This is a genomic window from Lutimaribacter marinistellae (assembly GCF_042648365.1).
GTDB classification, from domain to species: Bacteria; Pseudomonadota; Alphaproteobacteria; order Rhodobacterales; family Rhodobacteraceae; genus Lutimaribacter_A; species Lutimaribacter_A marinistellae.
The window spans coordinates 169,227-215,302 of sequence record NZ_JBHRXI010000017.1 but is presented as its reverse complement, the minus strand read 5'-3'; the positions used below and the strand labels follow the sequence as shown (position 1 = coordinate 215,302).

Genomic DNA, 46,076 nt, shown 5'->3' with positions numbered 1-46,076 from the left:
GCATCTGCGATGCGTACCCGATCGTTGGGCCGGGCGCCGCGCAGCGCGCGGCGCGGGTGAGAGAACGAACACCGATCGCCCTGCTCCGACCGCCGTGCGCCGCAGGCGCGCGGCCCGGCCCAACGCTTTGCTGCGCATCGCAGATGCGGATCAAAGGGGCGGGAGCCCTTGCCGATCCGTCAGGTCGGGTCGAACTGCGGACCGTCTTCGGTGAATGTCACGCGGAAACCTTCACGGATTTCTTCACGGAATTGTTCGGCAATGGCCTGGATGGCATCAGCGCGACCGCGAGCCGCGAACCGGCGAGGCGAGGTCACGACGAGGTTGTTGTCAAACCCTTCGGCGGCGTGTGCCCAGATCAAGGGGTGCAGAACGCTTACGTGTTCGCGAATAAGCCAGCGTGCGGCATCGCAGATCCTGGCTCGGGCGAGATCGGCTTTTTCATCCAGCCCCATTCCCGCGCGCAGGGTCACGGCGCAATAGGCGGCCAGCCGGTTGATGGTCAGCTGGTCGGGCCGCCTGCGAACGATGTCCTGAAGCCCGTCGGTGAAGTAATCCACATCCACTTGTGCGCAGGCGCCATCATCCTGTGCGATGGCGTCGAAACAAACCCATGTGTATCCTCCCGCCCCCCATGACGCCTGGGTACGCGCCGCAGTGCGGCGAGCCTCGAGCTCGAGCCTGGCATGATTGCCGAACCATTGTGGCAGCATATGACTTCCCAGCGAGCGCATCGGACGCGGGTTTTCTGGGTCGAGGTCGATCAGTTTTTCATAAGCATCCGCCAAACCTGCCGAGGGCAGGCGCCGGCCCGAATGGAGCGCACATCGCGCAGCAGCAAGGATCGGACTATGATCGGCTGCCGCGTGGTGCGGGGCTAGGAGATCGGCCGCGCGGTCGAAATGTGCCGAGCTTCTGGCGCGGTTGAGCGGCGGCAGGATCGTGTCCCACCCATTGCCTCGCCAGGCCCAGGCGATATCGATATGCGCCAGCGCAATAACCAGAGCGATCATCGGGTCTGTCCGGTGCCCTTCGCGTATCCGTTCAAAGGACAGGATCCCACCGATCAAGGGGGCACTGTTGGCTGGAAGCCCCTCGGCGATGCCCTGTTCCGAGGCGCGCACCACGTCTGCCCGCGCACCATAAGCCAGCAAGTCCGCGACCGGCGTGCCTCCTGGCGTCTTTTCCCGCGTGGAGTCAGCAGCTTGCAAAGCGTGCGAAAGCTCCTCCCACCGGTCTTGCCGGGCAAGGAACTGCCCCCTTGCGATGGCCGCGTCGCATGCCACGTCATCAGCGCTTTCGCCGGCGGTCGGGATCGAAAGGTGATCTTCGAGCCGGCGCAGGTCTGCCCGGGCGGGACACGCCTGCATGGCAGGGGATGACCGCAGCTTGCCGCGTACTGTATCGAATATCCGGCGAGGCGTTTTCAACATGTTGGTGTCGCAGACCTTTTCGACTCTGGGGCTGCCATGAACCTGCCTTGCCATTTGGGCGCTATCGTGACGCGCTTTGGATGCTCCGGGCCCATTTTCGGGGCAAAACCGGGCGGGACCGCCGCGTTCGGCAAAGAGCCGCTTAGAAGACGGTGAAATGGTGCCTTTCGACGTCAAGACCGCGCGCCTGAAGCGCGGCTTCGAACGCCCGGTGCGGCGGCGTCGCCTCTTGCGGCAGCCGCACGCGTTTGTCGCCGGTCAGGATCAGTGTCACGCGCACCGAGAAATCCCAGCGCGTGTCAAATCGCAGGCGCTGGATTTCGGACAGGCCGACGGTACCTTGGCGCCGCCCACTGAACCAGTGTAGTCCGGCGTCGTCCAATTCTAGACCGGCCGCCGTGTCCGCCCAGATATCCCAGACAAGCGGCAAGACAGGCACGGCCAAAAGGCCAAGCAACCACCATGCCGCACCAAAGAACAGACCAAGCGCGCCCAGACCGGCCAGCCACAGAATGACCACGGCGACGTTGCGCGGCGACCGGTTGCGGCGTGTGTACCGCAAGGGCTCCATCAGCGCCCGCCGGTCACGTCGAGCGTCGTGCCCGTCACGTAAGAGGCTTCGTCGGACAGCAGGTACAGAATGGCGCGAGCGACCTCGTCGGCGGTACCTGCGCGCCTCATCGGAACGTTCGGAGTCAGGCGGTGCAGCCTGTCGGGCTCCCCACCCTTGGCGTGGATTTCGGTTTCGATCAGCCCCGGCCGGATCGCGTTGACCCGGATGTTACGCGCGGCAACCTCGTCGGCTAGCCCCTTGGTAAAGGTGTCGATCGCCGCCTTGCTGGCGGCATAGTCGACATACTGGTTCGCTGAACCAAGTCGTGCGGCCGCGGACGAGATGTTGACGATGCTGCCCCCTTGCCCGGATGCCAGCATGCGCTGCACGGCCTCCTTGGCGACAAGGATCGCGCCGATCACGTTCACGTCGAACATCCGTCGCAACCTGTCATGGGTCAGATCCGTGACGCTGGCCGTCATGTCGACGATGCCGGCATTGTTCACCAGCCCGTCGAGACGGTCAAAACCTGCATCGATCACACCGAAGATCTGTTCGATCTGTGCGGGGTCCGCGACATCACCGGGACACAGGACCGTCCGCGCGCCGGCCTCTTCGGCGGCTTGCGCAACCGCTTCTGCCCCGGCGCGGTCCGTGCGGTAATTCAGCGCGAGATCCCAGCCGCGCGCAGCCGCCAGCCGCGCTGTTGCGGCACCGATCCCGGCGCTTGCTCCGGTGATGAGCAGAACCCGGCGCATCGCTCAGGCCCCCCGGATGCGCGAAATCATCTCGGTCGTGTCGCGCGACAGACCCGGCGCCGCGGCGATCCTGTCAAGCTGTTCCGCTATCATCTCCTGACGCTTGGCATCGTAGCGTTTCCATGTCTGGAACGGGGCGCACATCCGGGCCGTGGTCTGCGGGTTGACCGGATCAAGCCGCAGCAGCCAATCCGCCAGCAGGCTGTATCCCGCACCGCTTTCATGGTGGAAGCCGGCATGGTTCATGGCGAGAGCACCCAGAACAGCGCGGAATCGGTTGGGGTTCTTCCAGTTGAAATCGTCGTGCCGGGTAAGGTGTACAGCCACCTTTACCGTATCCGCAGGCTCGGCCAGAGAGACCTGCAATCCGAACCACTTGTCGATGACCAGCCGATCGTCTTTCCACTGATCGTAAAACGCGGCCAGTTGCCCTGCTCCCTTTCCCGCGCGGATCAACGCGCCGAGCGCTGAGAGTTGGAGGGTCATGTTATCGGCCTTGCCATACTCCTCGGCTGCCAGAACGCCCCCGTCGATGCGGTTGATAAGGCCGAGAACCGCACTGCCCAACGCCCGCTTGCCCGATTGTTCGGCATCGGGTCGATAAGGCGCGTCGACCTGCGCTTCGGCATGAAGGCGCGGCAGCAGGTCTTGCAGATGTTCGGCCATGGTCTGGCGCAGCGTTTCGACCGCTTGCCAGATGGCCATGGGATCAGGTGTATGGCCACGCTCGTGCAAGGTAGCGGCAAGTTCCGACTGGCCGGGTAGACCCAGCATCAGCGCGCGGTATGCCGGGTCGAGCGCTTCGTCGCGCAGTACCGACTGGATGCCGTCGAGATAGGCCGGTTCGGGCGGCGTCCCGTTTACGATCATGTCAAGCAGCGTATGCTGTGCCAAGGCGCGGCCCGCTTCCCACCTGTTGAACGGGTCGGTGTCATGGGCGAGCAGGAACGCGCGCTCTTCGGTCGTGGTTTCGCGGTCAAGGATGACCGGCGCGGAGAAGCCGCGCAGGATCGACGGGACAGGTTTCGCGGCGAGCCCCTCGAAGGTGAAGCTTTGCCGCTCTTCGGTGAGTTCGAGCAGCTGCGTCTCGCGCACCTCGTCCCCGTTGGGTCCCAGCAGACCCACTGCGACCGGGATCACCTGTGGTGCCTTGTCGGGCTGATCCGGCGTGGGCGGCGTGCTTTGCGTCAGGGTCAAGGTATATGTGCCTTCCGCCCAGCGCTCTTCGACGGCGACACGTGGCGTGCCGGCCTGGCTGTACCACCGCTTGAACTGCGCCAGATCCCGGCCTGTCACATCCTCGAACACCTTGAGCCAGTCCTCGATCGTGCAGGCCTGCCCGTCATGGCGGGCGAAATAGAGATCGAGCGCCTCGGCATAGGCGGCATCACCGACCAGACGCTTGAGCATCCCGATGACCTCGGCGCCCTTCTCATAGACGGTAGCGGTGTAGAAATTGTTGATTTCCTGAAAGCTTTCAGGCCGCACCGGATGCGCCAGCGGGCCGTTATCCTCGGGGAACTGGCGCGCACGCAGGTCGATCACGTCGCTGATCCGCTTTACCGGAGCAGAGCGCAGGTCCGAGGTGAACTGGCTGTCGCGAAAGACGGTCAACCCTTCCTTGAGGCAGAGTTGGAACCAATCGCGGCAGGTGATGCGATTGCCGGTCCAGTTGTGAAAATACTCGTGCGCGATGATCGCCTCGATCCGCTCGAAGTTACCGTCGGTCGAGGTGTCCGGGCTGGCCAGAACAGCGGCCGAGTTGAAGATGTTCAGGCCCTTGTTCTCCATCGCGCCCATGTTGAAATCGTCGACTGCAACGATATTGAACACGTCCAGATCGTATTCGCGGCCATAGACTTCCTCATCCCAGCGCATCGATTTCTTCAGTGCTTCCATCCCGAATGCGCATTTGTGTTCGTCCCCCGGACGGACCCAGAGGTTGAGGTCAACCTCCTGACCCGACGCGGTGGTGAAACGGTCGGAATGGGCCACCAGATCGCCCGCGACCAACGCGAACAGATAGGCGGGTTTGGGCCAGGGGTCGGTCCATTCGACCCAGCCATCTCCGCTGTCGCTCGGGTTGCCGTTGGACAGCATTACCGGAAGATCGCCGTAGATACGCACGGTAAAGGTGCTCATCACATCGGGCCGGTCCGGATAGAACGTGATCTTGCGGAACCCTTCTGCCTCGCATTGCGTGCAATACATGCCGTTTGACATGTAAAGCCCTTCTAAGGCCGTGTTGTTGGCCGGGTCGATCTCGACCTCGGATTCCCAAAGGAACGGACCATCCGGTACGTCGCAGGTCAGTCCCTGGTCGGTCAGTTCCGGTTTGACATCCTGCCCGTCGATCTGCGCGCCGATCAGCTTCAACCCCTCGCCATGAAGAAAAAAGGTTCGGTCTTGCGCCTCGGGGTTTGGCCGAAACGCGATCCGCGCCGTGACACGCGTTGCGTTCGGCACAAGATCGAAGGTCAGCGAAACGCTGTCCACAAGGTATCCGAACGGGGTGTAATCCTTGAGGTAGACGGTTGTGGGGGCCGCGTCGCGCATGCGTTCTCGCTCCTGCTGAAAGGTTGGGGCGACGTTAGGAAACTCGCCCACGGGCCGCAAGCGGGCTTTCCCATTGCCTCGCGGCCCGCAAATGCGCGCCGATCTTGCGAGGTTCCGCCGGGCGGCTCTGGCCAAGCTGCCCGCTCAACGGTTATATGCGGCGCGACAGAGCAGAGAGGCACCGCATGATCCGGTATGAGTACAAGGTCGTTCCCGCGCCCACCAAGGGCACCAAGGCCAAAACCGTGAAAACGCCGGAGGGGCGGTTCGCGTTGACCGTCGAGCAACTCTTGAACGAGATGGGAGCAGCGGGCTGGGAGTTTCAGCGCGCCGAACTCTTGCCCAGCGACGAGCGGTCCGGCCTTACGGGTTCGGTCGTCAACTGGCGCAATGTACTGGTGTTCCGCCGGCCGCAAGACGTGGAGGCTGCGCAACCGATTGCATCCGAGGATGAGCCGGCCGTTCCGGCGCCTGCCCCGGACCCGGCGCAGGATCGCCCCGCCATTCCCGGGTTGCGCCCGGTGCCTGGCCCCGCGGCGTTCGAGGCGCCGAAACATATCCATGAAGATGCCGACGAACCGCCCCTGCGTGTCGTCGCGTCGAACAAGTCCGGCGAAGAGCACGAGCAGGAAGCGGAGAAGGAAGAGGCGGAGGACCGGCCAAGAGACTGACCGGCCGTACGCGTCATGTGTCGATGTCCAGCGCCAGCGCGTGGATCCGAGGCACGATATCGCCCAGCGCGGCATGGACAGCGCGGTGTCGCTCCAGCCGCGATTTCCCCTCGAAAGCGGCCGATCGGATGCGCACGTTGAAATGGCTTTCACCGCCCTCTACATACCCCGCGTGTCCCCTGTGACGCTCGCTGTCGTCCACGACGTCCAGTTCGCTTGGCGCGAAAGCTGCCGCCAGCCTGTTCTTTATCTCTTCGGTGATGCCCATGATCCTGCCCCCGTGGTAACGGGCGGGAAAAATCTTCGCCGCCCCTCTTCTATCTTCGGCCCGGTAGACTAAACTGCTGCCTCCGAGTCGAAAAGCAAGTTCCGCAAGGATGAGTGCCATGGCAAAACCAGACCCGTTCGGGTTCGATATGTCCGTCTCCTCTGCCAAGAAGAAGAACCCTCGCGGGCGTCGTGGCATGTCGGGCGCATCCGAAACCTCGACCCGAATCTGCGATCACCCGGGTTGCGAGCAACCGGGCAAGTACCGCGCGCCAAAGGCGCCCGATGTGCTGGACGAATTCTACTGGTTCTGCCAGCAGCATGTGCGCGAGTACAACAACCAGTGGAACTTCTTCGAAGGCACCACCGAGGCGGAAATGAACGCCCAGATGTCCAAGGACAAGGTCTGGGAGCGCCAGACCAAGCCATTGGGCGACCCCGAGGCGCGCGCATGGGCGCGTCTGGGCATCGAGGATCCGCACCAGGTTCTGGGTCAGAATGCCACGAAGAACCCCGGCCGCTCGGCCAATGGTGGCGGGCGCCGCCTGCCGCCGACCGAACGACGCGCGATCGAAATCCTCGAAGCCAAGGACAACTGGACCAAGGCCGAGGTGCGCAAGGCGTACAAAAAACTGATCAAGGTGCTGCATCCCGACATGAACGGTGGCGACCGCAGCCAGGAAGAACAGTTGCAGGAAGTCGTCTGGGCCTGGGATCAGATCAAGGACAGCCGCAACTTCAAGTAATGCTCAGAAGGGCGCCGACGGCTTGACCCCCGGCCCCCACTCCTGCGGATCCTTCAACCCGACCGATCCCCAGGCTTCTTGCAAAACCCGCGATTCGGCGCATGTCGTGCGCGGCAGATCATCAAGGATTTCCAGCCACGGCATCCGGCTTTCCACACCGCTATGCGCAGAGGGGGCGTTTTGCTCGGGCGCATCCAGCGAGCCCTTGAACACCACGACATATGCTGCGGGCTGTGGGCGCACCAACCGGTAAAACAGGGCAGCTCCGCAATCCGGACAAAAACCTCTTTCGGCAATCGGCGAAGAGGCGAAGAAGCGCGGCTCTCCCTTAACGAGGTGAAGGCCGGCAGACGGGAAAGCTGTCCAGACGCTCATCGCGGAACCGGTGAAGCGTTGGCAAAAGCGACAGTGACAATAGCCGGAACTAATCGCGGGCATGTCGATCTCGTACCGGATCTTGCCGCAAAGGCAGCCGCCGGTCACCACAAGCGCCTTGAGTGCACCCGGATCGAAATCGAACAGGCCCGCACTGGCCGCCCCTTCGGACCTGCCGCTTTTGTAGACGTGCAGCGGCGCATCGGTTTCCTTGACCTTTTTGTGGCCGCAATCGACCATCTCTAGATCCATCCGGCCGCGCACATGCGACATGACTTCGGCTGACAGGGCCAGCCCACCGGGATCCGCCATGGATTGCAGGCGCACTGCATTTGCCACACCGGTGCCCAGCAGATCGTCGCCCTGCACCACCACATCGTCGAGCGAAACGCCGATCCGCACGCGCAGTTGCGGTTCTGCGCCCCGCGCGGATTGGAGTGCGAGAGTTCGCTGGATGGCGACGGCGCAGCGGACGGCTTCGAGGGTTGACGAGAACTCGGCGAGAAACCCGTCGCCCATCGCCTTGAACACCCGCCCCCGATGGGCACCGACCTGCATGCCGATGACATCGTGGCGTAGGCGTTCAACACGTTCCAGTGTCGCCGTTTCCTCCTGTGCGACAAGTCCGGCAAAGCCAACCACGTCCGCGGCAAGGATTGCGGCCAGTTTTCGTTCCATGAGCGCCTCCCCAAGCAAAGCTTACACGCCGATCGGCGGCCTTGTCACCGTCGCCCACGGTCGAAGCGTGTTCGTTACATTCACCTGTTAGCGCTGGGGCGTGCCGTGCGGAGCGCGGTCGGCTATTCGGTTCAATGACAGGCAAGGAGCACGACCATGCCCCTGATACATACCCATTCCGCCACCCTTGCCCTCGCTCTTTGCGCCGCGCTTTTGCTGGGCGGATTGCTGGCCTGGAACCTTCGCCGGCAAAGCTTTGGCTTCTGGCCCTCGGCCTCGGGCTGGCGTCACCAGCTTGCCTTTGGTCTCTTTCGCGCGTTCTGCGGGGCGACGGTCGTCTTCGCCCTGCTGGAGGTAAGCGTGAATGGTTGGGGCCACTGGCTGCGCTACGCGATCGGTGTGCCCGTCATGGTGCTGGCCTTCGGGATAACGCTATGGGGATACAGGTTGCTGGGCCTCGACAATACCTATTGCGAGGCGGACGGTCTGGTGACCGGCGGCATGTATGCCTATTCGCGCAATCCGCAATATGTCACGTCGGTGCTGGCAACCGTCGGGCTTGGTATCGCTTCGGGGTCCTGGACGACGCTGATGCTCGCCGGGATCCTGTTCCTGCTCTATTTCCTGTTCGTGTTGAACGAGGAGCGCTGGCTTGCCGAGGGCTATGGACAGGCCTTTCGCGACTACATGGCGAGCACGCCCCGCTTCGTGGACGAGCGCAGCCTGCGCCGCCTGCGCTCAGAACTGCGGTCATAATTCCGCGCGGGACCGCCCGGCCCCTCGGTTCGATATCGGACCGTGCGGCCCCTTGCCCTTGCCCTTGTCCGCATTATGGTGCATCCCACCCCGGGCTGTGGCCCGCGAACGGGCAAGAGGACAAGGACACCAGGCATGGCTGACGGCGCGATCGACATGAAGGCAAAACCCACCGAAGAGATCTCCGTCCGCGAGGTGTTCGGCATCGATTCGGACATGCACGTGAAAGGGTTCGCCGAGCGCAGCGACCGCGTGCCTGAAATCGACCACACGTACAAGTTCGACCACGACACCACATTGGCGATTCTCGCAGGCTTCACCCACAATCGCCGGGTGATGATCCAAGGCTACCACGGGACCGGGAAATCGACCCATATCGAACAGGTTGCGGCGCGTCTGAACTGGCCCGCCGTGCGCGTGAACCTCGACAGTCATATCAGCCGGATTGACCTGATCGGCAAGGATGCGATCAAGTTGCGCGACGGCAAGCAGGTCACTGAATTTCACGAGGGAATCTTGCCGTGGGCCTTGCGCAACCCGGTGGCGATCGTCTTCGACGAGTACGATGCGGGCCGTGCCGACGTCATGTTCGTGATCCAGCGCGTTCTGGAACATGACGGCAAGCTGACCCTGCTCGACCAGAACGAGATCATTACGCCCAACCCCTGCTTCCGCCTGTTCGCGACGGCGAATACGGTTGGCCTGGGCGATACGACGGGTCTTTACCACGGTGTGCAGCAGATCAACCAGGCGCAAATGGACCGGTGGTCGCTGGTGGCGACGCTGAACTACCTGTCGCATGATGCCGAGACGATGATCGTATTGTCGAAAGCACCGCATTACAACACCGCACAGGGGCGCAAAACGGTCAGCCAGATGGTTACCGTGGCCGACCTGACCCGCACGGCCTTCATGTCCGGCGACCTGTCCACGGTGATGAGCCCGCGGACGGTCATCAACTGGGCCCAGAACGCCGAGATTTTCCGTGACGTTGGATATGCCTTCCGTTTGAGCTTCCTCAACAAGTGCGATGAACTGGAGCGCCAGACCGTTGCCGAGTTCTATCAGCGCTGTTTCGACGAGGAACTGCCTGAGAGCGCGGCGAATGTCAGCCTCGGATGACAGCTGATTAAAAATTGTGAGACCAAGGGCGCCTCCTCGGGCGCCTTTTTTCTTTGCGCCGGCCGTTGCAGGCACGCATCGGCGCAACCGCCGAAACGCTATCTTTTGTATATACTAATTGACTCTAAGCGATATCGTCATAATCTTGTTACATGATGGCACGAATACCCCCCTTCCTAGGCGGTGTGGCCCTGATTATCGCGGCTTCGACTGCCTTTGCATTGCCTGCGCGTTCGTTTGAACGGGCTGAGCTGTTCGCAACATGTTCAGGACGCCTAGCGGCACTGGCAACACGGCAGCGGGCGCATAGAAATGCCAATGCCGGAGAGACCGAAGAGTTGAGCGCGATGTTTTCGCTTCTTCTCGACACGGTACTGCCCGAGGCCTTGGAGGAGGGCGTACCCGAAGATCTGCCACGCCATTGGCGCAATCGGGGCTGGTCGGAAATCGCCAGTCTGCTCGCGGCATCGGACTACAGCTTCGATGAACGCCGCGCAGCCTTGTCACGTGAGGCGGTTGAACAGCGGATCTCCGATTGCCGGTCCGTGATCCTGTGATTCCATCACGTTGACAGCGGCCGCAGCGCGCTCCATCAAGCCCGCCGTGTCCCCGAACGGAGCAGCACATGCATATCGGATTGATCGGCGGGATCGGCGTTGCCGCGACGCTTGTTTATTATCAGCGGCTTGTCGCGGCTATCGAGGCCCGCAACATGCGCACCGAGATAACAATCGTGCACGCGGATGTGCGCGAACTCATCCGCAACAATCTTGCAGATGACCGTGCAAACCAGGCAGAAATCTATGCAGGCCTGATCCAACGGCTGAAAGATGCGGGCGCGGATTGCGCCGCGATCACCTCTCTCGGCGGTCACTTCTGTTTCGAGGAGACAATACCGATCTCTGCCCTGCCCCTCGTTTCCGCCGTCGAGCCGCTCGATGACTTCTTCGTATCCGAAAAACTGACGACCGTCGGCCTCCTTGGGACGCGCGTGGTGATGCGCACAAAGCTTTACGGTCAATTGAAACAGACACGGGCCCTAGCCCTGGAAGAAGAAATCGAACACCTCGGCCAGACCTACCAGGACATGGCGGTTGCCGGGTATTGCAGCCCCGAACAACGCACCCTTTTCATCGAGGCCGGCCAGCGAATGGTTTCGGACCTCGGCGCGGAGGCGGTCGTCCTGGCAGGAACCGACCTCAACCTTGCTTTCGACGGGCAAGATCCGGGATACCGTGTTGTCGATGCCCTCGACGTGCATGTGGACCTGCTTGCCCGCCTTGCCGTGGGCGAGGTTCGATTGGGGGACGTATCGCGCGGCACCTGACCCGAATCCGGCCCGCCCCACTGGTCATCCCCCTGCGACAGGTCTAGGTTGCCAGACAAGACAGACGAGTGCAGGACGCAATGAGCAAATCCTCCGACAATCCCGCCGATCCGTTCAAGAAGGCATTGGCCGAGGCCACCAAGGTGATGGCCGAAGACTCTGAGCTGAACGTCAGCTACACGGTCGACCCCGCCGGGCTTTCGGGCGACTCGATGCGCCTGCCGCAGGTATCGCGCCGCATGACACGTGACGAGGTGTTGCTGGCCCGCGGCACGGCCGACGCGCTGGCCCTGCACCGCCGCTATCACGATGACGCGGTACATGCGCGGTATTCACCCCCCGGAGACATGGCGCGCGACCTTTATGAAGCCATGGAAACCGCGCGTTGCGAGGCGATGGGCGCGCGCGACATGCCGGGAACCGCATCGAATATCGATGTTAAGATCAGGCATGAAGCGATCCGGCGCGGCTACGATCAGGTCAAAGAAGCCTCGGAGGCGCCCTTGCCGGTCGCGGCAGGGTATCTGATCCGCCATCTGGCCACAGGTCGCGATTTGCCGCCGGGCGCTGCCAACGTGATGGATCTGTGGCGTGGCTTTATCGAGGAACAGGCCGGCGGAACGCTGGAGAACCTGCAGGACATCCTGTCGGACCAGACCGAATTCGCCAAGTTCGCGCGCCAGGTCATCACCGATCTGGGATACGGCGATCAGCTAGGCGACGACCCGGACCAACTGGACGAAGACCAGGAGGACGAGGCCGAGGACGACGCTGACGAGGAGCCCGATCCCGACAGCACGGGTCAGGACGACCAGGACGAGCAGGACGCCGACGCCGACCCGGAACAAAGCCAGGAACAGCAGCAGGACGAAAGCCAGGCCCAGGTCTCGATGGACGAGATGGCCGATGATGAGGTTTCCGAAGAGGTCGAGATGCCGGATGGCGAAGCGCCGCTGGAGCCTCCCCCGCCGCCGCCCGCCTCCGAGGCCGATCCGAACTACAAGGTTTTCCTCGACACGCATGACGAGGAGATCGCCGCCGAGGAACTGGCAGAACCGCAAGAACTGGAGCGGCTGCGCGCCTACCTCGATCAGCAGCTCGAGCCACTGAAGGGCGCTGTCGGGCGGCTGGCCAACAAACTGCAGCGCCGGCTGCAGGCGCAACAGAACCGGTCTTGGGAGTTCGACAAGGAAGAGGGCGTGCTGGACGCCGGTCGGCTGGCGCGCGTCGTGGCCAACCCGACCACGCCGCTCTCCTTCAAGGTCGAAAAGGACATGGAGTTCCGTGACACGGTCGTGACGCTGCTTCTGGACAACTCCGGTTCGATGCGGGGTCGCCCGATCTCTATCGCGGCGATCTGTGCGGATGTTCTGGCCCGTACGCTCGAACGCTGCGACGTGAAGGTCGAGATCCTCGGCTTTACCACCCGTGCATGGAAAGGTGGCCAAGCGCGCGAAGCGTGGCTGAACGAGGGCCGCCCGCAACAACCCGGCCGCCTGAACGATCTCCGGCATATCGTCTACAAGAGCGCCGACGCCCCGTGGCGCCGCGCCCGACCCAACCTCGGCCTGATGATGAAGGAAGGGTTGCTGAAGGAAAATATCGACGGCGAGGCGCTGGAATGGGCGCATCGCCGGATGATCGCGCGGCGCGAGCAGCGCAAGATCCTGATGGTCATCTCCGACGGTGCGCCAGTGGACGATTCCACGCTGAGCGTTAATCCGGCCAATTACCTCGAAAAGCATCTGCGCGACGTGATCGCGATGGTCGAGCGGCGCAAGCAGGTAGAGCTTCTTGCCATCGGCATCGGCCATGACGTGACCCGGTACTACGACCGCGCGGTTACGATTACCGATGTCGAGCAGCTCGCAGGCGCGATGACCGAGCAACTGGCGGCGCTCTTCGACAGCGACCCGCGTGCGCGTGCCCGGCTCATGGGAATCAAGTCGGTCAAACGCGCCGGTTGATCCACGCTGACGCATTCGGAACAAGGGGTGCCGCGACGCCACGAAAAACCGAGCCGATCAGGTTCGGGTCGCTGAAATCACGACTGACGGAATGGGGATCGTCCAGTTCGGGCCTGATCCATGCGCGGCGATTATGGCCTCGGAAACGGCCGTGCGGATGGCCTTGGCCCGATCAGGGGGCTGCGGCCGCAGAAGCGCCCCGCCACGGGCGGTGCCTTTGAAAAAGAACTCATATGGCGCGTCGGCGCGGTCTGCCTGCCAATAGCTGTCGACCCGGGTCAGACGTGGTTCAACGAATCCGGCAGCCTGAAGTGCCGGGAAGGCACGGTCAGGGTCCGCGAAATCCGTTGCCCCGGGTCCGGGCGGCAGGGCGATGGACGGATCTCCGTGCTGCGCGATCGCGCCAAAAACAATCGCCAAGGCGCTGGTCGGCTCCTCCCCTGACCAGACGGAATAGGCAAAACGCCCGCCCGGCTGCGTCAGCCGCGCCGCCTCGGCCATCGCAGCCGGCGGGTCGGGCAGGTGCGGCATTCCGAACCCGATGGTGACCCCGTCGAAGGACTCATCTGGCAGGCCGGTCGCCATTGCATTGCCTTCGATGAATTGGGCTGCGGGTGCTGCCTTGCGGGCCATATGCAACATCGCGGGTGAGAAATCCAAGGCGGTCACTTCCGCCCCCGTGGCCAGCAAGCCCGCCGTGACGTTTCCCTGCCCGCAGCAAAGGTCGAGTATCTTGCGGCCAGTCTGCGCTCCACATTCATGCACAAGGACAGGCACCGCCATGTCCGAGGCACGCGCAAAGGCCTTGGCGTAATTCTGCGCCACGTCCGGGTCAGACCATTCTCGCTTCTCAAGCGCGGCAAAATCCTCGGTCATCCGGCAGCCCTCCGTTGCTCGCCGTCATCGTAGCACGAAACGCCGTCACGGTCGTCGCCCTTGGCGACAGGGGTTGCGCCCGGCCCCCGAGTGCGGTTCTGTTGCGCGCGCCAGAAGGAGATGAAGATGTTTCAGAGCTTTGCCGTCACAGCCCGCCCCGAACAGGGCCCGCCGCGGCTGGCCGCGCTGCGCGAGGAGATGACGGTCGAGAACCTTGACGGCTTTCTCGTGCCGCGCGCGGATGCCCACCAGGGCGAATACGTGGCGCCCCGCGACGAGCGTCTTTCCTGGCTAACCGGATTCACCGGATCGGCGGGGTTCTGCGCCGTACTGCCCGACGTGGCCGGCGTTTTCATCGACGGTCGTTATCGCACCCAGGTCAAGCGCCAGGTGGCCGAACACTTCACGCCGGTGCCTTGGCCCGATATCACCCTGACCGACTGGCTGAAGGAGAAACTGCCGCAGGGTGGGCGCGTAGGGTTCGATCCGTGGCTACACACTCTGGGCGAAATCCGTGCGGCGGAAAAAGCGCTGAAGGGCACCGGCATCTCGCTGGTGCGCAGTCCGAACCTTGTTGACCGGGTCTGGACGGATCAACCGGCCCCGCCAGCCGAACCGGCCCGCCCCCATCCGATGGAATTCGCGGGCGAAAGCGCCGAAAGCAAATGCGACCGTCTGGCCGCCGAGCTGCTCAAATCAGGTCATCGGGCGGCCGTGATCACAATGCCCGACTCGATCATGTGGCTGTTGAACATCCGTGGCGCGGACATCCCCCGCAACCCTCTCGCGCAGGGCTTTGCCGTGCTGCACGATGACGGGCGGGTTGATCTCTACATGGATCCGCGCAAGATCGACGGGTTGGGCGAGCATCTGGGCGAACGCGTTGTGGCGCACCCGCCTGAAACCTTCCTCGGCGCCCTCGACACGCTGACCGGTCCCGTGCGCGTCGATCCGGCAAGCGTTCCGCAAATCGTGGCAGATGTATTGGCCGATCGCCTTGCCGAAGGCGCAGATCCGTGCGCCCTGCCCAAGGCCCGCAAGAACGCGGCAGAGATTGCCGGCACGGCCGAGGCCCACCTGCGTGACGCGGTGGCCATGGTTGACCTGTTGTACTGGCTGGATTCCCAGGCGCCCGGCACGGTGACGGAAACACAGGTGGTGACACGGTTGGAGGACGCCCGCAGGCGGGACAACTCGTTGCAGGATATCAGCTTTGAAACCATCGCTGGCACCGGCCCCAACGGCGCCGTCATGCATTACCGCGTGACCGAGGAGAGCGACAGTTTGCTCGAAGACGGGCACCTGCTGGTGCTCGATTCCGGCGGGCAGTACCTTGACGGGACGACTGATATCACGAGAACCGTTCCCGTAGGCACGGTAGGCGATGAGGAGAAAGCGTGCTTTACGCGGGTCCTCAAGGGCATGATTGCCATGTCGATGCTGCGCTGGCCCGTGGGCCTTGCCGGGCGCGACATCGAATGCGTAGCGCGCATGCCGCTTTGGCTGGCGGGGCAAGACTTCAACCATGGTGTCGGGCACGGCGTGGGCACCTACCTGAACGTTCACGAAGGGCCACAGCGCCTGTCGCGGGTCAGCCATGTTCCGCTCGAACCGGGTATGATCCTGTCGAACGAACCCGGGTATTACCGCGAGGGGTCGTTTGGTATCAGGCTCGAGAACCTCGTTGTTGTGGAGCAGGCCCCTGCCCTTCGCACTTCTGACCCGGAGCGCGCCATGTTGCAGTGGCGCACGCTGACTTATGTCCCGATCGACCGGCGCCTCGTGGTCGTGGACATGCTCAGCCGCGAAGAGCGCGACTGGCTCAACGCGTATCACCGTGACGTTGCGGATAAACTGGCCCCCCGTCTGGGCGAGGAGGCCCGGATGTGGTTGGATGCCGCAACGGCGCCGATCTGACACGCATATGTTACATGCAGCGGCCATCAGAACGCCGCTGCCAACGAAAAAGAACGAGGGAAGGAGATTGGCATGGCCGATCACATCACGATCCGCGAAGCGGAAGGCAAATGGGTCGTCCGCTCGGGCGGAGCCATCATCGGCGAAAGCACCCGTGCGCTGGAACTCATCGAGGGCGGGTACGACCCCGTGATCTATTTCCCGCGCGAGGATGTCGCCATGGCGTTTCTCGATCGCAGCGAAAAGACCTCTCACTGCCCGCATAAGGGCGATGCGACCTATTACTCGATCGTCAACAAATCCTCGGTAACGCAGGACGTGGTCTGGAGTTACGAGAATCCAAAGGAACAGGTCGCAGCGATCAAGGATCACCTGGCTTTCTACGAACGCGACGGCGTGCAGGTCGAGCAGCTGTAATGCGGCTCCTGCTCTAGCCGATTTCCTCGATCTTGCAGGTCACTTCCGCCCCGCCCGGCGGGGTAAAGAGCGCCTCGTCGCCCTTGGTGAACAGCGACGAGGGGCCGCCGTACCACATGTCGGTTTCGTATTTCGCACCCGACGCCGATGGCACGCGCGGCAAGACGATCGCGTTTTCCTGCCAACGCATCACGGCTAGCGGCTCAGAGCCGTTGACGAAGGTTATGCCCACCATGGCGTCCAGCCCGTCACAGGCCAGGACCATTGGGCCCATGCTGATCCCGTCATCATCCGCGCTGCGGGCATTGGCATATCCTTGACGCAGATCCATGATGCGAAACCCGTATTCGTTGGCGACGCAGGTCTCGAGGCCAAGGTCGCTTTTCCAGCATTCATCGCGCCCCTTGATCCAGCCGCGCTGCATCGCCTTGAGTTCGTTCAACCGGTCATCGCCCATATCAGGTGTCGCAACCGCCAGCTTGTAAAGCCGCGTCACCTCGAGATCGAGTTCGGCCAGTGCATCCGACGCGCAGATGGCCTTTTCGGCACCGCTTTCGGCTTTCGAACAGTCGAAACTCGGATCTGCCGCAACGGCCGGAGACGCAATCAAGGTAAGAAAAACGGCTGGGCGGAGCATCGCGAAACCCTCATGGAGAAACTATAGATGATGGTAAGCGTGCCGGATCATCGGTCAAGGCGTGTCACGAATGCTCCTCGGCCGCGGTTGCAGCCAGCGCCCGGTTATAAGCCTTGAGCGCATCCACATGGTAGAGGGCTCCGACCGGTTTTTCGGTCTCCCCTTCCTCTTCGATGACCACTGGAAGACAGGCGACATCCGCCCTGTCGAACACCGGCATCGCCGCTTCGAGCGTGGCGCTGGCCGGGATGCTGAGCCCCTCGGCAATCATTGCTTCGCATTCCTCCCGGCTCATGCAACGCGCGTCGCCCAAGGGCCGCATCACGGCACCGGCACGCAGCATCGCGAGCAGATAGGCCTGCGGGCCCGCAGCCAAATGAACGCCACGACGCTCGAGTTGCGTGAGGAAGAATGACCGGTCGACGAGGCGTGAGGCGAGCGCCGTGGACATCGAAACCGACACCATGACCGCCAGCCCGATCTGCCAGTCGCCCGTCAGTTCGAACACGATCAGCGTGGTCGAGATTGGCGCGCCAAGAACCGCCGCGGCCACTGCGCCCATCCCGGCAAAGGCATAGAGCGTGGCCGTACCCGAAACGTCTGGCAGCAAGCTCGTGGCGACATAGCCAAAGGCCAGACCGGTCAGCGCGCCCAGCATCAGCGATGGAGAGAACACGCCCCCGCCCATACGCCCACCCATCGTGATGGCGACCGCGACGACCTTGATCACCGCGAAAAGGATCGCCGAGGTCAGCAGCAAGTCGCCCGACAATGCCCGGATCGTGGTCTCGTACCCGACGCCGATGATATGCGGAAACCAGATTGCCAGCCCCCCCAAAAGTGCCCCGGAAATCGCCGGGCGCAGCCAGCGCGGCAGGCGCAACCAGTTCTGGACATGCGACCCCATATCCTCTGCCAGAAAGATCGCCTGCATAAGCGCGAGCGCGACAAGCCCGCAGAGCAATCCGAGCAGTAGAAAGGCGGGCAACTCCACATAGAATTGCAGCGAACCCGGCGTATTCAGCACGAACTCGGTCACGTCGCCGTACTCCAGCCGGTTGATGACCGTTCCCGCGACCGAGGCGATGACGATCGGCGCGAAGGCATGTACAGCAAAGTGGCGCAGCACGACCTCGAGTGCAAAGAGCGCTCCGGCGATCGGCGCGTTGAAGCTGGCCGAAACCGCCGCCGCGACCGCGCAGCCCAATAGATCGCGACCCGTGATGCCGTCGGCGTTGATCCGGGCACAAACCCAGGTGGAGATGACGGCCGCCATGTGCACGACCGGCCCCTCTCGGCCAGAAGAGCCGCCAGAGCTGAGCGTGATAAGCGAGGCCACCATTGAAGCGATGCCCTGCTTGGTCTCGACCCGCCCGTCGGTGAGCGCGGCCCCTTCGATCACGTCGGCGACGGACCGGACACGACCGTCGTCGGTCATCACGTGCAGGATGATCCCCACGACCAACCCGCCCACAATCGGAATGACGAGGATCATGTACCACGGAAGAAGTTGCGCCGAACTGTGCAGGAACTGAACGTTTTCGGTCTGGTAAAGAGCGGATTGCAGGGCCGTGATACCCTTGCGGAACAGAACCGCCGCAAGTCCGGCAGCGATCCCGATGGCAAGCGCGATGAACCAGAACTGGATCTGGCTCGGCCCCCTGTGTACCAACACGCGCCAACCATCGCGCAGGGCCGCGATGGTCTGGGTAAGGTACTGGCGCAGTAGCGCTCGGGTGGTCTGGGCCATGGGACGTGCCACCTGTGGCGGGATATCCCCCCTTGTGTAAGCCAGCGCAATGGCAGGCGAAAGTGCCGTTGGCGCCTTAACCCGTCAGCAGTGCGCGCGCCGCGGCGCGGGCCTCCTCGGTGATGGTGTCACCCGATACCATGCGGGCAATCTCGTCGACCCGTTCATCGGGCGACAGCTGCACCACCGTCGACAGGGTCTGCCCTTCGGACACCTGTTTCTGTACACGCCAGTGATATGCGGCCTTTGCCGCGACCTGCGGTGAATGGGTGACGACCAGAACCTGCCCACCTTGTGCAAGCGCAGCAAGGCGGCGGCCGACCGCATCAGCGGTTGCGCCCCCGACGCCCCGATCAATCTCGTCAAAGATCATCGTGCGCCCACTGTCGTCACCGGAAAGACAGACCTTCAAGGCCAGCAGGAATCGAGACAACTCACCGCCAGAGGCAATCTTGTTCAACGGGCCCGAAGGCGCGCCGGGGTTCGTCGCCACGGTAAAGGCCACGGCATCGCGTCCGTCCGGTCCTGCATCCGCATCAGTGATTTTGGTCTCGAACACCGCGCGCTCCATCTTCAGCGGCGCAAGTTCGGCCATCACGGCCGCGTCGAGCGCGCCCGCGCTGGACCGGCGAGCCTCCGAGAGAGCCGCAGCAGCAGCGTCATAAGTCGCCTCTGACGTCTTCAATGCCGTCCGTTGAGCCTCGAGATCGGCGTCACCCGCGTCGAGTGCGGCAAGCCGGGTCCTGAGTGTGTCGGCATGACCGGCCAGATCATCCGGCGCAACCGAGTGCTTTCGCGCTAGCGCCCTGATGGCAAAAAGCCTCTCTTCGATCCGTTCCAACTCGGACGGGTCGAATTCCAGCCCGTTGAGACATGCCTCGACCCCGCCTTGTGCCTCGCCCAGTTCTATCATCGCGCGCGAGAGTGCGGCCAGTGGCTCTTCCAACTGCCCACCTGCGCGGTCGGCCACACCTTCGAGCCACCGCAAAGCATCGCCCATCGCGCCCTCGGCCCCATCGCTGCCGAGCAGGTCAAAGGCCCGCGCGACGTCGCCCCGGATCTTCTCTGCGCCCTGCATCGTGCGGCGAAGAACGTCGAGTTCCGCCTCCTCCCCCGGTTGCGGGTCAAGCGCGTCCAGTTCCGACACCGCGTGGCGCAGGAACTCCTCTTCGGCGCGGATCTCGTCCAGCGCGGCCTCGGTCGCGGCAACGGTCTTGCGCGCACGGGACATGTCGCCCCACGCCGCCCGCGTGGCAGCGATCATGTCGTCATGGTCGGCATAGGCGTCCAACAGCAGGCGGTGCCCACGCGGATTCAGAAGGCCACGATCGTCATGCTGGCCGTGAAGTTCGACGAGCGTCTCGGAAAGTTGCCGCAGAACCTCACCAGAACAGCGGCGATCATTGACCCAGGCGGTCTTGCGCCCGTCCACCGTGTTAACACGCCTGAGGATCAGCTCGGCGCCGCCCGGCAACCCGGCCTCGGCCAGAACCGCGTGGGCGGGATGAGCCTCTGGCAACAGGAATTCGGCCACCACCTCACCCTGCTCTGCACCCTGTCGGACCAGTTCCGCCCGGCCGCGCCAGCCCAGGACAAATCCCAGGCTGTCCAGCAAGATCGACTTGCCCGCACCCGTCTCACCGGTCAGCACGTTCAGACCCGGCTGGAAGCCAAGCTCCAGCCGGTCGATGATGAGCATGTCCCGAATATCAAGCGCGCGCAGCATCCGCGTGCAGACCTCCGCCCGTCAGAGCCACTGGCCCTTGATCGACTGGCGATAGATCTGGCTCAGCCAGTTGTTGCCAAGATCGCGAGCTTCAAGGCCCCGCGCCGTCAACAACTTGTAGCTGGCTTCGTACCACTCCGACGATCGATAGTTATGTCCAAGGATCGCACCCGCTGTCTGTGCCTCGTTCACCAGACCGAGCGAGAGATAGGCCTCGACCAAGCGGTGCAACGCCTCCGCCGTGTGGGTCGTGGTCTGAAAATCCTCAACCACGACACGGAACCGGTTGATCGCGGCAGAGTAGTGCTGTCGCCGCAGGTAGTAACGACCGATCTCCATCTCTTTGGCGGCGAGGTGATTGAAGGCAAGGTCGAACTTGAGGATCGCCGAGGTCGCGTATTCGCTGTCGGGATACACCTCGATCACAGTGCGTAGCGCCTGCAGCGCCTGGAATGTCAGGCCCTGGTCGCGACCGACCTCGTCGATCTGATCGTAATAGCTGAGGGCAAGGAGGTATTGCGCATAGGCCGCGTCCTCGTCGGTCGGGTAGAAATCGATGAAACGCTGCGCCGCCGAACGGCTTTCGGGATAGTCCTTGCCGCTGTGAAAGGCGAAGGCCTGCATTATCAGCGCCCGCTTGGCCCAGTCCGAATATGGATAAAGCCGCTCAACTTCGGAGAAGTACCACGCCGCGTCATCCGGACGGTTCTGCGACAGCTCGTACTCGCCGCGCTCGAAAATCTGTTCGGCAGTGTACCCTTCAAGGTTCTGGGTGCGGTCGGCAGCCTGACGGAACGGTCCGCCACCGCTGCAGGCGGCCAGCAAAAGAACGAGGAGAATCGCGCTGATCCATCTTGCCCCTGCACGCATGCCGCTCATCCTGCCTAATCCTTGTCGTCCGCCTTGTCCGGTGTGTTTGCCCCCGGATTGTGGCCCGGTCTAGCACATAAAATTCCGGGGCAAAACGCCTTTAACACCTGCTGCGCGCATGTCGGGCAAGCCTGTTGCACAGGGCCGTTTCGACAGCGAAAACCCGCCCGTGGCAGATCACGGACGGGCAAGACATCAAAGATCGGAAAATCAGGCGACTTGCGGAATTTCGGCGCGCACCAGCCCCTCGCCCGGCAGGCAGGCGGTCTGATCCGGCGAGCACAAAACCGGGCGCACCGCACCTGGCGTGTCGAACAGCTTGCGAAGCAGCGCGTTGGTCAACGAATGCCCAGCCTTGTCGCCAACGTAATGGCCAAGGATCGGCCCGCCGGCGAGGTTCAGGTCGCCCAAGGCGTCAAGCATCTTGTGTCGAACCGCTTCGTCTGCATGGCGCAACCCGCCCGGCGTCAGAATCTGGTCACCATCGACAACCACCGCGTTTTCGAGCGTTCCGCCTAGGGCCAGCCCGTTGGCGTGCATCGCCTCGACATCCGAACGCCGACAGAATGTGCGGCTATCGCTGAGTTCGCGTGCAAACGTTCCGTTGCGCATGTCGAGGGACATGCTCTGCCGGCCGATCGCCGCATCCTCGAAATCGATGTGAAACTCGATCTCCAGCCGGTCGGACGGAAGCAGGGTGGCGCGTGCTCCATCGCGTTCGACCGTCACCGGCTCTAGCACCTGGTAGGCCAGCACGGGGACGGCCTGCCGCTGGGTTCCGCGCGCCATGATGCCTCGCACGAAGTCCACCGACGAACCATCCATGATCGGAACTTCGGGTCCGTCGATCTCGATCAATGCGTTGTGCACGCCGCATCCTGCAAGGGCCGCCATTATATGTTCGACTGTCGACACCGAGACCCCTGCCCGGTTCACCAAGCGGGTGCAAAGCGGCGTTTGTTCAACAACATCATAAAGCGCTGGGATCAGCGCGTCGCCAAGCTCGATATCCGTCCGCTTGAACCAGATGCCGTGTCCGGCTGCCGCCGGGCGCAGAACCATGGTGGCCGGTTTCCCGCTATGGAGACCGACGCCCTTGAACGTGACCGGGGATTTGAGCGTGCTTTGCAAGACGAGCCTCTGTCAGTAGTTTCCGATGTCTTAAGCACCGGGTTGACACTCAGGTAAGGGAGCCCCCCTCGTCACTCAACTCAAACTTTGCAACCAAATGAAACATGTTCGTAACAGTTGGGCGAAACCGTGCCTACGCCTGTTGGAACCGTTGATTTCAAACGAAAAAAGGCCACCAAAGGGTGGCCCTTTTCCTTGTTTCGTGACCGCTATCAGTTGGCTTGACGCCGCAGGAAGGCGGGGATTTCAATGCGCTCCTGCTCCGGGTCCGGCTCTGCCTGATGCTGAGGTTGGGCATGTGCCGTGTTGTCCTGCGGGCGCACTTGCGGTTGTTGGCGCGGCGGCTGTGCGGGCGTGTCAGCTGCATGGCCGGTCATCCGGTCGATGAGGCGATTGAAGCCAAATCGCGGCTTTTCCTGCCCCACCTGCGGTTGGGCGGGCGGCGTCTGGGGGGCGGCTGGCTGGCTTTGTCCTTGGCTACGCGGCGCGTTACGGACTGCGGTCTGCAATCGCTGAATCGCCTCGGGCGACGGTGTACCCGGTGCGGGAGCACGCGGCGCGACAAAGGTTTCGGCTGGTGTTTCCGCGAAATCCTGAAGCGGCTCGAACGCGGCTACTTTCGGCTGGTAGGCCGGCGGCGGCAAACCGTCATCGTCAAGGAGTTCGGGTTCGTCGTCAAAGATGTCCTCGCCGAGATCCTGCGCCGCAGTTTCCTCGACATTCATGGTTTCGAAGAGGCTCGGCTCTTCGGCCGCTTCAGCGACGGGCGCCAGTGCTGGCTCGGTCAGTGGAAGCGGCGCGGGCTTTTCTTCGACCGGCTCTTCGGCAGACACTTTCTGCTTGAGCGGGGCCGACATCGGGCGACGCGGCACCGGAATGTCGTTCTGGTTTTCGGAAGCATCGATCCCGGTCGCGACGACGGACACGCGCATCGCACCTTCCATCCCGGTATCCAGCGTCGAGCCGACGATGATGTTGGCTTCGGGATCGACTTTTTCGCGGATCACGTTTGCCGCTTCGTCCAGTTCGAACAGTGTCAGGTCGTGACCGCCGGTGATGTTGATCAGGACACCCTTTGCGCCGTTCAGGCTGATCTCGTCGAGCAGCGGGTTGGCGATGGCCTTCTCGGCGGCCTGCATGGCGCGATCTTCGCCCTCGGCCTCGCCGGTTCCCATCATGGCCTTGCCCATCTCGTCCATCACGGCCCTTACATCGGCGAAGTCGAGGTTGATGAGGCCCGGGCGCACCATCAGGTCGGTCACACCCTTCACACCCTGGTACAACACGTCGTCGGCCATCGAGAACGCCTCGGTAAAGGTCGTCTTCTCGTTGGCGAGGCGGAACAGGTTCTGGTTCGGGATGATGATCAGCGTGTCGACGACCTTCTGCAGGGCATCGACGCCGTCTTCGGCCTGGCGCATGCGTTTGGCGCCTTCGAATTGGAACGGCTTGGTCACGACACCGACCGTCAGAACGCCTAACTCACGCGCGGCCTGCGCAATGATCGGGGCGGCGCCGGTGCCGGTTCCGCCGCCCATTCCGGCAGTGATGAAACACATATGCGCACCGGCTAGGTGATCGACGATCTGCTCGATGCTTTCTTCGGCGGCAGCGGCGCCCACGCTGGCCCGCGCACCTGCGCCCAAGCCTTCGGTCACCTTGACGCCCAACTGGACGCGGTTCTCGGCGCGACTCTGCTGCAAGGCCTGCGCGTCGGTGTTGGCCACGACGAAGTCAACCCCGTCGAGCATCTTCTCGATCATGTTGTTCACGGCGTTTCCGCCCGCCCCGCCCACACCGAAAACGGTAATCCGGGGCTTCAGCTCATCTTGACCGGGCATCGAAAGGTTTAATGTCATGCTCTGTCCGCCTGTTCTATCGCCCGCCTTTGCGGGGCTTTTTCTGCCTATCCTGTGGGTAACACTACGCGTCCCGATGCCCCGCGTCACGCCAAAAACGCAAAAATGCAACAAAATATGGAAATTTTCTGGCGGAAACCCGCGAAATTTTGCCGAGCTGGCCAGATATAGGGGACGAGCGCATTTGAACACATAAAGACGATCCGACCGCGCTTGGCGATCCCAGCGCGGCATAACGGAACTTGATGTGTTGGGGACCTGCTCGCCCCGGATGCGGCCTCTTTCGGGCCGTCACTCAACCTGTAGCATTATCGTTCAAGCCTGTCACCCACCTGTGGTAACGCATGTGCCAAGAATTCCGCCGGATCACTCATTTCTCTCGTCCAACCGGCCGCCTTTACCAATTGTCCTTGAACCACCTGACTGCGCGCCGCAGCGACTTGGCAGGGTAACGATCAACAGGGATCTCGAAATCCCACCATTCGTCCTGAGGATGGGCCGCAAAGAGGCTCAGGCCCACAGCCGACGAGAACCCGGCTCCAGTGGCCGATTGTGGCAGACCGTGGACACGCAATGGACGTCCGAGGCGCACGCGCTGGCCGAGGATGCGGCTGGCTAGCCCATCGAGCCCCATAACCTGGCTTGCACCACCAGTCAGAACGATCTGCTGGCTGGGCAGATGGTCGAACCCGGCAGCGTCGAGACGCGCCCTTACCTCTTCGAGGATCTCCTCGACCCGCGGACGCATGATGCCGATCAGCTCGGCGCGGGTGATGGTGCGGCGGTCATGTTCCCAGTCGCCGGTATCGCCCCCCACGTCGATATGGTCCCGATCATCCGCTCCGGTGGCATGCACGCCACCGCAAAAGGTCTTGATCCGCTCAGCCGTGGCCATCGGCAGACCGAACCCCATCGAAATGTCGCCGGTCACGTGATCGCCGCCCATGCGCACGCAATCGGAATAAATCATGTGCTTCTTCATGAAGATCGAGATCGAGGTCGTACCGCCCCCCATGTCGATGCAGGCCGCGCCCAGCTCCTGCTCGTCCTCGACCAAAGCCGAAATCCCCGACACATAGGCCGAGTTGGCGATACCCGCGAGTTCGAGGTCGCAGCGCTGTATGCAGTGCACAAGGTTCTGGATCGCCGCCGAGTCCACCGTAAGCATGTGCATGTCCACCGACAGGCTCTGGCCAAGCTGGCCGCGCGGATCGATCAGGCCCGAACGATGGTCGAGCGCGAAATTGACCGGCTGCGCATGCAGCACTTCGCGTCCGGGGCCATATTCAGGCACTTCACATTCATTGAGCACACGACCGATCTCGGCCTCGGTAACGACCTGCGCCTCAAGATCGACCTTGGCATCGAGGCCATAGGATCGCGGGTTCGCTCCCGAAAAGCAGGCGATCACGTGGTCCACGCGAATGTCCGCCATCTTCTGCGCGGCTTGCAATGCGGTCCGGATCGCGCGCTCGGTCTCCTGCATGGCGGTGATTTCACCGAACTGCACCCCGCGCGAGCGTGTCGTCGCCGCGCCGATCACCCGAAACCCGGTCTGCCCTGCCATCGAGCCGATCCCGGAATCCTCGGAGAGCCGCGCCGAGCCGTCGAACCGCAGCACAAGGCAGGCGATCTTGGAGCTGCCCACGTCCAGAATGGCCACCACGCCACGCTGCATCGCCTGGCGGCGCATCTGCCGCATTGCCCGTTGAGACTGGTAGAGATCGGTCATCATCTTCGTCACTGCCTGCCCGCTGTTGCTGCTGCTTTCATGCGCCACCATTCCGTCACTGCCGCCTCGGACATGCGGATGGTAGGCCGGTTCGAAATCCGCATGTCGACCACCGCGACGTCCCGCTCCAGCAGGTCCTGAACCTCGCTGACGGCCAGAACACGCTCAAGTGCCTGAACAGGTCGCGTGGTCGGAAGCTGAATGCGTTGGTCGCGATCAAGGACAATGTCCCACCGCCGCTCGCCTATACGCTCGATGCCGCGCAACCTCTCGCCCAAGGGCGCGGCTGCGCGGAACAGGGCCAAAGCCTCGTCGACGCGTGTGTTCGCACCCTGCCCGGCCATCAGGGGCAAGTCCGGACGATCGGCCCGCGCCGCGAGGTTATCGACATGCGCACCGGTTTCGTCCAGCATCTCGAGGCCGTTGCGCGTGCGCCACAACATCACTGGCTGCCGCTCTTCGACGTCGATCTGCAAGATGCCGCCGGGCCGGACACGAACCGCTGCGGTTTTGACGGGGTCGAGCCCGGTCACCACGTCGCGGATCCGCTCCACGTCCAGCTCGAAAGAGCTTATAGGGAAATCGACAGACACGACCTCGCGGATATCCGCGTCCAGGTTCGGGCCCGCACCGTCGATGGCCAATAGCTTGACCATGAATTCGGGGCGCTCCTGGATCGAGGCACGGGTGTCGGCGACAAAGGCACGCAAGGCGTCGCGACGCTCTTCATTTGCGAGAAAGGCGCTGGTCACTGCCAGTGTCAGGCAGAACGGTACACCGAACCGCAGCCCAAGCCGGATGCCGGGTGTCAGCATCAGGCGCTGAATACGCCACGCCAGCCGCGATGGCGCCGGGTCGGCCTTGCGCGCAGCTTGCCGCAATCGCCCACCGGTATCGATGCGGATGGGATGATCGACCTCTTCGCCCGTCTCGCCGCTTTCATAGCGGGCGTCCTGCGCGACCAGCGGCTTGGGTCGGAAAAGGACCGGCAGCAAGCGGCGGCTCATCTGTCGCATGAGGCGTCCTCCACCATCCAAGCACAAAGCTCACCAAAGCTCATTCCCAACTCGCCCGCCTGCTCTGGCACGAGCGATGTGGGGGTCATCCCGGGTTGCGTATTCGTCTCCAGCAGGAACAAACCGGCAGCGCCCTTGGACTCGTCCCAGCGGAAATCGGTCCGGCTGACACCACGACATCCCAGCGCCCGATGCGCGCGCAAGGCATAATCGAGGCAAAGCTCGAAGATTTCCTCGGGAACTTTCGCGGGAATTTCATGCCGCGATCCGCCGGGCGCGTATTTCGCGGCGTAATCGTACCAGCCATCGGTGATGATGTCGGTCACGCTGACCGCGCGGTCCCCAACCACTGTCGTAGTAAGTTCGCGCCCCGGCACATATTGCTCGACCATCACCTGTGCGGGCATATCGGCGCCCAGTTTGGGCGGGCCGTTCGCGGCCTCGTGCACGATGTATATCCCGACAGAGGAACCTTCGTTGTTCGGCTTGACCACGTAAGGCGGGGTCAGAACATGCCGCGCCTCTACTTCGGACTTGTCGACGATCACGCTTTCGACCACCGGCAGCCCGGCGGCCCGATAGACTTCCTTGCTGCGCTGTTTGTCCATGGCCAACGCGGAGGAAAGGACGCCGGAATGGGTATACGGGATGCGCAGCCATTCCAGCATCCCCTGAACGCAACCATCCTCGCCCCACCGTCCATGGAGCGCGTTGAATACGACATCTGGCGAAGTCTGGACAAGCCGCGCGCACAGGTCAGAGCCGGCATCCAGCTCGACCACTTCGTATCCTTCTCCCCTCAGGGCGGTTGCGCATTCCCGTCCGCTGCTGAGCGACACCTCGCGCTCGGCCGAAGGTCCGCCCATCAATACCGCCACTTTCCGGGGTGTCCTGCTCGACTGACCCACGATTAGCGCCTCAATGTCCCCGAACCCTTTTGGCGGGTCCGTTATCGTTCGTTTTTCCCCGGATTCCGCCCCTGAACTCTGTCGAGTAACTGCCTGAAAGGGTTAACGGATGCGGGGTTCATTCTTGTCGCGGATCGCCGACCCGCATGATTTCCCACTCTAGCGTGATGCCGCTCGTCTCGTAAACCTTTTTTCGCACCGCCTCGCCCAGACCTTCGAGATCAGCGGCGGTTGCGCCACCGGCATTGATGAGAAAGTTGGAGTGTTTCTCCGACATCTGCGCCCCGCCCAGCCGCGCGCCGCGCATCCCTGCCTCGTCGATGACCTTCCACGCCTTGAGATCGTGAACGTCGTCGGCCCGCCCGGTCGACGAAAACCCGGCGGGATTGCGAAAGGTCGACCCGGCGCTGCGGTCCTTTGTGGGTTGCGTTGCGTCGCGCTTGGCCAGTTGCTCTTCCATGCGCGCGTTCAACGCCTCCGGATCGCCCGGCGGCCCCTCGAACACCGCTTCGACCAGGACGGCACCCACGGGCAGGTCCGATTGTCGGTAGCGCAGGTTCAATTCCTGCGGTTGCAGATGACGCAAGTCGCCCTGCCGGGTAACGACAGTCACGCCGCGCAACACGTCGGCCGTGTAGGTCCCGTAGCAGCCCGCGTTCATCCGCACCGCACCGCCGACCGAACCCGGAATGGTGCGCAGAAAGGTCAGATCAACCCCCGCATCGGCGGCCTTGCGCGCAACATGGGCGTCGAGCGCCGCCGCCCCCGCTGTCACCGTCCGTCCTTCAACCTTAATGGCATTGAACCCACGGCCCAGCCGGATCACCATCGCCCGCAGCCCGCCGTCCCGCACGATCAGGTTGGACCCCACGCCCATGGGAAAGACGCTAACGTCCTGCGGCAACCGGCGCAGCATCTGCTGCAAGTCCTCCAGATCGGCAGGCTGAAACAGCCAGTCGGCAGGCCCACCCACGCGTAGCCAAGTCAGTTCGGACAAGTCCCTCTGGGCGGTCAGCTTGCCACGGATGCCGTCGCTGTCGATCATGATTGTGTCTTCCTTTGCCTGTTGGCGCGCATGTAACGCGAACCTCGCCATGGGAACAACGCCCTCACTTGCCGCGCGTTCGCCACCAACCGGCCAGGGCACCCAACCACAGGCCCAACACCACGGGGCCGAGTCCCGTGACAGACATGAACACGATTGCGATGCCGCCCCATTGATCCGCCGACCGCTGGGCATACAGGATGAAAGAGGCCATCAAGATCAGCAGGGAACCACCAATCCACACTGCGCCCCGCGCCTGCCCGCGCCCTGCCATCCGCCAACCAAGAACACCGGCCCCCAGGAACAGGCCCAGCGGGATGAAAAGAAAGAGCACTTGGTCACTCATCGCTCCGTCCCCCGCCAAAGGCGCGCGTCGCCCGGCGGCCAAGATAGATCACGGGCCAACGCAGCACCGACATACCCGCCAGCAACACCAGCAGACCGACCCATGGCCCGTTCTGCCACGCAACCCAACCAAGGATGGGAATACCCAACCCGATGAGCCAATACGCCCGGGTCCAGTGGTTATCGCGACTTGGCATCATGGCAAGGACGTTTGCCGCCAGCGCCCAGGTCGCAGCACAGATCAGCGAGCCGTTCATTTCGCCGCCCCGCGCCATTTGCGCCAGAAATAGATCAGCGGATTGCGAAACATGGACAGAAACGCGGCTAAGGCGCCGAGGGCGGCCAGCCAACCGTGCTGCCAGCCCAGAGCCGCGATCAAGACCGGCGCGGCCAGCATCAGGATGGAGCCCGGCAGGTATTGCCGCCGCATTGGCAGAAAGGCCACCAGCGTCGCCGCCAGCACCCAGATGATGGCCAAAGTGACCGATAGCGTCATGCCATCCCTCCTATCGCGACGGTTAAAGCCGTCAATGACAGCACGAGACCCACCACCGGCACCGCCATCGGAACCCGGAACGGCGCTTCGGGCGAGCGCCGTTTCTCCAGAACCAGCGCGGCGTTGACCAGAACGAAGACCGACAAAAGGATCGCCGAGGTGGTTTCCGCCAAGGTCGCAAGCGGCACGAAGAGTGCTGCCAGAACCACCAGCGATCCGATCAAAGTTGTGGCGCGCACCGGCGTTCCGAACCGGGGATGCGCCCGATGGAACATGGCCAGCGGACCCGGGCGCTTGCCCAGACCGTACAGCACGCGGCTTGCCATCACGATCTGCGCCAGCACTCCGTTCAGCGCGGCGAACACCGCTATTGCGGACAGGAATTCCCCCGATCCGCCTTGCGCGCCCTGCCAGACAAGAACCAGCGGACTTTCCGATCCCGACAGCTGCGCCAAAGGCACGGCGCGCACCGTGGCAAGGGTCACGACCGCGTAAAGCCCCGTGGTGATGACCAATGAGACAAGAATTGCCAGCGGCAGGGTCCGGGCGGGGCGTTCGACCTCTTCGGCCATATTGACGATATCTTCAAACCCGATGAAGGCGAAAAACGCCAGCACACCGCCCAGGCCGATCCCCACCAGATGCGGCGCGGCGGGTGCTGCCCAATCCACGCTTGGAGGCGCGGTGAACCCAGCCCAGGCCACAAGCGCAAGCCCCGCGATCTCGATCACGGTAAAGACGGCAGCAAGCGCAAGGCTCTCAAGCACGCCGAGGATGGCGACAGTGGTCAATGCAGCGCCAAGGATCAGGATAGCCCAGACGGACGGAACCTCGACGGCGGTCGTCAGGTAGCCCACGCCACCGCGCAGGACCGCCCCGGCCGAAATCGTACCGGCAGCCGTGATCGCAAGCCCGACCAGCAACGCCAGCGCCCTGCTCGACAGACCCCGCCCGACATAAGCGGCCTCGCCCGCCGCTTCAGGCAGCCGGGTCGAGAACTCGGCATAGGACATCGCCGTCGGGGCAGCGATCAGCCCCGCGACAAGAAAGGAGAGCGGCGCCCAGATACCGGCATCCGCAGCCACAGCGCCGACCAGTACGTAGATACCAGCCCCGACCATCACGCCGACGCCATAGGCGGTCAGCAGGCCCGGTCCGATGCGGCGGCGCAGATCGTCAGCCATGACGCCACCCCACGCGGCGCAGTGCAAGACTGCGTGAAACGGGGTGATGGGCCACGGGGCGCGGCGGCATGCTCACTCCTTCGTCAATCGCTCCGGCAGGGCATTCGCCCAGGCGCTGATCGTGCCCGCACCAAGGCAGACCACCATGTCGCCGGGACCGGATTGTTCCCGCACCAAGCGTACCAGATCATCCTCGTCGAGTATCGCGCGCGCATGGCGATGGCCATGGCGGATCAGCCCGGCCACCAGGTCGTCGCGCGATGCGCCCGGCATGGGGTCTTCTCCGGCTGCATAGACCTCGGTAATTGCGACGACATCGGCCTCATTGAAGCAGGTACAGAAATCATCGAACAAATGCGACAACCGGCTGTAGCGATGCGGCTGGTGCACCGCGATCACACGACCTTCGCTGGCCTGCCGCGCGGCCTTGAGCACGGCCGCGATCTCGACCGGGTGGTGACCGTAATCGTCGATCACGGTCACGCCGCCCGCCTCGCCGACCTTGGTGAAGCGGCGATTGACACCACCAAACCCGGCAAGCGCCTCACGGATCTCGGCCCCCTTCATGCCCAGATGCCGGGCCACCGTTGCCGCGGCGAGAGCGTTCGACACGTTGTGATCGCCCGGCATGGGCAATGTGCAGCCCTCGACCGTCATGTCCTCGTCCTGGAACAGGATATCGAAATGCGCCACGCCCTTGTCATAAGTAAGGTTCACGGCGCGCACATCGGCCTGCGCATTGAAACCATAGGTCCGGATCCGGCGGTCGGTCACCTTGCCGACCAGTGCCTGCACCTCGGCATGGTCGGTGCAGCACACGGCCAGCCCGTAAAATGGGATGTTCGACACGAAGTCGTAAAAGCCCTGCCGCAAGCGGTCAAAATCGCCCCAATGCTCCATATGCTCGGGGTCGATATTCGTGACAATCGCAATGGTTGCCGGCAGACGGTTGAACGACCCGTCGCTTTCATCGGCCTCCACCACCATCCATTCACCCTGCCCCATCCGGGCGTTCGAGCCATAGGCGTGGATGATGCCGCCATTGATGACGGTCGGGTCGAACCCGCCCGCGACCATCAGCTCGGCCATCATCGTGGTGGTGGTGGTCTTTCCATGCGTTCCGCCAATCGCGATGTTCGACTTCAGCCGCATCAGCTCGGCCAGCATGTCGGCCCGGCGTACCACCGGCAAGCCTTGGGCACGCGCCCCATCCAACTCGGGATTGCCCGGTTTGATGGCGGTCGAGACCACGACCACTGCGGCACCCTCCAAGTTTTCCGCGCTCTGCCCTTCGAAGATGCGCGCGCCGTGCTCGGCAAGGCGCTGGGTGATCGGCGTCGACTTCAGGTCGGATCCCTGCACCGAGTAGCCGAGATTCAACAGCACTTCGGCGATGCCCGACATGCCGATGCCGCCGATCCCCACGAAATGGATCGGCCCCACGTCCTGCGGCAGTTTGGTTGCGGCGATCATCGGTTCTCCTTCGTGGCTAGGTCCTCGACCAGCGCCGCCAGACGCTCTGTCGCGTCCGGTGCACCGACCGAAAGGGCGGCGCGCGCCATCTGCGCTGCACCGTCGGGATTGGTCATGACGGCGGAGATCTGCTCTGCAAGCGCGTCGGCGTCAAGCCGGCTTTCGGGAACACGGATCGCGGCCCCGGCCTCGACGAGCCCCCGCGCGTTTGCCGTCTGGTGATCGCCCGTCGCCGCGGCATAGGGTATCAGGATCGAGGGCCGCCCGATCACCGAGATATCGGCCACACTGGAGGCGCCTGCCCTGCTGATCACCAGTTGCGCCTCGGACATGCGGCGCGGCACATCCTTGAAAAAGGGCTGCACGTCGGCATCGATCCCGTGCTGGGCATAGAATCCGGCGACGCGGTCGAGGTCCTCTTCGCGCGCCTGGTGGCTGACGCGGAGATGGCGCAGCACCTCGACCGGCTGTGCCGCGATGGCGGAAGGTACAATGTCGGACAAGATGCGCGCACCCTGGCTGCCGCCGATCACAAGGATCGACATCGGGTAATCGCCCGGCGTGATATAGCCTGCGCCAGCACGCTCCAGCACCGCGCCCCTGACGGGATTGCCGGTATGGATCCCCTCAACGCCCTCGGGCAACTCGGTCGGCCACGTCCCGCAGGCCACGCAATCGACGCGCGGCGCGAACAGCGTGTTGACCCGCCCGAGAATGCCGTTCTGTTCATGGATCATGCGCGGCAGCTTGAGCAGTGTCGCGGCGCCCAGCGCCGGGATCGACGGATAGCCGCCAAAACCCACCACCGCGGCCGGAGGATCGCGCCGCATCTGCATCGCCATCCGCGCAACGCCTGCCATGATGCGAGGCCCGGCCGCGATCTTGGCCAGCGCCCCGCCGCGCGAGAAGGTCGCGCTGGGGACCTCGACGATCTCGGTCGTGTGCGGAAACCCCCCGGTGTAGCGGGCACCGCGTGCGTCGGTCGACAGGCGCACGCGCCACCCCCTGCGCAGCATCGCCTCGGCCAGTGCCTGGGCCGGGAACATATGTCCGCCAGTGCCGCCAGCGGCCATCAGGAGGAGCGGTTGCGTCATGGGGTCTCTCCGAATCCGGGTCTTGATCGCGCGCCACCCTGACGGCAGACGCAGGGGGACGCGAGCAGATCGCCCATGTTCACCCTCGTCCGCGCAGGATATCGCCCAACTCGCCCTGAGGACGGGTGCGCGTGAAGGCCAGAAGCATGCCGACCGCGATACCTCCCGCGATCAGCGAAGACCCGCCGTAAGAGACAAAGGGCAACGTCATGCCCTTGGCGGGCAGCAACCGCACCGCCACGCCCATATTGATCATCGCCTGCACGCCGAAGATGCAGGCCAGACCCGTCCCCGCCAGCCGGATGAACATGTCACGCTCGCGCATCAGGCGGAGAAGCGAGCGCACGACGATAGAGGCGTAGAGCGCGATGATGACCAGCACCAGGATCAGCCCGTACTCCTCTGCCGCGACGGCGATGATGAAATCGGTATGCGCATCGGGCAGCGACCATTTCACCTGCCCTTCGCCAACGCCCACGCCGAACAGGCCTCCCTCCTGGATCGCGTTGGTAGCATATCCCAGCTGCGTGGTCGGATCGATATCCGGGTTCAGGAACCCGTCGATCCGGCGCGCGAAATGCTCGGAACTGGAATAGGCGACCATGCCGCCCAGAACCACGACACCGGCCATCGCCACCAGCAAAACCATCGGCGCGCCCGCGACGAAATACATGACGCCCCAGCCAAACAGCACAAGGCAGGCCTGGCCGAAATCAGGTTGCATCACCAGCATCAGCACGATCGAGATACACAGCGCGAATGACCACAACCGCCCTGGCGGGCCATTGATCTCTTGGCTGGCCGCGAACATCCATGCCGCAACCACGATGAACCCCGGTTTCAGGAACTCCGAGGGCTGCAAAGAGGCGAAGCCCAGCGAGTACCAGCGCACCGCGCCCTTACCAAAATCAGTTCCGAAGATCGGCAGCAGGGCCAACGCCACGAAGGACAGGATGAATCCCAAAACCGCCAGCCGCCGCACCAATGTGGGCGACATCATCGAGGTCAGCAGCATCGCCACAAGAGCCACTCCCCCGAAAAAGCCCTGTCGCTGAACGTAGTGGAATGGATCGAACCCGTTGCGTTGCGCTAGCGGTACCGACGCCGCCAAGCCCAGGAGCAACCCTATGACGAACAGAATGAGCACGCAGCTCATCGTCCATTTGTCGAGCGTTCTCCACCATTTGGGTAGAATCGGTTCGCCACCCCGCTCGGGGACAGCGCCATAGACCATCTCAGTCATGGGACCTGCTCTTTCGCTGTTCTGCCTCGTACGCGTCCCGTTTTTTTCGGGATCTGAGCGGAACTCTACAGCGAAATTGCCGGTCGCACCAGCCTCTTCCTCTTGCCATCCGGACCGATCCGCGCCATCGCGGGACATCATGGAATTCGACACGATCATATTGGGCGCGGGTGCAGCGGGCATGATGTGTGCCGCCCATGCGCGGGGCCGCGTGCTGGTCATCGACCACGCCCGCGCGCCCGGCGAAAAGATCCGCATCTCGGGCGGCGGCCGGTGCAATTTCACCAACCTTCACGCCGCGCCGGAAAACTTCCTCTCGAACAACCCGCATTTCTGCAAATCGGCACTGGCCCGCTATACCCAGTGGGATTTCATCGACCTCGTGTCGCGTCACGGGATTGCCTGGCACGAAAAGGCACTGGGACAGCTTTTTTGCGACGACAGCGCCAAGCAGATCATCGCGATGCTGGTCGAGGAAATGACCCGCGCCGGGGCCGAGCTCTGGCTGCGCACCGAGTTGCGCGAGCTGCAAAAGACCGAAAGCGGCTTCGCCCTGTCACTGGATCAGGAAGGAAACCGACACAACCTGACCTGTCGCAACCTTGTCTTGGCCACCGGCGGAAAATCGATCCCCAAGATGGGCGCTACCGGGCTTGCCTATGACATCGCGGAGCAATTCGGGTTGGCGATGACCGAAACGCGCCCTGCGCTGGTCCCTTTCACCTTCACCGATGGTCGGTTCAAACCGCTGGCCGGAGTGTCCGTCGGCGTGCGCGCAACAGCCGGTGGCGCGAGTTTCGACGAGGCGATGCTGTTCACCCATCGCGGCCTCTCCGGTCCGGCCATGCTGCAGATCTCAAGTTACTGGCGCGAGGGCGAACCCATCTCGATCGATCTCACCCACGGCGCGGCGCTCTTCGACACGTTGCGCGCGCAGAGGCAGGCGGCTGGCCGCCGGGCGGTCACGACCGAGCTTGCGCGCCACCTTCCGGCGCGCTTGGTCGACGCGCTGGCCCCCGACCTTCGCCTCTCCGGCAATCTCGCGGATCAGTCCGACGCGCATCTCAAGGCGCTATGCCAGCAACTCTCACAATGGCGCCTCACGCCATCGGGCACCGAAGGATACCGCACGGCCGAAGTCACGCTGGGCGGTATCGATACAGACGCGTTCTCCTCCCGCACGATGGAGGCGAAATCCGTGCCCGGCCTTTTTGCAATCGGTGAGGCGGTGGACGTTACCGGCTGGCTTGGCGGCTACAATTTCCAGTGGGCCTGGTCCTCTGGCCATGCTGCGGCTCAAGCCCTGCACGGATAGGCTGCTGACCGACCCGTGCAACAAGGTGGAACGACTCAAACCCCGACTTTCGGCCCGTGGCAGATCATTTCCTCGCCGATCTCGTCCGCCTCATAAAGTTCGGTCGCTTCGGGATCACCCTCGAACCGGGCGACAAGACCCGAAGGCGACTGCGTGAAGACCCAGCATTGCGGATCCAGCCGATCCTCGTACAGGAAACAGATCTGCTCTCCCTGCTGGTACCAAACACCTTCCTTGCAATCACCGTCCAGAAACGACCAGATCACCCGCCGACCATCGAGATAACGCTCGACCCCATAGGCCACGCCGTCGAACCCATAAAACAGCGTCTTGCCCTTGGTGTAGGTATCAAAGGCTTCCGCCGACATCGGCTCGCCCGCCCACCCCGGCAGGCCCGACAGCAGCAACAGAATCGTGGCGCGGCTCAGCATGGGATGAGTGTGACAGATCGGGACGCCCGCCGCCAAGCCCTTCCATCACGCGCCGCACACGCCGATCCATCACCCGGCGCCAAAGTGGCGGGATCAAGGCGATCGTCGCCATCACCGGCATCGAGTAAGGCCATCGCGGCATATCCGCCTCCAGCCGCAGCGCTGAATAGATGCGGCCGGGATTCGTGTGGTGATCGGAATGACGCGGGGCGTTGAGCATCATCGCCGCGCTGTACCAATGCGGCGCATTCCAAGAATGCGCAGGGCCGGTTGGTTCTGTCCGGCCGTCCGCGCGTGCCTTGCGGCGCAACCCGTAATGCTGAATGTAATCCGCCAGCAGCAACTGTATCTGCGCATAGCCCGCAAGCGCCAGTAGTGCCGCGACACCGGCCCATCCGGCCAGCGCCGCAGCCATCATCACAACGCCAACCTCTCCGAGCGTATAGCGCAGGTAGGGATGCCGCAGACCGGGCCGGCGCCGGGCCTCGGCCAGATAACCGGCCCGTAACTCACCCAGCCATGCGCGCAGCGCAAAAGACCAGAACCCATGGCCCAGCGCGGCAGAGTTCGGGTCACGGTCCGTGGCAACATGGACATGGTGCACCAACAGATGCGCGGGTACGTGCTGCGCATAGAGCAACGTGACATAGACCAGCACGCCCAACCCGCGCTCTGCACGACCGGGGCGGTGGATCAACTCATGCGCGTTGGAATTGGACACCTGCCCCAAAAACAGCCCCGTCCCCGCCCAGAAGGCCAGTGCCTGCGGCCAGTTGAACGCGCCCGCGGCCAGGGCCCAGACGGCGGCAGGCATCACCGCGAAATGCACCAACGCCAGCAGAACCGAATAGACCCGCGCGACCCTTTCGAGGTCCTCCCTCGGCTTCAGTGTGACATTCATCCGGTCCAGGACCCAGACATAGACCGTCATGTATCCAAGGATCGCCCATCCCCAAGCACCCCCGACCGTTGCACCGGCAAGGATCAGCCCGGCCGGAACGAGGCTGGCAATGGCATGAGAGGCAATCGGGATCATCGGCGTCGACACGTGCGTTTACGCCACTGTCGCGCCCCCTTGCCGCCGCTGTCAAACTCCGCCCTTGAATGGCGGCCGTTTTCCGGCGCTCCTGTCGCGCGCCGACCACTGTCAAAGGCGAAAGAACAAAATGGCACTTATCCTCGGACTGGCGGCCGCATGCGCCCTGATTTACCTGCCGCTGGCATCGCGGCCTGCAAGCGTGCCACGCACCGCGTTCAAGACCACGTCCGTGGCCCTGCTTGCCTGCGGATCCGCGCTCGCCGGGCTGCCGTGGCTGTTGACGCTGGCACTTGCACTCTGTGCGATCGGCGACGCGCTTCTTGCGCAGGACAACGAACAGAGCTTCATGGCGGGTGTCGGTGCTTTCGCCGCGGGGCACCTCGCCTATGTCGCGCTTTTTCTGGGCCACCCCAACTCCGACACCGCGCAGATCCTGCAATCTCCGCTTGCGCTGGCCGCGCTCGCCGCGCTCGGGCTGGTGATGGCAGTCAGCCTTGCGCCGCGTGCAGGCGCGCTGCGGGGGCCGGTTCTGGCCTACATCCCGGTCATCCTCGCGATGGGCGTAGCGGTGCTGTCCCTGCCCAATGCCACCGCCCAGCTCGCGGCCCTTGCCTTCGTCGCCTCCGACACCGTCCTCGCGTCCGAGAAATTCCTGCTGCCAGATGACCATCCGGCAAGACGCGTCACACCCTGGCTTGTCTGGCCGCTCTACTGGGGCGCACAGGCCGGCTTCGTTCTGGCCTTTGCGTGACCCTTTGCAACCCGACCCAAACCGCATTAGGTGAAACGGAACCACCCTGGAGACCGACATGGCGTTTTTTTCCAAGCTCAAGGACCGGCTGTTCAAATCCTCCTCGAAACTCGAGGAAGGCCTGGACGCCATCGTCGAAGAAGGTTCCGAACCGGCCCCGGAGGTCGAAACACCGGCGCCACCCCCGGACCCGGAACCAGCCCCCCCTGCGCCTGATACGCCAATTGGCACATCTGCACCGCCCGCACCTGCGCGTGCCCCCCTGCCACACGAAGCCGATGCCGCCCCGCTTCCCACGGAGGCCGCCGCGGAGCCGCAACCCAAGGGGCTGCTGTCGCGCCTTCTGCGCCGCGACACTGACAAGGCCGAACCCCGCCGCACCCTCGACGACGACATGCTCGAACAGATCGAAGAGTTGCTGATCGCGTCCGACATGGGCGTCGATACCGCGCTCCGTGTTACCGCCAACCTCGCCGAAGGCCGCATGGGCCGGCGTGTCTCCACGCGTGAGATCAAGGAGTTGCTCGCGACCGAGATTGCCCGGATCATGGACCCGGTGGCGCGCCCGATGCCGCTCTACCCCAAGCGCCCGCAAGTGGTGCTGGTCGTCGGAGTCAACGGCTCTGGCAAGACGACAACCATCGGCAAGCTCGCCAGCCAGTTCCGCGCCGCCGGAAAGAAGGTGGTGATCGCCGCTGGCGATACCTTTCGCGCCGCCGCCGTCGAGCAGCTTCAGGTCTGGGGCGACCGTGCGGGCGTGCCGGTGCTGACCGCGCCCGAAGGCTCCGACCCGGCGAGCCTCGCCTTTGACGCGCTGACCCGCGCACAGGCCGACGGTGCCGATCTTCTGATGATCGACACTGCCGGACGCCTACAGAACAGGGCCGACCTGATGGAGGAACTTGCCAAGATCGTGCGGGTGATCCGGAAGAAGGACGAGACCGCGCCCCACAATACACTGCTCGTTCTCGACGCGACAACGGGTCAGAACGCGCTCTCGCAGGTAGAAACCTTCCGCAAGCTGGCGGATGTCTCGGGGCTTGTGATGACCAAGCTCGACGGCACCGCCAAGGGCGGCGTCCTCGTCGCGCTGGCGGACAAGTTCGGCCTGCCCATTCACGCGATCGGCGTGGGCGAGCAGATCGACGACCTTGCCCCTTTCGACCCCGAGGAATTCGCAGCCGCGCTTACCGGGCTCGACGCCGCATGAAGCCGACCGGGCGCAGGAACGCCCCCATGCTTCCTCTTGCAGAAAATATCCTCGGGGGGTCCGGGGGGCAGACAGCCCCCCGGCGAGAGCCATAAGCGACTGGCTCATCTCTCTCGAGGGCACCGAGGCTGGCCACAGGCTTGCCCTGCTGCTGGCGCTGTCCGCCGCGTTTTTGCACGCTGTCTTCGGAGCGCTGCAGAAAGGGCGCCACGACCCCTGGCTCTCGCGCGGGGCCATCGATGGCGCCTATTGCCTGATGGCCGCCCCCTTCGCGCTTTTTGTCGTGCCCTGGCCCGAGCCGCACATGTGGGCGATTTTCGCAATCGTCTGGGTTATCCACATCATCTACAAGGTCCTGCAGGCGATGGCCTACATGCGCGGGGCCTACACCGTGGTCTATCCGGTTGTCCGCGGCACCGGACCACTCTTTACCGTGATCGGGGCATACCTGCTCTTCGGAGAGGTCTTCACCGCCACGCAATGGGCCGGGGTCGGCGTCCTGCTGCTGGGCATCTTCGGGCTTGCCGTCTACAACCTCGTGCATCTCGAAACCGCGCGCGAGACACTGGTGCCGGCGCTCGTCCTTGCTGTTGCCACCGGGCTCTTCGTCGCGCTCTATACGACCTATGACGCCTACGGCATCCGGGCCACGGCAGATCCGTTCACCTTCCTTGCCTGGTTTTTCATGATCGACGGCGCAGTGCTGCCGCTGGTCGCCCTGCGGCGATGGCGCAGAATGGCCGATCGCCCTGCCCCCGGCCCGCTTCTGATAAGGGGCTTCGCAGGCGGGCTGGTGGCCTTCTTCTCCTTCGGATCGGTCATGCTGGCCACCCGGCTGGACAAGGTGGGCGAAGCGGCGGTATTGCGCGAGACCTCGACCGTTTTTGCCGCGCTGATCGGATGGCTGGTGTTGAAAGAGACGGTCGGGCCGCGCCGGATCGCCCTGATGGCCTTGATCGCGGCGGGCGCGGTGATAGTTGAGATGGGTGGCTGAGAAGACGAGACGCATGACCGACAAGACAAAAACCGCCGGACGCGAGATCAATCCACTGCTCAAGCAGGTGCTCGAACTCGGGCCGCCGCTTGCCTTCTTCTTCATCTACCTGCGCCTACGCGATGACAGCTTCCTTATCGCGGGGACCGAGTATTCAGGTTTCATCGTCGCGACGGTGCTTTTCGTGCCGATCATGCTGGCCGCGATGGGCATACTCTGGATGATGACCGGAAAGCTCAGCCGGATGCAGATCTTCACCGCCTTCATGGTGATCTTCTTCGGCGGCCTCACCGCGTGGTTCAACGACGAGCGGTTCTTCAAGATGAAGACAACGCTGGTCTACGGCTTTTTTGCCGCCATGCTGGGTCTCGGCCTGCTGCAGGGACGATCCTACCTCGCCTATGTCCTGTCGGACGTGCTGCCGATGCGCCACGAGGGCTGGATGATCCTGACCCGCCGTCTGTGCGCGGGGTTCACCGTGCTGGCGCTGGCGAACGAGTTCGTCTGGCGGACGATGTCGACGGACCTTTGGGTCAAGATCGAGACCTTCGGCTTTCCGCTGGCGCTGATGGCGTTCCTGATGCTGCAGTTCAACCTGCTCCAGACCTACATGGAACACGAGGACTGACGGCGGAGGGCGCTCCCGCCCATCGCCGCCGCGCGCGATGCGCGGCACCGCTGGTTGGGCCGGGCGCCGGCCTGAAGGCCGGCGCGGTTGCACAGGCTTGGCAGAACGCGCGCCATATGTGAAACTGTAGCGCGATGATGATGGTTCACCCTTCCGCGGGGCGCCCCGATATGAACAGCTTTCCCGAAACCGGCTTTCTTGCGCAGGCGTCACCCCGGCTCAAATCCATGCTGGCCGCGCAAGCCGAGGAGATACGGCTCGACCGTGGCGACGTTCTGTTCGAACAGGGCGATCCGGGCGACGCGCTTTACGTGGTGCTCGAAGGGCGCCTGGAATGCTCATTCCTGTCTTTCAGCGGGCGCAAGCTGTCGCTCGACCTGATGGGACCCGGCGCTATTTTCGGCGAAATCGCTCTGTTTGATCCGGGCCCGCGAACTGCAACCATCACCGCGGCCGAACCGTCCCGCATCCTGCGCGTCCGCAGCGCCGATGTGATGGGCGAGATCCGCCGCGACCCGGAACTTGCCACCGACATGATCCGACTGGCAGGCCAGCGGATGCGATGGATGGGCGCACAGATCAACGAACAGGTCTTTCTGCCCGTCTCGACGCGTCTTGCCCGCAAGCTCATCCATCTTGCCGCTGTCGGCGGTACGGCCGCCGGCCGCATCGGAATGTCGCAAAGCGAATTGGCCGAATATGTCGGCGCCACGCGCGAAGCGGTCTCCAAGACGATCTCGGCCTGGAAACGCGAAGGCGTGATCGAGGCGTCGCGCGGCGGGATCAAGATCTGCGACCGCGAGGCGCTGGAACTCCTCGCCGATACCGACCAGATCTAAAAAATCCGTGGCCCTGTGACATGGTTCACAGACCGCCGCCCCGCAACATGCAATCTTGACCGAGGTAGTCCCGGGAATTCGGTAAAGAGCATCCCCATACTCTCTCCCGACCGAATCCTTACCAGTGAAAGCCATGCGCTCCCCACGCATGGCTTTCTGCTGTTTGGTTTCTGGTCTTCCTTTACACCCGCGCCTCAGCGGTACCGGGCGAAACGGGCCTTGCCGAACATGCGCCGGTGATCCGCCGGAGTCAGGCCTGTCCTGCGCTTGAACAGCTTGCGGAACGAGCCCGTGTCGGAATACCCGACCGCCTCGCCGATCTCGGCCACGGGTGTATCCGTCGTCTCGAGCATCTGTTTCGCCTCTTCAAGCCGCAGCGCCTGCACATAGCCCATGGGGCTGAGACCGGTCGCCACACGAAAGCGGCGGGCAAAGCTGGTCGATGGCAGGCCCGACACAGCCGCCATCTCGGCCACAGGCTGGGCGCAGGCATAATTGTCGCCCAGCCAGGCCTGCGCGGCGGCAATCGCGCGGTCGGCATGCGGACTGGTCTGTATCAGAGTGGAAAACGGCGCCTGCAACTCGCCCCGATCCGCCATCAGCCAGACCTTGGCCGTCTTGGCCGCCCGCTGCGCGCCGCCGTAATTGGTGATCAGAAACAACGCCAGTTCCTGCCAGCCGGTCGTACCGCCCGAGGTCACGACGCCCCGATCGGCTTGGTCAAAGCAGATCCCACGGTCCAGACGCAGGCGCACCTTGGGGTAGAACCGGCGAAACAGATCGCCAAAGGCCCAGTGCGTCGTCGCATCGACCCGGTCCAGCAGGCCAATTTCGGCCAGGTAGATCGCGCCGGTACAGGCCGAGACTACGCGCGCGCCCCGCCGGGCCTGCCCGGTCAGCCAATCCAGCGCCGGATGATCGGACCTGTTCAGGCGCGCGGACGGCGACAGGGTCAATCCGGGCACCACGACGATCTGTGCATCATCCGCGCAGTCAAAGATGGTGTCGGGCAAGATGCGCAATCCGTTTCCACAAGCGAACATGTCCTTGGTCGGACCGACAAGCCGCACGTCGAACACGGGCTGCGCCACCTCGCCGCTGACCAGCACCTCCCAGTCGCGCCCGGCTGCAACCAGCGTGTCGTAGAGCCCGAACAGGCTCGACGCGCTGGCGTCGGGCGTGGCCAGCAGATCTATCCTTGCAGGGGCTTTCATCGTCACTGCACCTGATCGCAACCGCATCGTCGGACAGTCTCCCCCGGCAACCGGCAGCGATCAAGCACTGCGGCGGAGGATCTGCCCCTGTTCCGGTCGAAACGCCCCTCACCCCTCCTTTCCACTACCGGCGATGCTGAACCAGCCAGACCGGAGGAACACTCATGATACAGCGATGGGCAAGACACTTTGAACGTTTCAAACCACCCGCACGCGTCGACAAAAACAACACTGACGCAGCCGCCTTGCACCATCGGCGACAAAGCGATGCCTGCCTTGGCGGAATGTGGGACACGATGTCGGCAGACCCGATTTACAAGCAGTTCTGACCCCGGATCATCCAGACGAAAAAAAACGCCCCCGGGGGATTTCCGCGGGGACGTTAACTTGGTCCGGCTCTCAAACCGGTGCCGGGACTTAGTCGCCTTGGCCGAGGCTTAGCGCCACAAAACGCGGCTCACCACCACGGCGGACAAGCAGCAGCAGCGACTTGCGCCCGGCATCGCGCGCTTCTTCGATCCGGGTGTCCAGTTCGGACAGGCTCGCAACCTTTTGCTGGCCTGCCTCGGTGATAAGGTCACCGGCACGCAGCCCCTTTTCATAGGCTTCCGAAGTCTCGTCGACCTCGGAAATCAGAAGGCCGGTCGCGTTAGCATCGAGACCCATGTCGCTGCGCAGCTGATCCGTCAGCGGCGTCACCGTCAGGCCAAGCAATTCGCGCTCGGACGGCTCGGTCACGTCGCCTTCCTCTTCGCTCATCGTTTCGCCGGCCTCGGCGCGCTCGGCATCCTCGCGGCGGCCCAGGGTCACACGGATTGTCTTGGTCGCGCCATCACGCAGCACCACCACGCGAACGGTCTTGCCCACGGTCGTCTCACCCACCTGACGGACGAGGCCGCGCGTATCCTCGACCTCGACCCCGTCGAAGCTGGTGATCACGTCGCCCGCCAACAGTCCAGCCTCCTTGGCCGGGCCGTCGGGCACCTCGGAAATCAACGCGCCGCCCGCCTGCGGCAGGCCCATCGCCTCGGCCATGTCGTCGGTCACGTCCTGAATGCGCACACCCAGCCAGCCGCGCCGGGTTTCGCCGAATTCCCGCAACTGGTCGACCACCTTGGTCACGACGTTCGACGCCATGGAAAAGCCGATGCCGATCGAGCCGCCGGTGGGGCTCAGGATGGCGGTGTTCACGCCGATCACCTGGCCATCCATGTTGAACAGCGGCCCGCCCGAGTTGCCCCGGTTGATCGCGGCGTCGGTCTGGATGTAATCGTCATACGACCCAGAAAGCGCACGGTTACGCGCTGAAACGATCCCTGCACTGACCGAGAACCCCTGCCCCAGCGGGTTGCCCATCGCGATGACCCAATCGCCCACGCGGGCCGTGTCGCTGTCACCGAAGCTGACGAAGGGCAGCGCGACGTCGGCCTCGACCTTCAGCAACGCGATGTCCGTCTTGTCATCGGTGCCGACGACCTCGGCCTTCAACTCACGCGGCGCGCCGTCACCGGGAAAGAACTCGATCGTGATCTCGTCAGCGCCCTGAATGACGTGGTTGTTGGTTACGATGAACCCGTCCTCTGAAATCACGAACCCCGATCCCAACGCCGAAGACCGGCGCGGGCGGTTCCCCTCGCCATTACGGTCCTGGAATTCGCGGAAAAAGTCCTCGAAGGGCGACCCCTCCGGCACAATCCCCTCCGGCCCCGTACGCCCTTCGACCAGGGTCGAAGTGGTGATGTTGACCACCGAGGGGCTGATCTTGTCGACCAGCGGGGCCAGGCTTTCGGGCCGCGCCTGTGCGGTCAATACCTGGGCCAGAACAAAGAGCGCCGACAGCACGGCAAGGGCAAGGACCCGAGCGGTGAAAAGCGATCTGTTCCGGGAAAGGGCTATAACGCGTGCCTTTGATTGCACCTTGGCTCTCCTTGTCGCAATACCGGTCCGCCGTCGGCGGAACGTCGTGTTTTCGCCCTGAGTCGAGCAGACCGGGCGGGTTTGCCTCCAATGTAGTCGCTTTGCCGTGACCCGCAACACATCGATCACGAGGATATGTGCACCCGGCATTATCCCGACGGTGTCAGCGCGATTGCGCTCAGCGCCCGCCATGCGGACTCATGCGGCGGCAACAGGTCACGCAGGCGCGAGTCCTCGGCGGCAGCGGCATCGAACGCCTCGCTCTCCCGCCGCTCGGCGTCGGGGTCCGGCGGACGGATACCGGTCGAGCCCATCACCGCGCCGTGCCAGTCCTGGACCTGGGCCCAGTCGCCAGGTGCCTCGGAGCGCTGCCATTCGAACGCGCGCGCGGAAAACGGCAGACCGACGGCGGACCACAGCGCCTGCATCATCCCCTCGGGATCGGCGCGCAAATCCTCTGCGCGCAGAACGGTCACTGGCCGCCCCAACGCGCGCAACCCTTCGACATGGCGCAACTGGGCGGCGAGCCCGATCTCCTCCACCGTCAGATCGGGATCGAGCTTGCGATAGGACAGGATCGCGGCGCGCGGACGGCGGATCAGGAACATGTTCTGCAGCCGGTCGAGAAAATCTGCGTCTCCAAGGATGCGCGGCATGACGTAATAACTCATGTCCTTGAAGAAAACCGGCCCCGCCTCGGCCCGGGACAGGATCATGTCGCGGATCGCCTCATAGTCTTTCGGGTGGTCCGGCTGCACCTCGAAACCGGGCAGATCGCGCAGTTTTCGATGCACGTAATAGTCGTACATG

At 63.6% G+C, this 46,076-nt stretch carries 44 protein-coding genes (1 of these 44 only partly in view); 15 read left to right on the top strand and 29 right to left on the bottom strand.

Features of this window, described 5'->3' with window-relative positions:
• Positions 1 to 179: 179 nt before the first annotated feature.
• The 4 genes from ACFORG_RS17540 to pepN form a co-directional block, all read right to left on the bottom strand.
• Positions 180 to 1,487, bottom strand: coding sequence for a hypothetical protein (locus tag ACFORG_RS17540; RefSeq protein WP_386736832.1), 1,308 nt, complete (start codon positions 1,485 to 1,487; stop codon positions 180 to 182).
• Positions 1,488 to 1,575: 88 nt separating this feature from the next.
• On the bottom strand, positions 1,576 to 2,004 hold the full coding sequence (locus ACFORG_RS17535) for a hypothetical protein (RefSeq protein ID WP_386736830.1): 429 nt from the start codon (positions 2,002 to 2,004) through the stop codon (positions 1,576 to 1,578).
• The gene (locus ACFORG_RS17530) at positions 2,004 to 2,744 is read right to left on the bottom strand and encodes an SDR family oxidoreductase (protein ID WP_386736829.1); all 741 of its coding nucleotides are present in this window, start codon (positions 2,742 to 2,744) and stop codon (positions 2,004 to 2,006) included. The genes ACFORG_RS17535 and ACFORG_RS17530 overlap by 1 nt, the downstream gene beginning before the upstream one ends.
• 3 nt (positions 2,745 to 2,747) lie before the next feature.
• Entirely contained in the window at positions 2,748 to 5,300 is a 2,553-nt protein-coding gene (gene pepN / locus ACFORG_RS17525) for an aminopeptidase N (RefSeq protein ID WP_386736828.1), read from the bottom strand.
• 185 nt (positions 5,301 to 5,485) lie between these two features.
• Here pepN and ACFORG_RS17520 point away from each other — a divergent pair, with 185 nt between their 5' ends.
• Complete coding sequence (locus ACFORG_RS17520; RefSeq protein ID WP_386736827.1) at positions 5,486 to 5,971, top strand: DUF4177 domain-containing protein; 486 nt, start codon at positions 5,486 to 5,488, stop codon at positions 5,969 to 5,971.
• Between the two features lie 13 nt (positions 5,972 to 5,984).
• Here ACFORG_RS17520 and ACFORG_RS17515 read toward each other — a convergent pair whose 3' ends face one another.
• Positions 5,985 to 6,239: a BolA family protein gene (locus ACFORG_RS17515; protein WP_386736826.1), complete on the bottom strand. Its 255-nt coding sequence runs from the start codon at positions 6,237 to 6,239 to the stop codon at positions 5,985 to 5,987.
• 118 nt (positions 6,240 to 6,357) lie between these two features.
• Between ACFORG_RS17515 and ACFORG_RS17510 the strand changes: the two genes are divergently transcribed.
• Positions 6,358 to 6,984: a DnaJ domain-containing protein gene (locus ACFORG_RS17510; protein WP_386736825.1), complete on the top strand. Its 627-nt coding sequence runs from the start codon at positions 6,358 to 6,360 to the stop codon at positions 6,982 to 6,984.
• A 3-nt stretch (positions 6,985 to 6,987) separates the two neighbouring features.
• On the opposite strand, the gene ACFORG_RS17505 is transcribed toward ACFORG_RS17510, so the two are convergent.
• Positions 6,988 to 8,037 (bottom strand): GFA family protein, encoded by a 1,050-nt coding sequence (locus ACFORG_RS17505; protein WP_386736824.1) that lies wholly within the window; start codon positions 8,035 to 8,037, stop codon positions 6,988 to 6,990.
• A 156-nt stretch (positions 8,038 to 8,193) separates the two neighbouring features.
• Here ACFORG_RS17505 and ACFORG_RS17500 point away from each other — a divergent pair, with 156 nt between their 5' ends.
• From ACFORG_RS17500 to cobT, 5 genes are all read left to right on the top strand, one after another.
• The gene (locus ACFORG_RS17500) at positions 8,194 to 8,793 is read left to right on the top strand and encodes a methyltransferase family protein (protein ID WP_386736823.1); all 600 of its coding nucleotides are present in this window, start codon (positions 8,194 to 8,196) and stop codon (positions 8,791 to 8,793) included.
• Between the two features lie 135 nt (positions 8,794 to 8,928).
• A complete protein-coding gene (gene cobS, locus ACFORG_RS17495) occupies positions 8,929 to 9,915 on the top strand; it encodes a cobaltochelatase subunit CobS (protein WP_386736822.1) in 987 nt (328 codons plus the stop codon).
• A gap of 347 nt (positions 9,916 to 10,262) precedes the next feature.
• Positions 10,263 to 10,472 (top strand): hypothetical protein, encoded by a 210-nt coding sequence (locus ACFORG_RS17490; RefSeq protein WP_386736821.1) that lies wholly within the window; start codon positions 10,263 to 10,265, stop codon positions 10,470 to 10,472.
• A gap of 68 nt (positions 10,473 to 10,540) precedes the next feature.
• On the top strand, positions 10,541 to 11,242 hold the full coding sequence (locus tag ACFORG_RS17485; protein ID WP_386736820.1) for an aspartate/glutamate racemase family protein: 702 nt from the start codon (positions 10,541 to 10,543) through the stop codon (positions 11,240 to 11,242).
• 80 nt (positions 11,243 to 11,322) lie between these two features.
• A complete protein-coding gene (gene cobT, locus ACFORG_RS17480; RefSeq protein ID WP_386736819.1) occupies positions 11,323 to 13,209 on the top strand; it encodes a cobaltochelatase subunit CobT in 1,887 nt (628 codons plus the stop codon).
• A gap of 57 nt (positions 13,210 to 13,266) precedes the next feature.
• On the opposite strand, the gene ACFORG_RS17475 is transcribed toward cobT, so the two are convergent.
• Entirely contained in the window at positions 13,267 to 14,085 is an 819-nt protein-coding gene (locus tag ACFORG_RS17475; protein WP_386736818.1) for a class I SAM-dependent methyltransferase, read from the bottom strand.
• A gap of 126 nt (positions 14,086 to 14,211) precedes the next feature.
• Here ACFORG_RS17475 and ACFORG_RS17470 point away from each other — a divergent pair, with 126 nt between their 5' ends.
• Positions 14,212 to 16,002 (top strand): aminopeptidase P family protein, encoded by a 1,791-nt coding sequence (locus tag ACFORG_RS17470; RefSeq protein ID WP_386737047.1) that lies wholly within the window; start codon positions 14,212 to 14,214, stop codon positions 16,000 to 16,002.
• A 72-nt stretch (positions 16,003 to 16,074) separates the two neighbouring features.
• On the top strand, positions 16,075 to 16,419 hold the full coding sequence (locus ACFORG_RS17465) for a DUF427 domain-containing protein (protein ID WP_386736817.1): 345 nt from the start codon (positions 16,075 to 16,077) through the stop codon (positions 16,417 to 16,419).
• Positions 16,420 to 16,432: 13 nt separating this feature from the next.
• Here the strand turns inward: ACFORG_RS17465 and ACFORG_RS17460 are convergent, their stop codons facing one another.
• The 17 genes from ACFORG_RS17460 to ftsW form a co-directional block, all read right to left on the bottom strand.
• Complete coding sequence (locus ACFORG_RS17460) at positions 16,433 to 17,056, bottom strand: MliC family protein (RefSeq protein ID WP_386736816.1); 624 nt, start codon at positions 17,054 to 17,056, stop codon at positions 16,433 to 16,435.
• 64 nt (positions 17,057 to 17,120) lie between these two features.
• Positions 17,121 to 18,806, bottom strand: coding sequence for a chloride channel protein (locus ACFORG_RS17455; RefSeq protein ID WP_386736815.1), 1,686 nt, complete (start codon positions 18,804 to 18,806; stop codon positions 17,121 to 17,123).
• Between the two features lie 76 nt (positions 18,807 to 18,882).
• Entirely contained in the window at positions 18,883 to 20,532 is a 1,650-nt protein-coding gene (gene recN / locus ACFORG_RS17450; protein ID WP_386736814.1) for a DNA repair protein RecN, read from the bottom strand.
• 21 nt (positions 20,533 to 20,553) lie between these two features.
• Complete coding sequence (locus tag ACFORG_RS17445; RefSeq protein ID WP_386736813.1) at positions 20,554 to 21,411, bottom strand: outer membrane protein assembly factor BamD; 858 nt, start codon at positions 21,409 to 21,411, stop codon at positions 20,554 to 20,556.
• A 201-nt stretch (positions 21,412 to 21,612) separates the two neighbouring features.
• Entirely contained in the window at positions 21,613 to 22,533 is a 921-nt protein-coding gene (gene lpxC, locus ACFORG_RS17440) for a UDP-3-O-acyl-N-acetylglucosamine deacetylase (protein ID WP_386736812.1), read from the bottom strand.
• A gap of 212 nt (positions 22,534 to 22,745) precedes the next feature.
• Entirely contained in the window at positions 22,746 to 24,392 is a 1,647-nt protein-coding gene (gene ftsZ, locus ACFORG_RS17435; RefSeq protein WP_386736811.1) for a cell division protein FtsZ, read from the bottom strand.
• 397 nt (positions 24,393 to 24,789) lie between these two features.
• Entirely contained in the window at positions 24,790 to 26,124 is a 1,335-nt protein-coding gene (ftsA, locus tag ACFORG_RS17430; protein WP_386737046.1) for a cell division protein FtsA, read from the bottom strand.
• Positions 26,125 to 26,132: 8 nt separating this feature from the next.
• Positions 26,133 to 27,140: a cell division protein FtsQ/DivIB gene (locus tag ACFORG_RS17425; protein ID WP_386736810.1), complete on the bottom strand. Its 1,008-nt coding sequence runs from the start codon at positions 27,138 to 27,140 to the stop codon at positions 26,133 to 26,135.
• The gene (locus ACFORG_RS17420) at positions 27,128 to 28,048 is read right to left on the bottom strand and encodes a D-alanine--D-alanine ligase (protein ID WP_386736809.1); all 921 of its coding nucleotides are present in this window, start codon (positions 28,046 to 28,048) and stop codon (positions 27,128 to 27,130) included. The genes ACFORG_RS17425 and ACFORG_RS17420 overlap by 13 nt, the downstream gene beginning before the upstream one ends.
• Positions 28,049 to 28,166: 118 nt before the next feature.
• Positions 28,167 to 29,093 carry a UDP-N-acetylmuramate dehydrogenase gene (gene murB / locus ACFORG_RS17415; RefSeq protein ID WP_386736808.1) on the bottom strand — a complete coding sequence of 309 codons (927 nt, stop codon included), beginning with the start codon at positions 29,091 to 29,093 and terminating at the stop codon, positions 28,167 to 28,169.
• A 64-nt stretch (positions 29,094 to 29,157) separates the two neighbouring features.
• The gene (locus ACFORG_RS17410; RefSeq protein ID WP_386736807.1) at positions 29,158 to 29,439 is read right to left on the bottom strand and encodes a hypothetical protein; all 282 of its coding nucleotides are present in this window, start codon (positions 29,437 to 29,439) and stop codon (positions 29,158 to 29,160) included.
• A complete protein-coding gene (locus tag ACFORG_RS17405; RefSeq protein ID WP_386736806.1) occupies positions 29,432 to 29,695 on the bottom strand; it encodes a DUF2484 family protein in 264 nt (87 codons plus the stop codon). The genes ACFORG_RS17410 and ACFORG_RS17405 overlap by 8 nt, the downstream gene beginning before the upstream one ends.
• Positions 29,692 to 29,934: a DUF2484 family protein gene (locus ACFORG_RS17400; protein WP_386736805.1), complete on the bottom strand. Its 243-nt coding sequence runs from the start codon at positions 29,932 to 29,934 to the stop codon at positions 29,692 to 29,694. Before ACFORG_RS17400 ends, ACFORG_RS17405 begins: the two co-directional genes overlap by 4 nt.
• Positions 29,931 to 31,118, bottom strand: a complete 1,188-nt coding sequence (locus tag ACFORG_RS17395) for an APC family permease (RefSeq protein WP_386736804.1) — start codon at positions 31,116 to 31,118, stop codon at positions 29,931 to 29,933. The genes ACFORG_RS17400 and ACFORG_RS17395 overlap by 4 nt, the downstream gene beginning before the upstream one ends.
• A 72-nt stretch (positions 31,119 to 31,190) precedes the next feature.
• Entirely contained in the window at positions 31,191 to 32,591 is a 1,401-nt protein-coding gene (gene murC / locus ACFORG_RS17390) for a UDP-N-acetylmuramate--L-alanine ligase (protein ID WP_386736803.1), read from the bottom strand.
• Positions 32,588 to 33,685: a UDP-N-acetylglucosamine--N-acetylmuramyl-(pentapeptide) pyrophosphoryl-undecaprenol N-acetylglucosamine transferase gene (locus tag ACFORG_RS17385; RefSeq protein ID WP_386736802.1), complete on the bottom strand. Its 1,098-nt coding sequence runs from the start codon at positions 33,683 to 33,685 to the stop codon at positions 32,588 to 32,590. The genes murC and ACFORG_RS17385 overlap by 4 nt, the downstream gene beginning before the upstream one ends.
• 79 nt (positions 33,686 to 33,764) lie before the next feature.
• On the bottom strand, positions 33,765 to 34,928 hold the full coding sequence (gene ftsW / locus ACFORG_RS17380; RefSeq protein WP_386736801.1) for a putative lipid II flippase FtsW: 1,164 nt from the start codon (positions 34,926 to 34,928) through the stop codon (positions 33,765 to 33,767).
• A gap of 139 nt (positions 34,929 to 35,067) precedes the next feature.
• Between ftsW and ACFORG_RS17375 the strand changes: the two genes are divergently transcribed.
• The gene (locus ACFORG_RS17375) at positions 35,068 to 36,243 is read left to right on the top strand and encodes a BaiN/RdsA family NAD(P)/FAD-dependent oxidoreductase (protein WP_386736800.1); all 1,176 of its coding nucleotides are present in this window, start codon (positions 35,068 to 35,070) and stop codon (positions 36,241 to 36,243) included.
• 35 nt (positions 36,244 to 36,278) lie between these two features.
• Here the strand turns inward: ACFORG_RS17375 and ACFORG_RS17370 are convergent, their stop codons facing one another.
• Together ACFORG_RS17370 and ACFORG_RS17365 are read right to left on the bottom strand one after the other, a co-directional pair.
• Positions 36,279 to 36,611 (bottom strand): hypothetical protein, encoded by a 333-nt coding sequence (locus ACFORG_RS17370; RefSeq protein ID WP_386736799.1) that lies wholly within the window; start codon positions 36,609 to 36,611, stop codon positions 36,279 to 36,281.
• Positions 36,592 to 37,722: an alkane 1-monooxygenase gene (locus tag ACFORG_RS17365; RefSeq protein WP_386736798.1), complete on the bottom strand. Its 1,131-nt coding sequence runs from the start codon at positions 37,720 to 37,722 to the stop codon at positions 36,592 to 36,594. Before ACFORG_RS17365 ends, ACFORG_RS17370 begins: the two co-directional genes overlap by 20 nt.
• A gap of 118 nt (positions 37,723 to 37,840) precedes the next feature.
• Here ACFORG_RS17365 and ACFORG_RS17360 point away from each other — a divergent pair, with 118 nt between their 5' ends.
• The 5 genes from ACFORG_RS17360 (at position 37,841) to ACFORG_RS17340 (ending at position 42,135) form a co-directional block, all read left to right on the top strand.
• Positions 37,841 to 38,464, top strand: coding sequence for a lysoplasmalogenase family protein (locus ACFORG_RS17360; protein WP_386736797.1), 624 nt, complete (start codon positions 37,841 to 37,843; stop codon positions 38,462 to 38,464).
• A 58-nt stretch (positions 38,465 to 38,522) separates the two neighbouring features.
• Complete coding sequence (ftsY, locus tag ACFORG_RS17355) at positions 38,523 to 39,674, top strand: signal recognition particle-docking protein FtsY (RefSeq protein ID WP_386736796.1); 1,152 nt, start codon at positions 38,523 to 38,525, stop codon at positions 39,672 to 39,674.
• A 91-nt stretch (positions 39,675 to 39,765) separates the two neighbouring features.
• On the top strand, positions 39,766 to 40,668 hold the full coding sequence (locus ACFORG_RS17350; RefSeq protein WP_386737044.1) for an EamA family transporter: 903 nt from the start codon (positions 39,766 to 39,768) through the stop codon (positions 40,666 to 40,668).
• A 13-nt stretch (positions 40,669 to 40,681) separates the two neighbouring features.
• On the top strand, positions 40,682 to 41,296 hold the full coding sequence (locus tag ACFORG_RS17345) for an inner membrane-spanning protein YciB (RefSeq protein WP_386736795.1): 615 nt from the start codon (positions 40,682 to 40,684) through the stop codon (positions 41,294 to 41,296).
• A 170-nt stretch (positions 41,297 to 41,466) separates the two neighbouring features.
• Positions 41,467 to 42,135, top strand: a complete 669-nt coding sequence (locus tag ACFORG_RS17340) for a Crp/Fnr family transcriptional regulator (RefSeq protein WP_386736793.1) — start codon at positions 41,467 to 41,469, stop codon at positions 42,133 to 42,135.
• A 194-nt stretch (positions 42,136 to 42,329) separates the two neighbouring features.
• On the opposite strand, the gene ACFORG_RS17335 is transcribed toward ACFORG_RS17340, so the two are convergent.
• The 3 genes from ACFORG_RS17335 to ACFORG_RS17325 form a co-directional block, all read right to left on the bottom strand.
• A complete protein-coding gene (locus ACFORG_RS17335; RefSeq protein ID WP_386736792.1) occupies positions 42,330 to 43,349 on the bottom strand; it encodes a GlxA family transcriptional regulator in 1,020 nt (339 codons plus the stop codon).
• Positions 43,350 to 43,766: 417 nt separating this feature from the next.
• A complete protein-coding gene (locus tag ACFORG_RS17330) occupies positions 43,767 to 45,266 on the bottom strand; it encodes a Do family serine endopeptidase (RefSeq protein WP_386736791.1) in 1,500 nt (499 codons plus the stop codon).
• A gap of 149 nt (positions 45,267 to 45,415) precedes the next feature.
• Positions 45,416 to 46,076 carry the 3' portion of a sulfotransferase-like domain-containing protein gene (locus ACFORG_RS17325; RefSeq protein WP_386736790.1) on the bottom strand. It continues 104 nt past the right edge of the window, so 661 of the gene's 765 nt are visible here — the last part of the coding sequence; its start codon lies off the right edge, out of view — the gene reads right to left on this strand; it ends in the stop codon at positions 45,416 to 45,418.

Excerpts from the sequence above, each read along its gene's own strand:
- ACFORG_RS17540 (WP_386736832.1), bottom strand. The coding sequence starts at position 1,487 with ATGGCAAGGCAGGTTCATGGCAGCCCCAGAGTCGAAAAGGTCTGCGAC.
- ACFORG_RS17535 (WP_386736830.1), bottom strand. The coding sequence starts at position 2,004 with ATGGAGCCCTTGCGGTACACACGCCGCAACCGGTCGCCGCGCAACGTC.
- ACFORG_RS17530 (WP_386736829.1), bottom strand. The coding sequence starts at position 2,744 with ATGCGCCGGGTTCTGCTCATCACCGGAGCAAGCGCCGGGATCGGTGCC.
- pepN (WP_386736828.1), bottom strand. The coding sequence starts at position 5,300 with ATGCGCGACGCGGCCCCCACAACCGTCTACCTCAAGGATTACACCCCG.
- ACFORG_RS17520 (WP_386736827.1), top strand. The coding sequence starts at position 5,486 with ATGATCCGGTATGAGTACAAGGTCGTTCCCGCGCCCACCAAGGGCACC.
- ACFORG_RS17515 (WP_386736826.1), bottom strand. The coding sequence starts at position 6,239 with ATGGGCATCACCGAAGAGATAAAGAACAGGCTGGCGGCAGCTTTCGCG.
- ACFORG_RS17510 (WP_386736825.1), top strand. The coding sequence starts at position 6,358 with ATGGCAAAACCAGACCCGTTCGGGTTCGATATGTCCGTCTCCTCTGCC.
- ACFORG_RS17505 (WP_386736824.1), bottom strand. The coding sequence starts at position 8,037 with ATGGAACGAAAACTGGCCGCAATCCTTGCCGCGGACGTGGTTGGCTTT.
- ACFORG_RS17500 (WP_386736823.1), top strand. The coding sequence starts at position 8,194 with ATGCCCCTGATACATACCCATTCCGCCACCCTTGCCCTCGCTCTTTGC.
- cobS (WP_386736822.1), top strand. The coding sequence starts at position 8,929 with ATGGCTGACGGCGCGATCGACATGAAGGCAAAACCCACCGAAGAGATC.
- ACFORG_RS17490 (WP_386736821.1), top strand. The coding sequence starts at position 10,263 with ATGTTTTCGCTTCTTCTCGACACGGTACTGCCCGAGGCCTTGGAGGAG.
- ACFORG_RS17485 (WP_386736820.1), top strand. The coding sequence starts at position 10,541 with ATGCATATCGGATTGATCGGCGGGATCGGCGTTGCCGCGACGCTTGTT.
- cobT (WP_386736819.1), top strand. The coding sequence starts at position 11,323 with ATGAGCAAATCCTCCGACAATCCCGCCGATCCGTTCAAGAAGGCATTG.
- ACFORG_RS17475 (WP_386736818.1), bottom strand. The coding sequence starts at position 14,085 with ATGACCGAGGATTTTGCCGCGCTTGAGAAGCGAGAATGGTCTGACCCG.
- ACFORG_RS17470 (WP_386737047.1), top strand. The coding sequence starts at position 14,212 with ATGTTTCAGAGCTTTGCCGTCACAGCCCGCCCCGAACAGGGCCCGCCG.
- ACFORG_RS17465 (WP_386736817.1), top strand. The coding sequence starts at position 16,075 with ATGGCCGATCACATCACGATCCGCGAAGCGGAAGGCAAATGGGTCGTC.
- ACFORG_RS17460 (WP_386736816.1), bottom strand. The coding sequence starts at position 17,056 with ATGCTCCGCCCAGCCGTTTTTCTTACCTTGATTGCGTCTCCGGCCGTT.
- ACFORG_RS17455 (WP_386736815.1), bottom strand. The coding sequence starts at position 18,806 with ATGGCCCAGACCACCCGAGCGCTACTGCGCCAGTACCTTACCCAGACC.
- recN (WP_386736814.1), bottom strand. The coding sequence starts at position 20,532 with ATGCTGCGCGCGCTTGATATTCGGGACATGCTCATCATCGACCGGCTG.
- ACFORG_RS17445 (WP_386736813.1), bottom strand. The coding sequence starts at position 21,411 with ATGAGCGGCATGCGTGCAGGGGCAAGATGGATCAGCGCGATTCTCCTC.
- ftsZ (WP_386736811.1), bottom strand. The coding sequence starts at position 24,392 with ATGACATTAAACCTTTCGATGCCCGGTCAAGATGAGCTGAAGCCCCGG.
- ftsA (WP_386737046.1), bottom strand. The coding sequence starts at position 26,124 with ATGACCGATCTCTACCAGTCTCAACGGGCAATGCGGCAGATGCGCCGC.
- ACFORG_RS17425 (WP_386736810.1), bottom strand. The coding sequence starts at position 27,140 with ATGCGACAGATGAGCCGCCGCTTGCTGCCGGTCCTTTTCCGACCCAAG.
- murB (WP_386736808.1), bottom strand. The coding sequence starts at position 29,093 with ATGATCGACAGCGACGGCATCCGTGGCAAGCTGACCGCCCAGAGGGAC.
- ACFORG_RS17410 (WP_386736807.1), bottom strand. The coding sequence starts at position 29,439 with ATGAGTGACCAAGTGCTCTTTCTTTTCATCCCGCTGGGCCTGTTCCTG.
- ACFORG_RS17405 (WP_386736806.1), bottom strand. The coding sequence starts at position 29,695 with ATGAACGGCTCGCTGATCTGTGCTGCGACCTGGGCGCTGGCGGCAAAC.
- ACFORG_RS17400 (WP_386736805.1), bottom strand. The coding sequence starts at position 29,934 with ATGACGCTATCGGTCACTTTGGCCATCATCTGGGTGCTGGCGGCGACG.
- ACFORG_RS17395 (WP_386736804.1), bottom strand. The coding sequence starts at position 31,118 with ATGGCTGACGATCTGCGCCGCCGCATCGGACCGGGCCTGCTGACCGCC.
- murC (WP_386736803.1), bottom strand. The coding sequence starts at position 32,591 with ATGATCGCCGCAACCAAACTGCCGCAGGACGTGGGGCCGATCCATTTC.
- ACFORG_RS17385 (WP_386736802.1), bottom strand. The coding sequence starts at position 33,685 with ATGACGCAACCGCTCCTCCTGATGGCCGCTGGCGGCACTGGCGGACAT.
- ftsW (WP_386736801.1), bottom strand. The coding sequence starts at position 34,928 with ATGACTGAGATGGTCTATGGCGCTGTCCCCGAGCGGGGTGGCGAACCG.
- ACFORG_RS17375 (WP_386736800.1), top strand. The coding sequence starts at position 35,068 with ATGGAATTCGACACGATCATATTGGGCGCGGGTGCAGCGGGCATGATG.
- ACFORG_RS17370 (WP_386736799.1), bottom strand. The coding sequence starts at position 36,611 with ATGTCGGCGGAAGCCTTTGATACCTACACCAAGGGCAAGACGCTGTTT.
- ACFORG_RS17360 (WP_386736797.1), top strand. The coding sequence starts at position 37,841 with ATGGCACTTATCCTCGGACTGGCGGCCGCATGCGCCCTGATTTACCTG.
- ftsY (WP_386736796.1), top strand. The coding sequence starts at position 38,523 with ATGGCGTTTTTTTCCAAGCTCAAGGACCGGCTGTTCAAATCCTCCTCG.
- ACFORG_RS17345 (WP_386736795.1), top strand. The coding sequence starts at position 40,682 with ATGACCGACAAGACAAAAACCGCCGGACGCGAGATCAATCCACTGCTC.
- ACFORG_RS17340 (WP_386736793.1), top strand. The coding sequence starts at position 41,467 with ATGAACAGCTTTCCCGAAACCGGCTTTCTTGCGCAGGCGTCACCCCGG.
- ACFORG_RS17335 (WP_386736792.1), bottom strand. The coding sequence starts at position 43,349 with ATGAAAGCCCCTGCAAGGATAGATCTGCTGGCCACGCCCGACGCCAGC.